The organism is Dyella monticola (assembly GCF_003363155.1).
GTDB classification, from domain to species: Bacteria; Pseudomonadota; Gammaproteobacteria; order Xanthomonadales; family Rhodanobacteraceae; genus Dyella_B; species Dyella_B monticola.
Genome location: NZ_QRBE01000001.1, coordinates 288,357 through 346,027, shown reverse-complemented (window position 1 = coordinate 346,027; position 57,671 = coordinate 288,357). Strand labels below are relative to the sequence as shown.

At 61.6% G+C, this 57,671-nt stretch carries 37 protein-coding genes (1 of these 37 only partly in view); 16 read left to right on the top strand and 21 right to left on the bottom strand.

What is annotated here, in order from left to right; all coding sequences use genetic code 11:
• Positions 1 to 321, top strand: the end of a protein-coding gene (locus DWU98_RS01340; RefSeq protein WP_115494131.1) for a hypothetical protein. Its footprint begins 1,452 nt before the window's first position; only the last 321 of its 1,773 coding nucleotides appear in the window; its start codon lies off the left edge, out of view; it ends in the stop codon at positions 319 to 321.
• 128 nt (positions 322 to 449) lie between these two features.
• On the opposite strand, the gene DWU98_RS01335 is transcribed toward DWU98_RS01340, so the two are convergent.
• Positions 450 to 1,619, bottom strand: coding sequence for a PilT/PilU family type 4a pilus ATPase (locus DWU98_RS01335; protein WP_115493673.1), 1,170 nt, complete (start codon positions 1,617 to 1,619; stop codon positions 450 to 452).
• Positions 1,620 to 1,647: 28 nt separating this feature from the next.
• Positions 1,648 to 2,685 carry a type IV pilus twitching motility protein PilT gene (locus DWU98_RS01330; protein ID WP_115493672.1) on the bottom strand — a complete coding sequence of 346 codons (1,038 nt, stop codon included), beginning with the start codon at positions 2,683 to 2,685 and terminating at the stop codon, positions 1,648 to 1,650.
• Positions 2,686 to 3,062: 377 nt separating this feature from the next.
• Here DWU98_RS01330 and proC point away from each other — a divergent pair, with 377 nt between their 5' ends.
• From proC to DWU98_RS01315, 3 genes are read left to right on the top strand one after another with little or no spacing between them, the layout of a single operon-like run.
• Positions 3,063 to 3,884, top strand: coding sequence for a pyrroline-5-carboxylate reductase (gene proC / locus DWU98_RS01325; RefSeq protein ID WP_115493671.1), 822 nt, complete (start codon positions 3,063 to 3,065; stop codon positions 3,882 to 3,884).
• 8 nt (positions 3,885 to 3,892) lie between these two features.
• The gene (locus DWU98_RS01320) at positions 3,893 to 4,468 is read left to right on the top strand and encodes a YggT family protein (RefSeq protein ID WP_115493670.1); all 576 of its coding nucleotides are present in this window, start codon (positions 3,893 to 3,895) and stop codon (positions 4,466 to 4,468) included.
• A gap of 4 nt (positions 4,469 to 4,472) precedes the next feature.
• Positions 4,473 to 5,018 carry a hypothetical protein gene (locus tag DWU98_RS01315; protein ID WP_115493669.1) on the top strand — a complete coding sequence of 182 codons (546 nt, stop codon included), beginning with the start codon at positions 4,473 to 4,475 and terminating at the stop codon, positions 5,016 to 5,018.
• A 212-nt stretch (positions 5,019 to 5,230) separates the two neighbouring features.
• Here DWU98_RS01315 and DWU98_RS01310 read toward each other — a convergent pair whose 3' ends face one another.
• From DWU98_RS01310 to pdxH, 3 genes are read right to left on the bottom strand one after another with little or no spacing between them, the layout of a single operon-like run.
• Positions 5,231 to 6,040: a cobalamin-binding protein gene (locus tag DWU98_RS01310; protein ID WP_115493668.1), complete on the bottom strand. Its 810-nt coding sequence runs from the start codon at positions 6,038 to 6,040 to the stop codon at positions 5,231 to 5,233.
• A 10-nt stretch (positions 6,041 to 6,050) separates the two neighbouring features.
• Positions 6,051 to 6,491 carry a secondary thiamine-phosphate synthase enzyme YjbQ gene (locus DWU98_RS01305; protein WP_115494130.1) on the bottom strand — a complete coding sequence of 147 codons (441 nt, stop codon included), beginning with the start codon at positions 6,489 to 6,491 and terminating at the stop codon, positions 6,051 to 6,053.
• Between the two features lie 11 nt (positions 6,492 to 6,502).
• On the bottom strand, positions 6,503 to 7,090 hold the full coding sequence (gene pdxH, locus DWU98_RS01300) for a pyridoxamine 5'-phosphate oxidase (protein ID WP_115493667.1): 588 nt from the start codon (positions 7,088 to 7,090) through the stop codon (positions 6,503 to 6,505).
• 52 nt (positions 7,091 to 7,142) lie between these two features.
• Between pdxH and DWU98_RS01295 the strand changes: the two genes are divergently transcribed.
• Together DWU98_RS01295 and DWU98_RS01290 are read left to right on the top strand one after the other, a co-directional pair.
• Positions 7,143 to 7,973 (top strand): kinase, encoded by an 831-nt coding sequence (locus DWU98_RS01295; RefSeq protein ID WP_115493666.1) that lies wholly within the window; start codon positions 7,143 to 7,145, stop codon positions 7,971 to 7,973.
• Positions 7,974 to 8,295: 322 nt separating this feature from the next.
• Entirely contained in the window at positions 8,296 to 9,000 is a 705-nt protein-coding gene (locus tag DWU98_RS01290) for a response regulator (protein ID WP_115493665.1), read from the top strand.
• 18 nt (positions 9,001 to 9,018) lie between these two features.
• Here the strand turns inward: DWU98_RS01290 and DWU98_RS01285 are convergent, their stop codons facing one another.
• Positions 9,019 to 9,855 carry an NAD-dependent epimerase/dehydratase family protein gene (locus DWU98_RS01285; protein WP_115493664.1) on the bottom strand — a complete coding sequence of 279 codons (837 nt, stop codon included), beginning with the start codon at positions 9,853 to 9,855 and terminating at the stop codon, positions 9,019 to 9,021.
• Positions 9,856 to 9,889: 34 nt separating this feature from the next.
• Here DWU98_RS01285 and DWU98_RS01280 point away from each other — a divergent pair, with 34 nt between their 5' ends.
• The 4 genes from DWU98_RS01280 (at position 9,890) to hemE (ending at position 13,052) form a co-directional block, all read left to right on the top strand.
• Entirely contained in the window at positions 9,890 to 10,432 is a 543-nt protein-coding gene (locus tag DWU98_RS01280) for a shikimate kinase (RefSeq protein ID WP_115493663.1), read from the top strand.
• On the top strand, positions 10,429 to 11,532 hold the full coding sequence (aroB, locus tag DWU98_RS01275) for a 3-dehydroquinate synthase (RefSeq protein WP_115493662.1): 1,104 nt from the start codon (positions 10,429 to 10,431) through the stop codon (positions 11,530 to 11,532). Before DWU98_RS01280 ends, aroB begins: the two co-directional genes overlap by 4 nt.
• A gap of 183 nt (positions 11,533 to 11,715) precedes the next feature.
• Positions 11,716 to 11,979, top strand: a complete 264-nt coding sequence (locus tag DWU98_RS01270) for a WGR domain-containing protein (protein WP_115493661.1) — start codon at positions 11,716 to 11,718, stop codon at positions 11,977 to 11,979.
• 2 nt (positions 11,980 to 11,981) lie between these two features.
• Positions 11,982 to 13,052, top strand: a complete 1,071-nt coding sequence (gene hemE / locus DWU98_RS01265) for a uroporphyrinogen decarboxylase (RefSeq protein ID WP_115493660.1) — start codon at positions 11,982 to 11,984, stop codon at positions 13,050 to 13,052.
• A 35-nt stretch (positions 13,053 to 13,087) separates the two neighbouring features.
• Here the strand turns inward: hemE and DWU98_RS01260 are convergent, their stop codons facing one another.
• From DWU98_RS01260 to DWU98_RS01205, 11 genes are all read right to left on the bottom strand, one after another.
• Positions 13,088 to 14,527, bottom strand: coding sequence for a sugar porter family MFS transporter (locus tag DWU98_RS01260; RefSeq protein ID WP_115493659.1), 1,440 nt, complete (start codon positions 14,525 to 14,527; stop codon positions 13,088 to 13,090).
• A 290-nt stretch (positions 14,528 to 14,817) separates the two neighbouring features.
• Positions 14,818 to 16,755 (bottom strand): DNA repair helicase YoaA, encoded by a 1,938-nt coding sequence (gene yoaA, locus DWU98_RS01255; RefSeq protein ID WP_115493658.1) that lies wholly within the window; start codon positions 16,753 to 16,755, stop codon positions 14,818 to 14,820.
• A gap of 171 nt (positions 16,756 to 16,926) precedes the next feature.
• Complete coding sequence (locus DWU98_RS01250; protein WP_158544921.1) at positions 16,927 to 17,769, bottom strand: hypothetical protein; 843 nt, start codon at positions 17,767 to 17,769, stop codon at positions 16,927 to 16,929.
• A 195-nt stretch (positions 17,770 to 17,964) separates the two neighbouring features.
• A complete protein-coding gene (locus DWU98_RS01245) occupies positions 17,965 to 19,110 on the bottom strand; it encodes a prephenate dehydrogenase (RefSeq protein ID WP_115493656.1) in 1,146 nt (381 codons plus the stop codon).
• Positions 19,111 to 19,119: 9 nt separating this feature from the next.
• Complete coding sequence (locus tag DWU98_RS01240; RefSeq protein ID WP_115493655.1) at positions 19,120 to 19,656, bottom strand: tetratricopeptide repeat protein; 537 nt, start codon at positions 19,654 to 19,656, stop codon at positions 19,120 to 19,122.
• A gap of 2 nt (positions 19,657 to 19,658) precedes the next feature.
• Complete coding sequence (gene mrcB, locus DWU98_RS01235; RefSeq protein WP_115494129.1) at positions 19,659 to 21,995, bottom strand: penicillin-binding protein 1B; 2,337 nt, start codon at positions 21,993 to 21,995, stop codon at positions 19,659 to 19,661.
• 159 nt (positions 21,996 to 22,154) lie between these two features.
• Positions 22,155 to 23,021: an SDR family oxidoreductase gene (locus DWU98_RS01230; RefSeq protein WP_115493654.1), complete on the bottom strand. Its 867-nt coding sequence runs from the start codon at positions 23,019 to 23,021 to the stop codon at positions 22,155 to 22,157.
• Positions 23,018 to 24,805: a tetratricopeptide repeat protein gene (locus DWU98_RS01225; RefSeq protein ID WP_115493653.1), complete on the bottom strand. Its 1,788-nt coding sequence runs from the start codon at positions 24,803 to 24,805 to the stop codon at positions 23,018 to 23,020. The genes DWU98_RS01230 and DWU98_RS01225 overlap by 4 nt, the downstream gene beginning before the upstream one ends.
• Positions 24,806 to 24,943: 138 nt before the next feature.
• Positions 24,944 to 27,067 carry a bifunctional (p)ppGpp synthetase/guanosine-3',5'-bis(diphosphate) 3'-pyrophosphohydrolase gene (locus DWU98_RS01220; RefSeq protein WP_115493652.1) on the bottom strand — a complete coding sequence of 708 codons (2,124 nt, stop codon included), beginning with the start codon at positions 27,065 to 27,067 and terminating at the stop codon, positions 24,944 to 24,946.
• Positions 27,068 to 27,289: 222 nt separating this feature from the next.
• A complete protein-coding gene (hrpA, locus tag DWU98_RS01215) occupies positions 27,290 to 31,336 on the bottom strand; it encodes an ATP-dependent RNA helicase HrpA (RefSeq protein WP_115493651.1) in 4,047 nt (1,348 codons plus the stop codon).
• Between the two features lie 210 nt (positions 31,337 to 31,546).
• Positions 31,547 to 34,612 carry a TonB-dependent receptor plug domain-containing protein gene (locus DWU98_RS01205; RefSeq protein WP_115493650.1) on the bottom strand — a complete coding sequence of 1,022 codons (3,066 nt, stop codon included), beginning with the start codon at positions 34,610 to 34,612 and terminating at the stop codon, positions 31,547 to 31,549.
• A gap of 664 nt (positions 34,613 to 35,276) precedes the next feature.
• Between DWU98_RS01205 and DWU98_RS01200 the strand changes: the two genes are divergently transcribed.
• The 4 genes from DWU98_RS01200 (at position 35,277) to DWU98_RS01185 (ending at position 44,649) form a co-directional block, all read left to right on the top strand.
• On the top strand, positions 35,277 to 37,895 hold the full coding sequence (locus DWU98_RS01200; RefSeq protein WP_115493649.1) for a glycosyltransferase: 2,619 nt from the start codon (positions 35,277 to 35,279) through the stop codon (positions 37,893 to 37,895).
• A 133-nt stretch (positions 37,896 to 38,028) separates the two neighbouring features.
• Complete coding sequence (locus DWU98_RS01195; protein WP_115493648.1) at positions 38,029 to 38,730, top strand: outer membrane protein; 702 nt, start codon at positions 38,029 to 38,031, stop codon at positions 38,728 to 38,730.
• A 230-nt stretch (positions 38,731 to 38,960) separates the two neighbouring features.
• A complete protein-coding gene (locus tag DWU98_RS01190; protein WP_115493647.1) occupies positions 38,961 to 40,724 on the top strand; it encodes an autotransporter assembly complex protein TamA in 1,764 nt (587 codons plus the stop codon).
• A gap of 142 nt (positions 40,725 to 40,866) precedes the next feature.
• Complete coding sequence (locus DWU98_RS01185) at positions 40,867 to 44,649, top strand: translocation/assembly module TamB domain-containing protein (RefSeq protein ID WP_115493646.1); 3,783 nt, start codon at positions 40,867 to 40,869, stop codon at positions 44,647 to 44,649.
• A 13-nt stretch (positions 44,650 to 44,662) separates the two neighbouring features.
• On the opposite strand, the gene DWU98_RS01180 is transcribed toward DWU98_RS01185, so the two are convergent.
• Complete coding sequence (locus DWU98_RS01180; RefSeq protein WP_230474611.1) at positions 44,663 to 46,114, bottom strand: DHA2 family efflux MFS transporter permease subunit; 1,452 nt, start codon at positions 46,112 to 46,114, stop codon at positions 44,663 to 44,665.
• 232 nt (positions 46,115 to 46,346) lie between these two features.
• Between DWU98_RS01180 and DWU98_RS01175 the strand changes: the two genes are divergently transcribed.
• Both DWU98_RS01175 and DWU98_RS01170 read left to right on the top strand, forming a co-directional pair.
• Positions 46,347 to 49,697: a GH92 family glycosyl hydrolase gene (locus tag DWU98_RS01175; protein WP_115493645.1), complete on the top strand. Its 3,351-nt coding sequence runs from the start codon at positions 46,347 to 46,349 to the stop codon at positions 49,695 to 49,697.
• Positions 49,698 to 50,006: 309 nt separating this feature from the next.
• Positions 50,007 to 52,079: a M13 family metallopeptidase gene (locus DWU98_RS01170; protein ID WP_115493644.1), complete on the top strand. Its 2,073-nt coding sequence runs from the start codon at positions 50,007 to 50,009 to the stop codon at positions 52,077 to 52,079.
• Positions 52,080 to 52,148: 69 nt separating this feature from the next.
• Here DWU98_RS01170 and murD read toward each other — a convergent pair whose 3' ends face one another.
• The 3 genes from murD to DWU98_RS01155 form a co-directional block, all read right to left on the bottom strand.
• A complete protein-coding gene (murD, locus tag DWU98_RS01165) occupies positions 52,149 to 53,528 on the bottom strand; it encodes a UDP-N-acetylmuramoyl-L-alanine--D-glutamate ligase (protein ID WP_115493643.1) in 1,380 nt (459 codons plus the stop codon).
• A 1-nt stretch (position 53,529) separates the two neighbouring features.
• Positions 53,530 to 54,879 (bottom strand): UDP-N-acetyl-alpha-D-muramoyl-L-alanyl-L-glutamate epimerase, encoded by a 1,350-nt coding sequence (murL, locus tag DWU98_RS01160; RefSeq protein ID WP_115493642.1) that lies wholly within the window; start codon positions 54,877 to 54,879, stop codon positions 53,530 to 53,532.
• Between the two features lie 152 nt (positions 54,880 to 55,031).
• Positions 55,032 to 57,644 (bottom strand): bifunctional aspartate kinase/diaminopimelate decarboxylase, encoded by a 2,613-nt coding sequence (locus DWU98_RS01155; RefSeq protein WP_268990226.1) that lies wholly within the window; start codon positions 57,642 to 57,644, stop codon positions 55,032 to 55,034.
• Positions 57,645 to 57,671 lie beyond the last annotated feature (27 nt).

Genomic DNA, 57,671 nt, shown 5'->3' with positions numbered 1-57,671 from the left:
AGCAAACTGGCCGACGTCATGCAACAGCCTGGCGGCGAGGCCGGTGAGCTGATGCGCGCGCACCTGGACGGCGGCATGTACGCCAACTGGATCGACCTGCTGGAGCAGCGCGCGGAAACCGCCGCGACCATGGCCGCTACCGCCAACCCGGATGACGCCGATCCGCAGAACGACCAGAAGAACACCACCGCGGCCATCGCCAGCACCAAGGCGCAGTTCGAGGCGATGAAGTCGGAAGCGGCGCGCATCAAGGCGATCGGCATGCAGGTGCAAATGAAGGATGCCGGGCTGGTAATCACCACGCACACTGAGCTGAAGTAACTGTCCGCCACTAAGCGCCATCAACAAAAGGCGGTCAACAAAAAAGGAGCCAAATGGCTCCTTTTTTTAGCAGGCTTACCGAAGTTGGGCTCCCTCTCCCCCTACGGGTAGGAGAGAAAGCAAAAGCATCAACGCCGCAAAAACCCGCTGCCCGCACCGTTCTGGTTGGAACGATCTTCTTCCAGTTCCACGCCTTCCAACCCCTGCGACAAGGTATGCGCATCGCCACCCTGCGACAGCTTGATGCGCAGGCGCACTTCGTTGGAGCTGTCAGCGTGGCGCAACGCATCTTCGTAGCTGATCTCGCCGGCCTGATAAAGCTGCACCAGGCTCTGGTCGAAGGTCATCATGCCGAGATTGGTCGACTCCTTCATCACTTCCTTGAGCTTGTGAATCTCGCCTTGGCGGATGTAGTCCTGCACCAGCGGCGTACCCAGCATCACTTCGATCGCCACGCGACGCGCCTTGCCATCGGGCGTAGGAATGAGCTGCTGCGCCACGATACCCTTGAGGTTCAAGGACAAGTCCATGAATAACTGCTCGCGCCGATCTTCCGCGAAGAAATGCAGGATGCGGTCGATCGCCTGGTTCGCGTTGTTGGCGTGCAGGGTGCACAGGCACAAGTGGCCGGTTTCGGCGAAGTTGATCGCGTATTCCATGGTTTCGCGCGTACGCACTTCGCCGATCAGGATCACGTCAGGGGCCTGGCGCAGCGTGTTCTTCAGTGCGTTTTCCCAGCTGTCCGTGTCGATACCCAGTTCGCGCTGGGTGATGATGCAGCCTTCATGCTTGTGCACGTATTCGATCGGATCTTCGATGGTGATGATGTGGCCGGTCGAATTCTGGTTGCGGTAGCCAACCATCGCCGCCAGCGAGGTCGACTTACCCGTACCGGTCGCACCTACGAAGATGATGATGCCGCGCTTGGTCATCGCCAGTTGTTTGATGACCGGCGGCAGGCTCAGTTCGTCGATGGTGGGAATCTTCGATTCGATCCGACGCAACACCATGCCGACACAATTGCGCTGATAGAAGCACGATACGCGGAAACGCCCCACGCCTTGCGCCGAAATCGCGAACTGGCATTCGTGTGTCTTTTCAAATTCCTCGCGCTGCGCAGGCGTCATGACGTTGATCACCATGTCGCGCGACTGCTGTGCCGACAGCGGGCTCTGCGTGATCGGCACGACACGTCCCTGCACCTTCATGGAAGGCGGCACGCCAGCGGTGATGAAAAGGTCCGACGCTTTCTTGTGGACCATCAATTTGAGGAACGAGGTAAAGTCGAATTCGCTCATGGCGTGCTCCTCTTAGGGCGTGCCCTTTTCACTTGAACACTTCCTTGTTCTTCGCATAGCCGACCGCCTGTTGCCGGGCGACCAAGCCGCGCTTCACCAGGTCGAGCAGGTTCTGATCCAGCGTCTGCATGCCGTACTGCTGGCCGGTCTGGATGGAGGAATACATTTGCGCCACCTTGTCCTCGCGGATCAGGTTGCGGATGGCGGGGATGCCCACCATGATCTCGTGCGCGGCGATACGCCCACCGCCCACTTTTTTCAGCAGCGATTGCGAGATCACTGCACGCAGCGATTCGGACAGCATCGAGCGCACCATCGGCTTTTCGCCGGCAGGGAACACGTCGATGATGCGGTCGATGGTCTTGGCCGCCGAACTGGTATGCAGCGTGCCGAACACCAAGTGGCCCGTTTCCGCGGCGGTGAGCGCCAGGCGGATGGTTTCCAGGTCGCGCAACTCGCCCACGAGGATGAAATCCGGGTCTTCGCGTAGCGCAGAACGCAAGGCTTCGTTGAAGCCGTGCGTGTCGCGGTGCACTTCACGCTGGTTGACCAGGCACTTTTGCGAGGTGTGCACGAATTCGATCGGATCCTCGATGGTGAGGAGATGACCGTATTCGTTCTTATTGATGTGATCGACCATCGCCGCCAGCGTGGTCGACTTGCCCGAACCGGTCGGGCCGGTGACCAGGATCAATCCCTGCGGCTGTTCGATCAGCTCGCGGAATACCTTCGGGCAACCCAGATCGTCCAGGGTCAGCACTTCGGAAGGAATGGTACGGAACACCGCACCCGCACCGCGGTTCTGGTTGAAGGCATTGACGCGGAAACGCGCGAGGCCGGGAATCTCGAACGAGAAGTCGGTCTCGTAGAATTCTTCATAGTCGCGCCGCTGCTTGTCCGACATGATGTCGTAGATCAGCGAGTGCACCTGCTTGTGGTCCAGCGCGGGAATGTTGATGCGGCGCACGTCGCCGTCTACACGGATCATCGGCGGCAGGCCCGCCGACAGATGCAAGTCGGACGCCTTGTTCTTCACCGAGAAGGCAAGCAGTTCGGCGATATCCATCGGATGTTTTCCCCTAAAGCCGATCGTCTGTATGAATACGTGCCACAACAGGACGACGGTTGTCATCCGGGCAGACGCACGGGCGCAGCACACCGGCCCCGCCTTCCCCCGTCCCTGCAGCCTGTGCCGATACTACTCGCGGCTTGGGTCGGGCAGCCAGTCTTGCTCTCGTTTAATTGCGGGCCTGAGCACAGAAAGACCTGGAGCGGGGAATGTAGGGATCACGGCGTGCGGCCTGCCTATGCTCGCTCGCGCTTTCCAGTATCCATCCTCGCTCCGACGAAAGCCTTGCCTTCCTGGTTTCCCCTTCCCTGTTCCCTATTCCCAGACCTCCATTAAGGTATAAACCCCGCACAACCTTCGAACTGTCCACATCCATGACCCACATCGCATTCATCGGCGGAGGCAACATGGCGCGAAGCCTGATCGGCGGCCTGCTCAAGACCGGCGTGGCCGCCACCACCCTGCGTGTCGCCGAACCGCTGGCGCAGGCACGCGAAAGCCTGGGGCGGGATTTCGGCGTCGTCACCTTCGCCGACAACCGCCAGGCCGCGGCGGATGCCGATGTGCTGGTGCTCGCCGTCAAGCCGCAGGTGATGCCTGCCATCTATGCGGAGCTGCGCGATACCCTGCAGCGCAACCGGCCGCTCATGATTTCAATTGCAGCCGGCGTGCGTATCAACCAACTGGAACGCTGGTTCGGTAACTTGTTGCCGATCGTGCGCTGCATGCCCAATACACCGGCCCTGATCGGCGCCGGCGCTACCGGCCTGTGCGCCAACCTGCGCGTGACGCCGGCGCAGCGGGAACAGGCGCAACATATTCTCGACGCCGTCGGCATCACCCGCTGGATCGATGACGAAGCGCTGATGGATACGGTGACCGCGATTTCCGGCTCCGGTCCCGCCTATTTCTTTGCCTTCGTCGAAGCGTTGGAAAACGCCGCCGTGGCACAAGGCATGCCGCGCGAGACGGCCCGCATCCTCGCCACGCAAACCTGCCTGGGCGCCGGTCGCATGCTGGCGGAAAGCAACGAAGCGCCGGCCACATTGCGCCAGCGCGTCACCTCGCCCAACGGCACCACGCAGGCGGCGCTGGAAAGCCTCGGCGCCGATCAGTTTCCGCGCATCGTCGCGCGTGCCGTGGCCGCTGCCACACGACGCGGTGAAGAGCTCGCCGCCGCCCTCGACAAGGACTGAGACCCGCCATGCTTTATGTGCTTCAAGCGCTGTCATTTTTAATCCAGATCGCTTTCGGCGCCCTCGCCACGCTGTTCCTGGTGCGTCTGCTGGCGGAAGCCAATCGCGCGGACTTCCATAATCCGCTCAGCCAGTTCGTCTACCGCTATACCAACCCGGTGCTGGCGCCCGTCCGGCGCGTGCTGCCGAACTGGCGGCGCATCAACCTGGCGGCGGTACTGGTGCTATGGCTTGTTTTTCTGATCGAGCGCGCGGTGCTCTTCGCGTTGGCGGGTGCGTTGCCGGCGTGGCTTGGCTTACTGGTGCTGTCCCTGGCTGATCTGCTCGATTTCATTTTGCTGTTCTATATCGTGGTGATATTCGGCTGGTCGCTGCTCAGCATGTTTTCCGTCGATCAGTACCATCCGGTTCTTCGTCTGGCCAGCGTTATCGTGCAGCCATTGCTGCGTCCGCTGCGCGGCAAACTGGTGGTCGCGAATCTGGATTTTGCACCGATGGCAGTGATGATCGTGCTGGTGCTGGCGCGCCTGCTGGTGACCGCCCCGTTGGCCGACTTCGGCATGCGGCTGGCACTCGGCGGCTAGCTTCATGAAGAAATACCCGCTCCTGCTGTGCCTGGTGCTTGCGTCCGGTGCAGCGGGTGCGGCGCCGTCCGAGCCACCGCAAGTGGTGCTGCATGGCACGGTGACAACCCAAAGCGGCCGATATCCAGCGTGGCTCACCTTGATCTGCACCCAAGGCCACGGCGGCGCGCTTTCCCTGCAGTTGGCGCTGGCCAACGACGTGGCACCCGGTTTTCCTTTCGATGCCTTCGAGGGGCCGCGTGCGCCGGCCTCGTTTCAGCCCAGCGCGCGGCTTGCAGCGGGAACGAAAAGCTTCGCACCGGTTCCCGTATCGGGCTGGTATGGCGATGCACATCTGTTTGTATTCGGCATCACGGTGAAGCCCAGGACGCATAATGACGTCACGGCGTTCGTCGCGGCGCTCGACAGCCCCGGCATGACCGCCACCTGGATTCAAGCGAGCAACGATATACAAACGCCGCCGCTGATGGCGCAATTCACGCTCGATGCGCAACACCGCGATGCGTTGAAGCGAATCGCCGCGCCATGCCTGCCTTTGCGATACCTCTAACTGGGCCTACCTCAGAGCGCCACCTTTCGACCGCATACCCACGTCCAGCCAGAGGCCTCACCTTGCCTCATCGTCATTCCGGCGAAGGCCGGAGTCTATGCTCCGCATTCGCGATGGATTCCGGCCTTCGCCGGAATGAATATGAGGCAACGGGATGGCATAGGGTTAGAACAAACCCGTGTGGCAACGCTCACTTTGGACCAGACAACGCGTCACCCATGACGAGCCACCCAGCCGGCGATCACTGCATGGATCGCGTCCAAACCATCGAACAAGGCCGCCGGCCCAGGCTGCAAAATGATCGGTGACTTGATTTCGTACAGATCGCCGTTACGCACGGCCGGAACCTCATCCCAACCCTCCCGCGCGGCCACACGCTCGGGACGAAAGCGCTTGCCGCACCAGGACCCGAGGATGATGTCCGGCGCACGCCGGGCGACCTCGCCGCCATCGGCGAGAATCCGATGCTTGGCAAGCGGCTCGCGCGCAAGTTCAGGGAAAAGATCCTCGCCACCGGCGATGTTGACCAGCTCCGCCACCCAGCGAATGCCGGTGATCAACGGCTCATCCCATTCTTCGAAGTAGACCTTGGGTCGGCGCGAGCAGGCCGACGCGGTGGCGCGCACCTGAGCAAGATGCGCTTCGGCGCGCTGCGCATACTGCTCGGCCTTTTCATGCGCGCCCACCATGGCGCCCAGGCGGCGGATATAAGCGAGGATGCCTTCCACGCTGCGATGATTGCTGATCCACACCTCGATGCCCGCACGAATCAATTCGCGCGCGATATCCGCCTGGATGTCGGAAAAACCGATCACCAGATCCGGTTGCAGCGCAAGGATTTCATCGAGCTTCGCACTGGTGAACGCCGATACCTTCGGCTTCTCCTTGCGCGCACGCGGCGGTCGCACGGTGAAGCCGGAAATGCCGACGATGCGATGCTCTTCACCTAGCGCATACAGCACTTCAGTGGGCTCTTCGGTAAGGCAGACGATGCGATGGGGAAAAGGGTCGTGCTTTGTCATGTGCTCACATCTAATGCCCGAACACCGTTACCGTGACTTTGCGCTGATGGGGATCGATCCGGTGTTCCCACAGATAAATCCCTTGCCACGTTCCCAGCTGCGGTTTACCGCCATGGACGGGAATCGTCAGGCTCACGCCAGTGAGAATGGCCCGCACATGGGAAGGCATGTCGTCCGGACCTTCGGTGTCGTGCTGGAAGATCGCATCGCCATCCGGCACGGCGCGGGCAAACCAGCGCTCCAGGTCTTCACGCACCGTCGGATCGGCGTTCTCGCTGATCAGCAGCGAACAACTCGTGTGTACGGTGAAGATATTGACCATACCGGTCTGCACGCCGCTAGCCGCCACCAGCTCGGCCACCTTCACGGTGATCTCGCTGAAGCCCCGGCCGCGGGTGTGAACAGTGAAGCCATTCTGCGCAACATGCTCGGCGGGTGTGGCTCGGCTCATGGCACGCATCCTTAGGGATAAAGCAGCCTGCTGGTCCACGTCTGGCCATGACGATCCCAGCGCACGCGTTCGTGCAGCCTGAAGTTGGCGCCATACCAGAACTCGATCATGTCCGGCTCAACCAAGTAGCCGCCCCAATGCGGCGGACGCGGTACGTCGCGGCCGGCAAACTGTTGTTCGTAATGCGCCACGCGTTGCTCGAATGTCTCGCGCGTTGGCAGCGTTTGCGACTGCAGCGACGCCCATGCACCGATCTGGCTGCCGCGCGCGCGGCTGGCGAAGTAGGCATCCGATTCTTCCTGCGCCATCTTGCGCGCGGCCCCCTCCACACGCACCTGCACACCCTCGCGCAGCCGCTTCCAGTGAAAGCACAGCGCCACTTGCGGATGGGCATCGAGCTGCACGCCCTTGTCGCTCTCGTAGTTGGTGAAGAAGCGAAACCCGCGTTGATCAACCCCTTTCAGCAGTACGATGCGAGCGCTGACGCGACCGGCCGCATCGACGCTGGACAGGTTCATGGCGGTGGGCTCAGGATCGCCACTGGCCACGGCCTGGTCCAGCAGAGTGTTGAAAGTGTCAAGGATCTCGGGCTTGAGCATGGGATGTGATCTAAGGTCTTGAATCGTAGCCAGCGCACGTCATGATTACGCGATGAAGGATGATGCTAGCACGCAGAACCATGCCCTAGCCGGCCACCTGCTGGATCACTACGCCGGTCGCATTGCACGCACCCAGGGGCCCTACGTCCTTGGCCTTTCCGGCCTGCAGGGAAGCGGCAAGAGCACGCTGGCGCGGGTCATCAAAGCCCAGGCCGAGCATCGTGGCTGGCCGACCGAGGTGCTATCGCTGGATGACTTCTACTACGCGCGCAGCGAACGCGAGGCGTTGGCCCAACAGGTGCATCCGCTGCTGCGCACGCGCGGTGTGCCCGGCACGCACGAGATCGAACTGCTGCTGTCCGTGCTTGCCGCGTTGCCCCACGCGTCGGAAAAATTCCCTGTGACGTGGCCGCGTTTCGACAAAGGTCGGGATACGCGCACGCCGCCTTCACGCTGGCCTCGCACCACACGCCCCCCGCGGCTGGTGGTGGTGGAGGGGTGGGCGCTGGGGTTGCGTCCGCAATTGGAAAGCGCGCTGGATGAGCCAATCAACGCGCTGGAGCGCACCGAAGACCCCGACGGCCGCTGGCGTCACTGGGTGAACAAGCAATTGCGCGCCTACCAGCCGCTTTGGCGCAAGCTCGATGCGTTGATCGTACTGCAGGCACCCAATTGGGAAGTCATTCGCGAGTGGCGCAGTGAGACCGAAAAAGAACTGCTGCGGCGCGGCGCCCCGCTGGCCATGGACAAGGAGGCCATGAAGCGCTTTCTCGCGCATTTTGAGCGCCTCAGCAGGCATGCTCTGGCCACCTTGCCATCATTGGCCGACACCTGTGTGGAATACGACACGCATCACCACGTGACAGCTCTCAATCACAGCTGACGCACGCGTACCGCATTTCTCCCGGACGCACCAAGGCATCCCATGCCATCGACGCCACTGGGATGGTGTCGCTTTTTAGGCAGATCGATGTGTTTTTAGGAAAAGTTCTATTGCCCGGCCGCGCCAGCCACCCATAATCGATACACAGCAAAGTCATAGAGGAATCCGTACTGATACCCAGACGGTTTCCCCACGTATTTTGTCGAACAACCAGAAGCCCACCATGGCACTACGTCAACACGTGTAGCGCGCTGTCTCGCCGGCAATCATGCATGGCGCAGCCGCTGCGTAACCATCGGCACGCATCGAGCTGCGCAAGTCCATGAATACCACCAACGAAAACGCTTCACTCAACGAGCGCACCATCCGGGTAGCGATCGCGGACGACCATCCGCTGCTATTGGCCGGCATCGTGCATGAACTTGGCACGCAGCCGGATATCCAGATCGTGGGGAGCGCCAGCAGTTCCACGCAACTGGTGGAATTGCTCACCAAGCACCCCGTCGACGTGCTGATTTCCGACTATGCCATGCCTGGCGGCAGCCACGGCGACGGCGTCACGCTCTTTACGTACCTCAATGAGCGCTTTCCCGACGTAGGCCTGATCGTACTGACGATGATGGGCAATGCCGATGTGATTCGTTCGCTGCTGGCGCAACACATCAATGGCATTCTGAGCAAGTCCGATCCGCTGGAATACCTCTCCACCGCGCTTTACGCCGCACTTGCCGGCAAGCGTTATCTTTCGCCGGGCATTGAAGCGGTCATGTACCAGCACGACATCCAGGGTTGCGGCGCTTCACGCACTCGACGTTTATCCCCACGGGAGCTGGAAGTGGTGCGCTTCTTCGTATCGGGCCTGACCATCAGCGAGATCGCCGCGCGCCTTGGCCGCAGCAAGCAGACGGTCAGCACCCAGAAAATGAGCGCGATGCGAAAACTGGGTATCACGCGCGATGTCGATCTCATCAAATACGGCATCAAGGAACATCTCACCTCGCAGAATGCCGAGGCACACACCAGCTAGGGCTCGCGCGCCACGTGCTCAGCGCGCGGCACCCAGTAAGTGCGCATAACCGTCGCGGGCGTCAGACCAATGAACCTGAAAGCCGCTGGCGCGAAGTCGCGCGTTGCTAAGGCGCTTGCTACCGACATTCGCCGGAGCAGGTCCATCGGCCACAGGCGGTGCGCCGACCATCCTTGCCAGATCGTCGTAGAGAACATTCAGCGGCAGCGGAGTGTCGTCCACACCCACGTATACGCTGTGCGGATTGGACAAAGCGAGCAGATGCGCAATCGCCGCCGCCGCGTCATCGACGTGGATACGATTGGCCCAATGCTGTTGTGTTCTCGGCGCACGAACCTGCCCTGCGCGCAGCCGGTCGATGAGCTGCAGATGACGCGGCCCATACAATCCGGCAAGACGCAACGCCACCGCCTGGAACGGTTTACCTGCCAGCCACTGCTCCGCTTCCCACATCACCTGTCCATTGAAATTCAGCGGCGCGGGCGGAGTGGTTTCATCCACCCATGCATCACCGTGCTCACCATAGACGGCGCTGGAGGATGCGAATACCAGGCGTCGCAGCGCCGTTTCATCCAGCACGTCGAGCAGATTGCGTAAGCCATCCACAAACACGGCGCGATAAGCCTCAGGCGCCCGCGCATCCGGCGTCGGCAGAAACGCGACACGAGCGATGCCGCCAGGCAATGCAGCCAACGTTTCCGGGCGCGTCAGATCCGCCTGCAGCCAGCGGATTGCATCCGTGCCTTCAGGCGGATGCCGGCGCATCGCGTACACCTCATAACCGCGCGCCAGCAACAGGCGCGCCACACGCTCACCTACGTCGCCGCAACCGGCGATCAAAATGCGTTCAGACATCCATACATCCAGCAATGCTTGTTACTATCCACGCATGAACCCTTCCTGCAACCTGTTCCTGATCGGCCCGACGGGTGCCGGCAAGACCTCGATCGGCCGGCAGCTCGCCGTGCGCTATAACCTGCTCTTTCTGGATCTCGACCAGGAAATCGAACGCACGACCGGCGTACTGGTCAGCACCATCTTCGACATCGAAGGCGAGGCCGGCTTCCGGCGACGCGAAAGCGCTCTACTGGAAGAGTGTAGCGGCCGGCGCGGCGTACTGCTGGCCTGCGGCGCCGGCGCGGTGCTCGACCCGGTCAATCGCCGCCATATGACCGAACGCGGCTACGTGGTGTGGCTGCAGGCCACGGTGCCGCTGCAACTGCACCGCCTTGCGCATGACACCTCGCGCCCGCTGCTGGCCGATGCCGACCGCAATAAAAAACTCGAGTCGATGGCCGCCGCGCGCACCGCGCTCTATGAAGAAATCGCCGATCTGATCATTCCCTCGGGACACGAAAACGAAGGCGTTGCGGCCGCGAGCGAGCGTTGTATCGCCATGATCGATCGGCACTGGAACCGACAAGCTGCATGAACACCACGCTTCCCCGACAAACCATCGACGTCCCCCTCGGCGCGCGCAGCTATCCGGTCTGGATCGGCCGCGGCCTGCTCGACGATCACGCACGCTGGCGCGCCATGCTTCGCGGCAAACATGCCATGGTGATCAGCAATCGCACCGTTGCGCCGCTCTATCTGGAACGCGTCGCACAAGGGCTCGATGGCCTGCACTGGTCCTCGTTCCTGCTCGACGACGGCGAAGCGCACAAGAGCTTTGCCAATGTCGGCTTGGCGCTGGATGCACTGGCCACCCTGGGTGCCACGCGCGACGCCTGCGTCATCGCCCTCGGCGGTGGCGTGGTGGGCGATCTGGCCGGCTATACCGCCGCGTGCTGGATGCGCGGCATCGACTTCATCCAGATGCCGACCACGCTGCTGTCGATGGTGGATTCTTCCGTCGGCGGCAAGACCGGCGTGAACCTTCCGGCCGGCAAGAACCTAGTCGGCGCCTTTCATCAGCCGCGTGCGGTGGTGGCCGATATCGGCACGCTCGACAGCCTGCCGGCGCGCGAATACCGCTGCGGCATGGCCGAGGTGATCAAGGGCGCGGCGATTGGCGACGCCGGCTTTTTTGCATGGCTGGAACAGCACGCCGATGCATTGGTCGCACGTGACGAAACGGCGCTGGTGCAGGCCATCGCCACCAAGGTGCGCTACAAGGCGGGTGTCGTTTCGCGCGATGAAACCGAGCAAGGCGAGCGCGCCCTGCTCAACCTCGGCCACACCTTCGGCCACGCGCTGGAAACCGCCGGCCACTACACCGCGCTGCTGCACGGCGAAGGCGTGTCGGTGGGCATGCTGTTGGCGGCACGGCTTTCCGAGCGGCTGGGCATGAGTGCGCACGCCGATACGCAGCGCCTGGAAAAACTGCTGAAAGCGATCGGCTTGCCCATCACCGTGCCATCCGGCTTCGAGCCTGAACACTTGCTCGCGCTGATGCGGCTGGATAAGAAAACCATCGCCGGTACGCTGCGGTTGATCCTGTGGCGCGGTATCGGCCATGCGGAAATCGTCTCGGGCGTGAATGAGGCCGATGTGCTGGCCGTATTGCGTGAAGCGACTGCCGCCCGCTGAGCCCTCTTATTTTGCCGTCCCGGCGAACGCCCGGGTCCAGTGACTTTCACGCCAACGACACGGGGCTCCGGCGTTCGTCGGGGCGGCGAGACAGCAAGCCACGGCACCTGCTCTCGCCCGCCAGCCTCCATCCCTCTAAAATGCCCTGTCTGCGGCGTGATAGCCGCACCTACCCGGGACGCCATGCGCCTCTATCTGCAAACCATGCCTGCCTCGGCCGAACCGCCGCGCTATGTCCAGATCGTGCTGGAGCAGGACCTGCTCGGCGGTTGGACGCTATACCGCGAAACCGGTACCCAAGGCGGCCGCGCCACGCTCAAGCGCGATCAATACCTGGAACGCGACGAAGCCATCGCCGCCTTCGAAAAAGTGCGTGACGCCCAGCTCAAGCGCGGCTATCGCGTGGTCTTCGCCCAAGGGGTCGATGGCCCCTACGGACGCCGATAAACATGTCAGCTCCCCTCAAGAACGATCGCCTGCTGCGCGCCCTTCGCCGCGAACCCGTCGACACCACGCCCGTGTGGGTGATGCGCCAGGCGGGCCGCTACCTGCCTGAATATCGCGCTACGCGCGCGAAAGCCGGCAGCTTCATGGCGCTGGCGCAGAATCCCGAACTGGCCTGCGAAGTCACGCTGCAGCCGCTGGAACGCTACGAACTGGATGCAGCCATCCTGTTCTCCGACATCCTCACTATTCCCGATGCGATGGGCCTGGGTCTTTCCTTCGCCCAGGGCGAAGGCCCGCAATTCGCGCATCCCGTGCGCACGCGCGCCGACGTGGAACGACTGGGCGTGCCGGACATGGAAAGCGAATTGCGTTACGTCATGGATGCCATGCGCGTGGTCCGCCGCGAACTCGCCGGTCGCGTGCCCCTGATCGGCTTTTCCGGCAGCCCGTGGACGCTCGCCTGCTACATGGTGGAGGGCCAAGGCTCGCGCGATTTCGCCACCGCCAAAGCGATGTGCTGGAGCGATCCGGCACTTGCGCACACGTTGCTCGAAACGCTCGCCCGCTCGGTGGCCGCCTATCTCAGCGCACAAGCCGCTGCGGGTGCCCAAGCGCTGATGATCTTCGACACCTGGGGCGGTTTGCTCGCACCGTCGGCATTTCGCGAATTCTCGCTGCGTTATCTCGCGCACGTGGTCACGGCGCTGAAATCGGATATGCGCGCGCGCGATATACCACTGATCCTCTTCTCCAAAGGCGCAAGTGCGCATCTTTACGAGATGGCCCAGACCGGCTGCGCCGCGCTTGGCGTGGATTGGACGATCGATCTTGCCGATGCGCGCAACGCGGTAAAAGGCAAGGTTGCCCTGCAAGGCAACCTCGATCCGGCCGTGCTACGCGCCAGCCCTGAGGTGATCCGTCGTGAAGTGCGTCGCGTGCTCGACAGCTACGGCAATCATCCAGGGCACGTCTTCAATCTCGGCCATGGCATCACGCCGGAGGTTGATCCCGAGCATGTGAAAGTGCTGATTGACGAGGTGCACGCCTACAGCCGCGTGCTTCGCGCCGCGTAGGGTACCCGCCCCCGCTTGCAGGGGCAGGGCAAAACTCAAGACGCGCTCATCTCTTCCAGCTCCATGCCGCGCGTTTCGCGCACGGCGCGCATCACGAACAGCAGCGACACGAACGCAAACAGCGCGTACAAGCCATAGGCGAAGCTGAGGCCTACCTGTGCGAGCCACGGAAACGTACTGGTGATGGCAAAGTTGGCCACCCACTGCGCGGCCGCCGCCACCGCCAATGCAATGGCACGAATGCTGTTGGGAAACATTTCACCCAGCAATACCCACACCATCGGACCCCAACTCAAGCCGAAGCACACGACGTAGAGGTTGGCGGCAACCAGCGCAACCATGCCCCACGGCGCCGGCAAGGTGAGTGCAGCACCGCTGCCGGCGGCTTGCGAAAAACACCACGCCATCAAGGCCAAGGTGACGGTCATGCCGGCCGAACCAATCAGCAGCAACGGTTTGCGGCCGATCCTGTCGACCAGGGCAATCGCAACCAGCGTTACCAGCACATTGACGATCGAGGTGAATACCGTGATCGAAAACGAATCCGCCTCACTGAAACCCACCGAATGCCACAACGTCGATGAGTAATAAAAAATCACGTTGATACCGACGAACTGCTGGAACACCGAAAGCAGAATGCCCACCCACACAATGGGCAGCAGGCCAGCGCACGGACCACGCAGATCTTTCAAGGTGGGCCGGTATTCCACCTTCAAGCTGTGCTGGATGTCGTTGATCTTTGCGTCCAGCGCCTGATCGCTGTGCAGATCCAGCACCTTGGCCAGCACCACGCGCGCTTCGGCCGGACGCCCACGCGCCACCAGATAGCGCGGCGACTCCGGCACCCCCGTCACCAGGACGCCGTAAATGACCGCAGGCAGCGCAGCGACCAGGAACATCCAGCGCCACGCCTCCAGTCCGAACCATAGCGTATGCGCTGCACCGCCCGCCGTACTCGCCAGCCACGCATCGCTGAGCAGCGCCACGAAAATACCCAGCACGATGGCCAACTGCTGCATCGAGCCCAACCGCCCGCGCACGTTTGCCGGCGACACCTCGGCGATATAGGCCGGCGCAATCACCGATGCCACGCCCACGCCGATGCCACCGATCACACGCCAGAACATCAGCTGCCACACACCATGTACCAAGCCCGAACCCAACGCGCTCAGCAGCAGAAACAACGCCGCCACCTGCATGGTGCGCACACGCCCCAGGCGATCGGCCAACGGCCCCGCATACCACGCACCCAGTGCCGAACCGAGCAACGCGCAGGACACCGCAATGCCGATGCGCCCCGCGCTGAGGCCAAAACCATGCCGCACCGCATCAACCGCACCGTTGATGACCGCCGTATCGAAGCCGAACAAAAAGCCGCCGATGGCTGCCGCCGCCGCGATCAGCACAACCCTAGCCGTGGTGCGCGCCTCTTCCCCCTGCGCTGCGCCCGTGTTGGTACTGGTATGTATGTGCATGAATCATGCTCCCCGCATGATGGCTAGACGAATGGCCGATTCTGCGTATGCCTTGTGCTCTTGTCCGCCTGAATACGTATGCAGCGGCAGGACTCTAGCAGCAGCGCCGAGCGCGTGGAGACACCTCGACACTCCGGCTTGCCGCAAACAGCCCCTCTCCCCTGCACGCAGAGGAGGCTGGGGTGGGGTTACACGCACTTGCCGGAAGAATTCCCCGCGGGCTTGCTTCACCACCACCCCGGCCCTCCCCTACTACACGTTAGGAAGAGAGCCGTCGTACCCGCTTCAACTCAGCCGTTGCTCTCGGTAACGGCGAGTTCAAAAAACCGCCGCACGTCTTCAACCTCACGCGTCCGCGGCATCGCCGCCAGACTCTTGAGAAATAGCTTCCCATATCCTTTGGTGGTCAAGCGCGGATCGCACAGCATCAGCACGCCACGGTCGTGCACATCGCGAATCAACCGTCCCGCGCCCTGCTTGAGCGCAATCACCGCCGAAGGCACCTGCCATCCCATGAACGGATTGATACCCGCCTGCTCCAGCGCTTCCAAACGCGCCTGCAATACGGGATCGTCCGGCGCGGCGAACGGCAGCTTGTCGATCATCACCACCGACAAGGCTTCGCCGGCTACATCCACGCCCTCCCAGAAACTGGCCGCACCCAGCAACACGCCATGGCCGCTGGCGCGAAATGCCTCCAGCAACTGATGCCGCGGCGCACTGCCCTGCACGAACAAGGGCCACGGCACGCGATCGACCAACAATTCCGCCGCACGGCGTAACGCGCGGTGCGAGGTGAACAGCAGAAATGCGCGACCGTTGGATGCTTCCAGCACAGGCATGGTCGCGTCGATCACGCGATCGGTGTAATCGCGCATCGCTGGATCGGGCAACCCTTCGGGCAGGTAACACAGCGCCTGGCGCGCGTAATCGAACGGACTTTCCAGACTCAACGTCTGGGGATCCTCCAAGCCGAGCTGACGCGCAAAATGATCAAACTGCCCGGCGACCGACAGCGTCGCCGAGGTATGAATCCACGCCGCGTGCGTGTGTTCGCGCATCGCGCGCAATGGCGCGGCAAGATCGAGCGGCGTGGCGTGCAAGGCGAACCCTCGGGGAAACAATTCGTACCAGCGTACATCCCGCTCGGAGGATGTTTCCGCGATGCGATCCAGCCGCTCGCTCAGATGTTCTGCGCGCTCGTGCACATTCATCAGGCCGCGCGAACGCTCGGCCTGCGAAGCGAGCGCATCGGTGAGCGCAGCCAGCACTTCACCGACCTGGTGCAATGTTTCGGGAACATCTTTGCCCTTCAACAACTCATGGAAAGGGCCACGCGTGGGTAGCGGGTCGAGTGCAAGCCGCAGCTTGCGCACGGCGTCCTGCAACGCTTCGACCGGTTCCAATATCAAGCCGATCGCGCCAGTGACGCCATTGCATTCGGCCAATGCATCCTGCGCCAATTCAGTGAGCTGACGCGCGCTGAGGCTTTGCGAAAAGAACTGCCCGGCAAGCTCCGGTATCTGATGCGCCTCGTCGAGAATGAACGCCTGCGCACCAGGCAGAATTTCGCCGAAGCCTTCTTGCTTCAACGCCAGGTCGGCGAACAGCAGATGATGATTCACCACCACCAGATCCGCCTCCTGTGCCTCGCGGCGCGCGGTGATCACATGGCAGTCGTCATAGAACGGACACTCCACGCCCAGGCAGTTTTCCGGCGTGGATGTCACGCGCGCCCACAAGGGCGAATCCTCTGGGATTTCCGCCAATTCCATGCGATCGCCGCGGCGCGTGCGCGCGGACCAGGCACGAATCGTCGCCAGCTGCGCCGCCTGATGGCGCTCCAGTGTGGAACCTTCGCGCACGGTCTGGTCCAGGCGATACAGGCATAAATAATTGGCGCGCCCTTTCAGCAAGGCGGTCTTCAGGCGGGCACCAAGCACTGAGCGGACTTTGGGAATGTCCCGGAAGAAAAGCTGATCCTGCAGCGCCTTGGTGCCGGTGGAAACGATCACCCGCTCGCCCGACAACATCGCCGGCACCAGGTACGCGTAGGTTTTGCCGGTGCCCGTACCGGCCTCGGCAATCAGCGTTTCGCATTCGGCCATTGCGTGCTGCACCGCGCGCGCCATCACCTGCTGCGCGGGGCGCGGGGCGAAATTCGGCAATTCGCGGGCAAAGGGGCCGTCGGCGCCGAGCAGTGCGCCGATGTCGTCGGTGTCGGTCATCACCACAGTATCGCGCAGCGGTGAGCTGCGCGATACCGGGCAGTGCCTTGCCTATTGAAATGCGGCGGAACTAAACGAAGCCACAGATCAAGCGTCCGCGATTGCGTTCGCTTGTGTGTCTTTCACTCGCATCGCTTGGTCGGCCCCATTGAAAACTATCTGCCTTCCGATCTACTCGAGGCTAACATTCAACGTCCTGTAAACCTCCTTTACCGGTACGTCGAATGTCCAGTCATCGTAATCCTTCAATTGAACATTCATCGTCTTCAAAGGAAGGCCAATGCACGTCAATGTGCCGCTCACGCTGAGCGGACTGAAGGTTATCGCTTCGGAATTTCCATGGTTCTGCAGCGATGTGTCGCCGACTGTGAGGCTTCCCGTAAAATCGGCCAGCCCATCGCAATAACCGGAAAGACTTACAGCAAAGTCCGACGCATAGAACGTTTGCTTCGAAGTGAAGTCACCCGTTATGTAACGACCTGCAAAGCTCACATTGGTGAAGGTGGCGGTATCTGAGCAATTAACAGTCTGCGCAGAGGACGCCGCACAAGCATCTGTCTCGGTCTTGCTGTCAGCAGTCAAAATACCGCCAAGCAGATAGAGTCCCTCCCACGTACTGCTGCCGCCGGCATCGTCCAACTCCACGGTATCCGATGCATTCGTTGTACTGTCCGCGCTGGACAGAGCATAGAGCGGGAAACCGCACGCATTCGCGCTCAAGTTCGAACCCTGGTTGCCATTGCTGCCGCTCACATCCGTGATGGAGGGATCGACCAGTAAAGGGGGCGAATCTGGCCCTCCATTGCAAGCCGCAGACCAGGCCAGCGCGCTCTCTGTGACGTCGAAGGCCACCGGGCCGGTGCCTTGACCCATGGCCGAACTGGCCAACGCGCCGCTCAGCAGTACGGAAAGAAGCGTGGGAACAAGCAGTTTCGTGCGCATGACATATCTCCTGTCGATGAGGAAAGGCTGCCGCCGCGCCTTTGCGCCGAATGGCGGCAACGCGACAAACACGGTCATGAAAACGCTGAAACAAAGCCCTGCTGCGATCGACGAACGTACCGCAGATAACTTCAGGCAACACGGCAAAAACACTCACGCGCGCACCCAAAGCAACAAAGTTATGGACGCCGCTGCGTTATGCAGCGGTGTTTGTCTCGTAATGCCTTTGGATGGACCACGTGTCCCGCTTATCAGGGCGGATACGACTCACGGATTTACGGAAGACACGTCCACACCCGCCGCTTCCACCACGCGGCCAATACCATCGCGCTCGATAGCGAGCATCGCATCACGCAAAGCGTCCGCATCGCAATCTCTGCTCAGACCCATGCGAAACAACAACTCACCTTCCGCGCTGCGTGAGGAATGGATGGAATCGAGATTGACCCCGCGCTGTTCGAACGCGGACAACAGTGCGCGCAACGATCCGGGCCGATCCAGTGGCAGGAACACGCTGATGTAGCGTGGCTCGCGCAAATCGGCAAGCAGATAGCCGAGACGTTCGAACGCATAGCTGCCCTCGGCCAATGCCTGTTCACCAACATAGACCCGGCTTTTATCGAGCAATTTCTCGCGCAACTGCTGCCGGGCGGTGTCATGGCCGCTGCGCACGAGTTCGCACAGCGCACCCACATGCACCGCCAGGCGCTCCAGCATCGGCTCAACGTACGGATTTTCGAATTGGATGTCCTGATAGATGGCCGGATTGCTGGCAAGAATGCGCCGCGTTACCGCGCTATCCAGTTCGTAACCCACCGAGCTGAAAGGACGAATGCCCTCCAGGCCGCCCACCGCGGGCGCCAGCTCACGCAATACCGCACCTTGCGCCATGTGCGTGGCATGCACCATGCCTTGCACCAACGCCATGATGCGATCGTGCTGATCGGCATCGGCGTGCACACAGTCGGCTTCCGTTGCGGCAAGAAACTGCTCGAACCATGGACGCCACGTATCCAGACGCGCCTGGCACACCACCATGGCGCGGCCGCGCAACGTAGGCGACTTGGGTGCGGCACTCATCGGATGCAAGCCCACCACTTGTGCTTGCGAAGCAAGCATCGCCGCTACCGGCACCACTTTGATGGAAGTAATATCCATCCAGAGCTGTTTGCGTTCGATGCCAGCGGCATGTTTGACGTAGTGCTGGATGACGGCAGGCGTCTGGCGGATCGGTGCGCAGAAGATCAGCACGTCGACCGCTTCGATCAGTGCGCGTTCCGACAGCACCGTTTCGCCGCTTGGATCACGGCCGAAGACCTCCAGACCCATGCGTGCTTCAAAGAAATGACGCAGCCAGCGCCCGTAAGATCCCTGGCTGCCGACGAGACCGATCCTTGGCTTGGCGTAGTTCATCGATAACGATCAGAGACGCTGGATGCCCGCTTCATGGCATTCGCCGACCGATTTGCTCGCGCTAGCCGCGCCAGCCTGGTCGTTGGCGTGCAGGCGAATCTCCACCATGGTCTGCCAATTGCGCGCGCACAGCGGACCTTGCTTGGAACCGAGGTTCCACGATTGCTGCGAGAGTTTTTCGGCGAGCTGATAGTCACCCATATAGATGGCGACCTCGGCGCGCTCTTGCAGGACATCCGGCGCGTCGGGTACGCGCTTGAGTGCCATGTCCAACTTGTCGGCGGCAGCCTGATATTGGCCGTTGCGCTCATCCGCGCGCGCGGCGTCCTGCAAGGCAGTCACGCCCGGGTCGCTCAATGGGTGCACGTTGATCACCGATTTGTCGCGTTCACCGGCGGCGCGGATGGCATCTACCATCGCCACGTTGGTTTTTCCCGGCGCAGGCCTGGGCGCCTCGGGTGCGGGCTGCGCACAAGCGGCGAGCAGGATGCCCGCGAGCACGGCGGGCGCAAAAGGATGACGAAGACGAAATGCGCGATGCGGCATGGCTATGGTTGGCTGCTGGTGTTGGACGTGGTGCCCGAGGGCTGCGAAGCGCTCTGGCCGGATCCAAATAGATTACCGACCTTTTGCCAGAAACACCCTTCCGAATCGGTCGACACGGAACCGGCAATCACCGGCACCTGCTTGGCCCCGGCGCAGGCCGGGTCGCTACGGCGACCGTCGGCAGGATTGATCCAGGCCATTTCCAGCCCATCGCCCGGCGCTGCCGACAATGGCAACGTAGGCAATTTGCGGAACAGTTCCTGCCACCCGCGCAGGGCACCGGTGGCGCCGAACAGGTGGCTGGGCTTGTTGTCGTCGCGCCCCATCCAGAACACCGCCAGGCGATCGCCGGTGAAACCGGCAAACCAGCTGTCGCGCAAATCGTTGCTGGTGCCGGTCTTGCCGGCCGTATGCAGCCGCGCCAGGCTGGAATCGCCCAGCGCGTGCGCCGTGCCGTACGTGGTGACCTGCTGCATCGCCCAGGTCACCAGACGGACCGCGGGCTGGTACTCACCCTTGCCGGCTTCCACCTCATAACGCTTGATGGTGTGACCATTGCCATCGACCACGCCGCTTACCGCCAGTAGCGGCAAGGCGTGTCCATCGGAGGCGAGGTATTGGTAGAGCTGCGCCACCTGGATTGGCGCCAGATCAATGGCACCGATCAGCAGCGACGGACCGGGTTGCACGGTGGTCAGACCAAAGGAATCGAGAAACGCCTTGATGCGCGGCAGGCCCACCTCGAGCCCCATGTGAATGGTGGCGAGGTTCCACGAATTGGCCAGCGCATCCACCATCGGCACCATGCCGTGGCTCTGGTTGTCGTCGTTGTGCGGCGTCCACCAAGTACCGTCGGGCTGTTTCATGCTGACCGGCGAATCATCCAGTTGCGTGGCGAGATTCCAGCGCTCCGGATTGGTCAGGGCGACCAGATAGACGAACGGCTTGATGGTGGAACCGATCGGCCGCTGCGCATCCAACGCACGATTGAAGCCTTGATCGCCGGCGAACTTGCTGCCGACCACCGCCAGCACACTGCCGGTCTTGGAATCGGTGACGACGGCGGCGCCCTGGGTGGCATCGGCGCGTTTGCCAAGATTCTGGATCGCCGTGGCGACCGCCTGCTCGGTATAAAGCTGCGTGGCCGGATCGAGCGTGGTGAAGATGGAAAGATTGCCCTGCCTGAGGGTGTCCTCGTCGAAATCGTTGGTGATCTGCTGACGCACCAGCTCCATGAAGGCCGGGAAACGGTTATGCGGCAACTGGCCGTCTGCAATCACCCCCAGCGGCATGGCCTGCGCTGCACGCGCCTGCTCCGGTGTGATCAGGCCGGTCGTGGCGAATTGATCAAGCACCAGGTTGCGACGCGCCAGCGCACGATCAGGATAGCGACGCGGATCGAGCTGACTTGGTCCCTTGACCAGACCGACCAGCAACGCGATCTCTTGCGGGCGCAGATATTCCAGTCGACGCCCGAAATAAAACTGCGAGGCGGCGGCAAAACCGTGCACGGCCTGGCTGCCCTGCTGGCCGAGGAACACCTCGTTGATGTACGCCTCCAGGATGCGCGCTTTGCTGTAGTGCATTTCCAGCAAAATCGACATCAGCGCTTCATTCAACTTGCGGCCCATGGTCTGTTCGCGATTGAGGAACAGATTGCGCACCAGCTGCTGCGTGAGCGTGGAAGCACCCTGCACGGTGTGGCCGGCACGCAAGTCGGCAAGCGCCGCGCGAACAATGGCGGTGAAATCGACGCCGATGTGATGCTTGAAGTCGCGATCCTCCACCGCCTGCAGGCCCGAAATGAGCAGCGGCGGTACGTCGCTCAGCTGCACGTAACTGCGGTCTTCCTGCGTGGCGCCGTAGACTGTGGCGATGCGGCCTGGATCAAGATGCGTTTCCTTGAGCACCTTACCTGTTCCCAGGTCGGTCACCGATTGCACCACACCGTCGCCCACTGACACGCGAATACGCTTGGGCAGTTCCCCGCCATCCGGGCCGGCGTAGCCACGGGAGGAAATGAAATAAGCGCTGCCGTGCTTTGCCCAGCTTCCGGGTACATCGCCATGACCATCGCTGACGTAGCCGGAGAAGGTGAGCTCCACCTCCAGCGTCGCCGGATTCATCGGCACGCCTGGGGCCAGCCGCAATGGCTGGGAGTAGACGCGCGTGGGTACGGCGAAAACCAGGTCGTTGAAACGGTCCTGCACCCGCTTGTTGAGAATCAGCGAATACGGCAGCAGGAAGCCGAAAAACAGACCCGTGCAGATCCAGAACGGTATGCGTAGCCAGGGCCAGCACGCACTGGCGATCGATCGAATTCGGCTCAGGAAGTCCAACGTGGCGGGTGTCCAGTAGAAGGAAGGTCGGCTCAACAGGGGCCGATCATAGGGTGCGGCACCCCGCGGCGCGATGAATGCCACCCTGCCAGAGATGGCACGACACAGGCAGCGCGGAGCTTTTGCACGGGCAATTGACCAGGCGCACGCCGTGTCGCCTCACCGCGCCTCCTTCTCTGCAAGAGCGGGAGCATTAAGTCCCCAACATTCCGGATCCGGGCGGAACGGTCGCGGCTGCACGCCCAGAAGCTGGGTCAATTCGGTATTGTCGGCGATGAGATCGGTTTCCAGCCGGCTGAGCGGTCCACGCAACCGCCCCACGCTGCCACGCGCCAACCGTAGCAGCCACGCAGGCAACGGCAGCGGCAACGTCTCCACCGGCAAGCTGCGCCGCACGCGCGCGAACATCTCCCTGACCGGCAATCGCTCACCGCCTCCGATCGCCAGGATCTTTTCGGCCGACGCCGCGTTATCCAGCGCCGCCAGCGCGGCATGGGCGAGGTCTTGCGCATGCACCGGCTGGCGCAGGCCATGACCGGCCGGTAACGGAAAGACGTGCATCCGCATGGCGCGGCGTGCGATCGGCGTGAGGCTCTTATCCAGGCCGATGCCATAGATCAGTGTCGGCCGCAGGATCGTCCACGCACAACCATGTTTTGCGCAGGCGTCGATCACGGCCGCCTCGCCATCGCGCAGCTGTTGGGAAAGCTCCCGCTCCCACGCGACTTCCGAAGCGCGCTTGCTTTGCGCGCTCATCGAGCTGGTGACGATCACGCGCGGCGCGAGCGGCACATCGCACCGATGCAGCCAATCGGCGAACGGCTGCAATGGACCGAAGTTGAAAATGGCCGACACATCGTTAAGCGCAGGCACGTCATCGGGAAGACGCCCGGTCAGCCATGTGACCGAAGGATGCGACACACGTATGGTGCGACTTACCGCCACCACCGGCTCATCGCGTGTGGCCAATTGCGGCAGCAGGTAATGCCCGATCTGGCTGCTGCCGCCAAACACCACTACCGTCATCGAACGCCCTGCATGCGCGCGCTCAGTTCGCGTACACGCGGATCGTCAGGCAGCAGGTTGCGGCCCTGCTCCAGGGATGAGGCGGCATTGTTGCGATCGCCACTGTCCAATTGCTGCTCGGCCTGATCGAGCCATGCACCGGCCAGGCGCTGGCGCGAGATCGACAACGCCGCATCGCCCGGTGCGAGGTTGTCCAGCGCATCGAGCAGGCTGCCGGCCTTGTGCAAGTTGCCATCGCGCAGCGCCTGATTGAATTGCTGCTGCACCAGTCCGGGCAGGCCCTGCAAACCCGCCAGTGCTTCCTGATCGTTGCCGTCGATGGCGAGCGCACCGCGATAAAGGTCGTATGCACAGTTGCCGGGCGGCGACATGATGTCTCCACGTAGCGCTGCTTGCCGAGCACGACTGACCATGTCGGCGATCTGCACTTGCTGTTGTCCCGTCAGTTGCGTGGGTGGCGGCGCTGCGTTGTCGTCCTCGTTCGCATTGCTCGCCGCGGCATTGACGGGTGCTTGTGGCACCGTCGCCGGATGGATGCTTGCCGTCGCCTGGTTCTGCACGGGCGTCTGATTCTGGGCAGGTGGCTGATTCGGCGCGGGCGCCTGGTTCAAGCGTGCGCGCGCGGCGATCAAATCCGCCGATTGAGGCGCAAGCGGAGCGGCCTCGTCCAGCAATTGCCGCGCATGATCGGCATCGCCAGCGTCGATGGCTGCATTGGCCTGCACCACCAGCGCCTGCGCGACCTGTCCAAGGCCTGCCTTCGCTTGCGCATTGTTGGGATCGATGGCCAATGCCGCCTTGAAATGAGCGAGCGCGGTGTCATTGCCATCGCCGGCGATATTTCCGGCGCGCAGGGCGTCGTTGCCTTGGTTGATCGCGTCGTTCAATGTACTGCTCGCCTGCGCCTGCAACGCGGACAGCGATGCGCGCAGCGTGGGCAGTTGCGCGTAATTGGGCAGCAATGTCGCCAGCCGGTCGATAGCCGACGATGCTGCAACGACGTCATTGGCGTTCAAGGCTTTTTGAATCTGCGCGGCCATCGCGTCGCCCACCTGATCCATGCCATGGCGTGCAACGGCGTTATCCGGTTCGGCGGTCAGCACGCGCTGGTAGAGCGTCGCGGCACCATCGGGCCCATCCAGCCTGCCGGCAGTGAGCGCCTGCTGGGCCTGGGCGATCACCGTGTCGGTGTCGCCCGAGGATATCTGCGCCTTGGCGATGGCCTGGGTAAGGCGATCAATATCGCTACCGCCGCCAAGCAGTTCGCGCGCGTTGGTCAGCGCCTCCGTGGCGACGTCGATGTTGCCTGCCTGCAAGGCGGCATCCGCGCGCGCGACTTCGGCGCGGCCGACATCGTTAAGGCCTTGCCGTGCGGCATCGTTGTCCGGCTCGAGTGCGCGCGCCGCTTCGAACAATTCGCGTGCGCTGGTGCCGTCGGTGCCATCCAGATGCCCGGCTTGGAGTGCCACCTGCGCGCGATGCAGCACATCGTCGAAATCCGTGCGCGGCACCAAACTGCGCAGGCGGCCCTGGTTGAACCACAAGCCACCGATGGCCGCGAGCAGCACGACGATCAAGACCGGCATCAGCCAGCCGAACCGTTTGCCCGGCGGCCTGTTCATCGACGTGCCGCGCCGATAGGCTGGCTCTACCTGGATTTTCGGCAAGCCGTCGTCGGGCAGCGGCGCCTGCGGCCGATCCAGATGCTCCAGGTTACCCAGCCTGGGCTCGGTACGGCCGTTGCCGTTGTAACCCGGATCGTTAAGGTCGCGGTTTCCGCTCATGGCTCGTGAGCTAGCAGGTCAAGACAATCAGCTTAGCATTGCAGGGGAGACCCGGACGGAGGGTGAAAAGTTGCGTTCAGGATCGTGCGTTTGCTCCCACCGCCCTTTCGGGACGCGGGGAAGGCGCAAAAAGCAACGCTATCCTGCCCCCACCCTTCGCGCCTCCACCACATTCGGTAGCGCGGCCAACCGGTCAAGCAAGGTGGAAAGCTGTTCAAAATCGCGCACGCGCAGGGTGTAGCGCATCTCGACTTCGCCGGTGCGTGCAAACAACCGGCTGGAGGAGGCGATGATGCCGATCGTGGCGTTGCTGATGACGCTTACGACATCCTTTTGCAAGCCCTTGCGATCATAACCGTTGAGCTGAATGGTGACCTCGTACGCCTGCGCGGCGGCATGGCCCCAGGTGACTTCGATCACCCGATCCGGATCGCGACGCGCGAGCCGCTCCAGGCTCACGCAATTGGCGCGATGCACGGAAACCCCACGCGTGCGGGTGATGAAACCACGCACCGGGTCGCCCGGCAGTGGCTGGCAGCACTTGGCCAGGACCGTGAGCAGATTGCCAACGCCTTCGATCGTGATGGCGCTGTGATCGAACACCGTGGGCCGTGCGACGGTAGCGGGTACGTCTACGGGGTCAGCCGGTTGTTGCGACTCCTGCAGCACCCGCGCCACCTGCCCGACGCTGATTTCGCCCAGCGCAAGGCTGATCAGCAATTCATCCTGCGTTTGCAGATGCAACTGCGCCGGCAGCCGGCTCAGATCCACCTCCGGCAATGCCAGCCGCTTGAGTTCGCGTTCCAGCAACGCGCGACCGGCCGCGAGATTGGCTTCATGCGCACTGCGCCGAAACCATGCGCGCACTTTGTCACGCGCGCGGCTGGTATGCAGATAGCCGTGATGCGCCGAAAGCCAGTCGCGCCGAGGTTCGGCGAATTTAGTGGTGAGGATTTCCACGCGATCGCCGCTATGCGGCTGGTGGGTCAGCGGCACGATGCGTCCGTTGACCTTCGCCCCACGGCAGCGATGCCCCACCTCGGTGTGCACGTGATAGGCGAAGTCGAGCACGGTAGCGCCGTGCGGTAGGTCCACCACTTCGCCCTTGGGCGTAAGCACGTAGACACGATCCTCAAGCAGTTCGGTCTGCAGTTCCGCCGCCAGTTCGCCGTCGTCGTTGCGCGGCTCCAGCAGTTTGCGCATCCAGGCGATTTTCGCTTCGAAATCTGCGTCACCGCTGCCGCCCTCCTTGTAACGCCAATGCGCAGCCACGCCCAGTTCGTTGGCGCGATGCATCTCGTGCGTGCGGATCTGCACTTCCAGCGTTTTGCCGCGGGGGCCAATCACCGCCGTATGCAACGAGCGATAGCCATTGCTCTTGGGACGGGCCACGTAATCGTCGAACTCGCCGGGCAGATGCGGCCACAGCGCATGCACCATGCCGAGCGCGGCATAGCAGTCCGACACGGAATTCACCAGGATGCGCACGGCTCGGATGTCGTAGAGATCGGAAAACTCCACGGCCTTGCGCTGCATCTTCTTCCAGATGGAATAGATGTGCTTGGGACGCCCGGCCAGATCGGCCTGGATCTCGGCATTGCGTAATGCCTGGCCGAGTTCGGCCAGGGCTTCGCGGATGAAGCTCTCGCGGTCGGCGCGGCGCTCGTCCAGCAACGTGGCGATGCGCCGGTAGGTATCCGGTTGCAGGTAGCGGAAGGCAAGGTCTTCCAGCTCCCACTTCAGTTGCCAGATGCCGAGCCGATTGGCGAGCGGCGCGTGAATGTCACGTGTTAGCCGCGCCAGTTCCTGACGCTCATTCTCGGGCAAGGTGCCGGCGGCACGCATGCGCGCCAATTGACGTGACAGCAAGACGAACACCACGCGCACGTCGCGGATGATTGCCAGCAACAGCCGGCGCAACCCTTCCGAACCACCCTGCGGTGGTCGTTGCGCATGCAGCGCCCACACGCGCTCGGCGGCCATCTGGCCGGCCACCAGGCGTTGCAGTTCGTCGGGCAGCGACGCGGCGCGCTGTTCCCACACCAGTGGATGCACGCGCGCCATTTCGAACCACAGCGTGGCAGCCTGGGTCTGCGCATCGCAACCGAGCATGGCTAACAGATCCAGCACGTCGCCGCATTCGCGCTCGTTCACGCCATTTTGCGCGCACACCGTCAGCGCGTCGGCCAGTACCGGGGCCAGTGCGCCGGCCCGTGACTGCCACGCCGCCAGATGTCCTGCGGTGGTGGTGGCGTGAACCATGAAGTTTCGTCGTTATTGTGCCCTTTCAGGAGCATAGCTCAACCGCAAAGGCTGACAAGAATGGATGGCCCGTCGCGACGAGCGCGCTTTTCTCGAAATGCCAGACGACCTATTCGCCACCCCGCGAACGGGTTCTGGCGGGGTTGGCAATTTGTGAGTCACCGGGCCGACGAACCCAACAGCCGGTCGCAAGCTGACGTGACGGCCTGGAGCCTTTGCGATTTATCGCAAGGATTCCAGCGCCTTCGCCAACCGCTTTGCCGACACGGGCTCGGCCGTCTTCAACTCCTGCGCAAACAGCGATACGCGCCACTCCTCGATCAGCCAGCGCAATTCGTCCAGGTCTCCATCGCCGGCTGCACGGTGGTTGAGGTATTCGCGCCAATACGGCAATACCTGCAGCATGCGTTGCTGATCTTTGGTGGGATCCTGCTGCAGGCGTTCGGCGCGCAACCGCATGGCTTTGAGGTAACGCGGAAAATGCGCAAGGCGCGCCGTCGACAGGTCGCGTAAAAAGCCCGGTGCAAGCAAGGCGTCCAATTGTTCGCGCAAGTCGTCGTAGCTGGCACGCGCAAAGCCTATCAGTGGTGGTTGCAGCCAAGGCTTCATGTCGGCCTGTGCTTCGATGATCGGCTCGGCCAGCTTCAGCCGCTCCACCGCCGCACCGAACACGTCGCGCGTGAAGTGCCCGCGCAGCACTTCGAACGCGGCGGCGCTACGCACGTTGAGATCCCGGGCTTGAAGCAGGTCATTGAAGCCGCCTTCGACCAGATCCTCACGCAAGCCATCCACGCCGCCAAGCGGCGCGTACTTCAAGGAGATGGAATGGGAAATCGGCAGGCGCCGACGTGCTTGCTTGATATCCGTGGCAACGGCATTGCGCAGCAAGCGCTCCACGCCTTTGATGTGCGCAACCCGTGCTTCATCGCGACGCTCGAACACGCGCAGCGCAACGGCCTCACCAAGATCGACCAAGGCAGGGAACGCAAGCAATCCACCGTCGGAACGCACTTGCTCAGGGATTTCCTCAAAGTCCCAGCTTGTTACATCTTCACGCGTGAGCTCAATATCGGTCTTGCGGGAGAACGCTTCGCGCGCTTGTCCTTCCCATTGATTACGTAATTGCGCAAGATCACGCCCCGTCGCAAGCGTGCGGCCTTGTTCGTCATGCAGACGAAAACGCATCGAAAAATGCGCTGCCAATGCGACAGGAGCAAAGTCACCCACACCGATGTCCACGCCCGTCGTTCGCCCCAGGAACGAAGCAAGCGCCTTGTATAGAGGCTCATCGCGTGGCACCTCCGCCTCGACAAACGCACGCGCAAAATCGGGAGCAGGAACAAAGTTGCGACGCAGCGCTTTGGGCAGACCACGAATCAGCTCGGCCACCTTGTCGCCGAGCAGACCGGGCACGAGCCATTCGCAGCGCGCGGCGGGCAACGCATTGAGCATCGCCAACGGCAGGTGCAAGGTCACGCCGTCAGCGTCATCGCCCGGTACGAAACGGTATTCCAGGCGATAACGCTGCGGCGGAATATCGAGCGAGGCGGGAAACGCCTTGGGGTCTAGCCCCGAACCACCGACCATCACATCATCAATCGACCAACGCAAAGCAGCCTGTTCGGTGGGACGCGCATGCCGATACCACGCCTCCAAGGCACGGCTGCTGGCGATTTCTTCCGGCAATTTGCCGCGGAAGAAATCGACCAACTCGTCTTCGTGGCGGATCAACCCTTCGCGTCGCTGCCGCGCTTCGATGCCGTGCGCGTCTTCCAGCACGCGCTGGTTGGCGCGGATGAAATCCACGCGCGCCTCGATGTCACAGCGCGCGAGGGCTTCACGCAGAAAGATCTCGTGCGCGAGTGCGGGATCCTGTGTCTGAAACGTCACCGGCCGACGCTCGACCAGCACCAGCCCGAACAAACTCACTTGCTCGTACGCCACCACCATGCCGCGCTTACGCGACCAATGTGCATCGCGACAGGTGCTTCGCAGCAGATGCGCGGCCTGCTGTTCGATCCATACCGGCTCCACGCGCGCGCACATCATGCCCCACACGCGGCCACCGATATCGATGATTTGCGCGGCGAAAAGCCAGTTCGGTGCTGACTTGGCGAGTGCAGAACCGGGGAATACCTGGAAGCGGCGCTCGCGCGTACCGCGATAAATACTCTTTTCGTCCTTGTTACCGACCTGCGTGGGGAGTCCGGCCAGCAAGCTGCGATGGGTGGCTTCGTAAAGATGCTCGCCCTCGCCGCCGCCGCCTTCATTTCCTCTTCCCCCTGGAGAGGGTGAGCCGGACTTGGCCGAGTGCTTATGTGCAGGGGCATTGCCTGCTTTTGTCTTTCTACCCGCAACCGTGCGCGAGTTTTCATCGTTGCCCCGGATAGCAGAGGGCGCAGCGACTGCATCGAGCCTCCATCCCAATTCCTGCGCCACGAGCAACAACTGCCGATGCAATTCGCGCCATTCGCGCATGCGCAAGAAACTCAGGAAATGCCGCGAACACCAATCACGCAACTTGGACTGCGTCAATTCCTCATGCGCGGTGTCGTATGCGCGCCACAGATTCAGCACGCCGACAAAATCCGACTTTGGATCGGCAAACGCCGCGTGCGCCGCGTCCGCCTGCTGGCGCGCATCGGCCGGGCGCTCGCGCGGATCCTGGATGCTGAGGAACGCCACGATGATCAGCAGTTCGCGCAAACTTCCCAGCTTGTGCGCTTCGACCAGCATGCGCGCGAGCTGCACGTCGATGGGCAGCCGCGAGAGCGTGCGACCGATCTCGGTGAGCTGGCGCTTGTCGTCGATCGCGCTGATTTCGGCGAGCCGCCGATAGCCATCGGCCACCACGCGCGGATCGGGCGATTCGAGGAACGGGAATTCATCCACCTCGCCCAAACGCAGCGACAACATGCGCAGAATCACATTGGCGAGCGAGGAGCGCAGCAGTTCCGGATCGGTGTACGCAGCGCGCGAAGCGAAATCCGCCTCGTCGTACAGGCGATAGCAGATACCTGGGCCGACGCGTCCGCAGCGTCCCTTACGCTGATCGGCCGCCGCTTGCGAAACCGGCTCCACGTGCAGGCGTTCCAACTGGCTGCGTTGGCTGTAACGCTTCACGCGCGCGGTCCCGGTGTCGATCACATAACGGATGCGCGGCACGGTGAGCGAGGTTTCCGCCACGTTGGTAGCAAGTACCACGCGCCGCTTCGGGCCGGGCTTGAACACGCGATCCTGGTCGGTGGTGGAAAGGCGCGCGTACAGCGGCAGGATCTCGGTTTCGCGATATTGCCGCCGCGACAGCATCAAATGCGTATCGCGAATCTCGCGCTCGCCGGGCATGAACACCAGTACATCGCCGCGGGGATCCTCGTGTGTGATCTCATCCAGCACGGCGGCAATGTGCTCTGCGCTGCCCTGTTGCAACTCGCCGCTGCGCTGATTGCGGCGTGCGGCAACCTCATCCGCCGAACGCCACCGTACTTCTACCGGATAAGCACGCCCCTCCACCGAGACCACCGGTGCGTTGCCGAAATGATCGGCGAAGCGCGCGGTATCAATGGTGGCGGACGTGACGATGATTTTCAGCTCAGGACGCTTCACCGCCAGACGCTTGAGATAGCCCAGCAGGAAATCGATGTTGAGGCTGCGCTCGTGCGCCTCATCAATGATCAAGGTGTCGTACGTCGACAGCCATGGGTCGCCCTGCGTTTCGGCCAGGAGAATGCCGTCGGTCATGAACTTGATCAGGCTCTGTTCGGAGACCTGATCGGTAAAGCGCACCTGGAAGCCGACTTTGTCGCCCAGCTGCGTGCCTAATTCCTCAGCCACACGGCGCGCCACCGAACGCGCGGCCAGCCGACGCGGCTGCGTGCAACCGATGATGCCCGCCTCGCCACGGCCGGCGGCCAGGCACAGCTTCGGCAATTGGGTGGTTTTGCCGGAGCCGGTTTCTCCGGCGATCACCACCACCTGATGCTCGCCGATCAGCTTGACGATTTCGTCGGCACGCGCGGTGATCGGTAGCGATTCGTCCAGCCGGATGGGTGGCTTGCTCTGCGCACGCTGCTGCCTCCGCTCGACGGACGCGGCGATATCGGCGGCCAGCGCGTCCAGTCTTTTTTCGTCCGGACGGCGCGACAAGCCGCGCCAGCGACCCAGCAGACGGCCAAAATCGCGGCTGGAGACGGTATCCAGCAACGCGTGCATGGCGCGCAGGCGGGTTTCTGGGGGCGTGGAAGGAGTTTCAGGCTTAGAAGGCTTCATGCAGATGCCTATGATAGCCGGTGACTATCGCCGGAATCTGCACGTCAAGGTCGCCGGTGACGCGGGGACGAAGGCACGGCCAGCACGCTTACTGGCCGCCTGAAGGCGCACAAAAAGACCGCATGGATGTTGCAATCACCATTGAGGTGATCCCACGGCAAGCACGTCTGCTCCCTCCTCAGCGTAGAGCCTGGGAGGGAAAGGCGGCGCTCAGAATCTCTGCGTGTAACGCAGATAGACGAACCGTCCATAGTCATACGATGGGTCGTAGGCATACGACGTGTCGGTTTCGATCGGACCGCCTGAGGTAAAGCCACCATAGAAGTACGGTGCCAGGCGGTTGAATACGTCGTTCGCACCGAAGGCAATCGTGCCGTTCCAGGGTGTATTCCAATATACCTGCACATCGTTGAAGGTGACGGAGGGAATCTGCGTCATCGGCGTAATGCCCACGCCCGGCTGGAAGTAGTTCGGCAATGTGCATGGAAAGGCCGAATAGCCCGGGCTGTAGCAAGGATCCTTAAGCGGCCCGTAGTAACGCAACGTCCATTCCACGCCGTAGTTCCGGTATTGCCAGCCAATGGTGAAATTGGAGCGCACGCGCCAATAGGAGCCGAAGCCGTTGTTATACGAGACTGGTGCGCCCGCATATTGCTCGGTGTTGTTGTGCGAGTAGTAGGTGGATTTGGACTCAAGCGTGAACTGGCCGAAAGAGAATTTGGGCAGCTTGTACGACAGATCCACATCGTAGCCGGCCACATCCATCCAACCCTGGTTCTGCTCGCCCATGAACAGGCTGCTTACCTGATAGTCGTCCGCTGGCGTGCGTTGGAACAACTGACAATCGGCGACGATGCCAAGCGCGTAGCAGTTGTCTAGCACCTGATTGCCGTTAATGAACGAAATGACATTGCGCACGATGTAGTGGAAATAATCCACCGTGGCATTGGCGCCAGTCAGATAGCTGGGACTGTAGACGACGCCAATTTGGAAACTCTTGGACGTCTCCGGCTTGAGGTTGGGATTGCCGCCCTGCGTAAACGGTGCGTACACCGGATAACCGCCTGGCGCGGTGACCGTCGAGCCCGGCGCGGTTTCCTGCATGAAACCTGTCGGATATTCAGCACCCAGGCCTGCCGCGTTCAACGCCGCCTGATTCAACCCCGGCTGGCCACCGATGCCGTTAGTGCAGTTCCTGGCCACGGCCGTGTTATAGCGAGCAAGGCCGTAAACCACGTCGCAAGGATCGTTGTAGAACGGATAGGTCGTGGTGACACCGCCATAGAGATCGCCCACCGTCAGCGCGCGGAAGCCTGTGCCGTAACTGGCGCGCACCATCAGGTCGTCGATCGGCTTCCAGGTCACCTTGAATTGCCGGTTATTGGTGCCGCCGAAATTGCTGTAGTGGGAAAAGCGGTCGGCGACATCCAGGCTCAAGGATTGGATCAGCGGCAGATCCTTGAGCAGCGGCGCATTCATCTCAAGCCAGGTTTCGCTGACGTTGTATCCGCCGGCCGTCGGCGCACCGGCGAGATTGGTGGTCAACCCTTCCGCCGAAGGAATATCCGGCGTGTCGTAACCATAGAGATTACGGTGCGAGGCGCCCACCGCAAAGGTCAGATCACCGGCGGGCAACTCGACAATATCGCCACTGAAATCGATCTGCGGTCCTTTCTCCGAACTGCCGTAATGCTCGTAGCCATTGACGTCGATGTAATTGAGCATGGCCGAGGTATAACGCGGGCCGAGCACATTCAGCGGCACGCAACCGGCAATGACGGCGCCCGGCGTACCGCATTCGACGGTACCGTTGGAAGCCAGGAAGGAAGGTCCGAGCGCGTTGTAGAGATTCGGTAGGGAAAAATTGCCCGTATCCAGAATGGTGCCTTGGTAACGCGTCTCGTAGTAATAGACGTCCCAGTTGAACAAGTGTTCGCCGATGCTGAAATTACCTTCCAGGCCAAGGCTGAAGCGGAAGTTTTCGACCTTGTTGATGTTCCAGCGTGGCAGCTCCAGCACATTGCGCTGAAAGGACAGTGCGGTCGGCGTCTGGCCCGGGGCATTGGTCGGGTTGTAGTAGCTGTAGGGCGACAACTCCATGCCCGTGTACTGCGGATATTGCAGGGAATACAGACCTGAGCTGGATAACGGGAAGCCAGCCAGCAGCGCGGTATTGGCCTGCTGATTGGCGCTGGCCGTGAAATCCGCCGTGAGGTTATTGTTGATGTCGTAATGCCCTTGCGCGAACAGATTCTTCATGCTCGTCGCGCTCTGCAGGCTTTGATAGGGATTGATGTTGGCGTAATCACCGGGATTGGTTACCACACCGTTGGCCGACGAAACGGGCGTTTGCAGCAGGTGGTAGTCATTGATGTTGGTGGAGTTGCCGCCGTTATTGAGCACGTACACATTGTTGTCCAAGTAAAACTGGCCTTGCGTCCCGTACGGTGCCCAGCCATTCAAAGGAAAGTTACCCGTCAATGGGTAGTTGCTGAAAGAACGATCAGCCGCACTAATGGCATCTTGCTTTTGGTACTGCGCAGCGAGTTCCACCGAACCGTGTGAAAAGGTTTTGCCGAACAACACACTGTATTGGCCCTGATCGCCGTCACCGCCCGGCAGATATTTGCCGTTGTAGATATCGAGCTCAGCGCCGTTGAAGTTCTGCTTGGTGACAATATTCACCACGCCGGCAATCGCATCGGAGCCGTAGATGGCCGAAGCGCCGTCGGCCAGCACGTCGATGTGATCAACGATCGCGGTCGGTATCGTGTCCAGGTTGGTGAGGCCGTCGTAAGAGGTCCCCACGCGCTTGCCATCGATCAGCACCAAGGTGCGTTGCGTACCGATGTTGCGCAGGTCGATATAGGTACCGCCCACGTCCGGGCCACCCTCATACGGATCGGATTTGCTGATGTCGGGCGAGGACGCCGAGGTAAGGTTATTCAGCAGTTGGCCGACTGTTGCGAAGCCCTGGTGCTGAATATCTTCCGAGGTGATGGTAACCACCGGTTGTGCCAATTCCACATCGACACTGCGGATCAGCGAGCCGGTGACCGTGACGGTTTTTAGCGTCTTGGCTTGCGCCGTAGTGCTCGATGCCTGCGACTGATCCCCTGTCTGCGTAGCGGTCGTGGTTTGTGGCGAAGGTCCGGATGGTTGCGTCGAGGTCGTTATCATCGTGGACTGCGCCTGGGCAAGCTGGGTATAACCCAAGAGTCCCGCGAGGGCACTGCAAATCACGACGTACAACAGTTTCCGCTGCTGAGCCTTCATGATCTTCCCCGATTGTCAGGTCCGCGCAAGCTCCTTCATGGCTCGCGCTCATACGGCCGACTCCAAAAATCCATAAGAAATCGGCGCCTTCCCCTGTTTTTTTGAAGATAGCGACAACGCCTAAAGACGTGTAGTGCCTGTCTGCGCAAATGCGTTAATGCCAATGCACTACTTTTCATTGATGCGCGCGCAAACAAAACCGTTGCGCAATAGATTGCGAGATGCCCACGTAAATCGTTGCGAACAACTTCAACCGCCCTCTGCCTTGGTGACCATGCATTCACTTCAACAAACGACACAAGCATCGATACCTCATCCATAGTGACGAATGAGGCGAAGCAAGTTCGACATGGAACGACCGAACATGATCAGGCATACACGGTGCATTCGCCGGGTGAAGGGTAACGGCATCGAGCAAGACGTGGTCTAACACGCGGAGCGCCATCGTCAGACATCGCCGCCGGGGATCATCGACAGCGACGTCCCCATGCCGGCTTTCATACCAGGCTGCCGGACGGCAAAGGGCTACTTCCACATCCATGCCAAGTCAGCGCCCTGACCTCGCGCTGACCGCTCAAGGCGCAATTTATTGAGCCCACGGCCGTTAATTGGTTAAGCTCCGCGAGCTTCATGTGCCTCGAAAGAGGACCTTACGGGGATTTTCTTGAGCGCTAGAACCACCCAACCTAAAACCGGGCCGTCGATTTTCACCGCCATTCTGCTGGCTCTGGTGGTCGCCGCGTTGAACATCGGCCTGTGGTGGTGGGGTAACCAGCCGCGTGGTCCGCAGGACTGGCACGGTCAGATCAATGGCTTCGCCGTCTCGCTGTTCCAGCGCTACCAGGACCCCTTCAAGCAGAGCTTTCCCAGCGATGAAGAGGTCGACAGCGACCTGAAGCTCCTGCGCCAGTACACCGGCCGCATCAGCACCTACTCGACGCTGGTGAACCCGCAGGTTTACCGGCTTGCCCAGAAAGAGGGGCTGAAGGTCATGGCTGGCGCGCAGATCGACACGCGCCTGGATAACAACGAGAAGGAGCTGGATGCCCTGATCGCCCTGTCGCACCGCTATCCGGACACCATCGAGCGCGTCGTGGTGGGCAACGAAGTGCTGTTCCGCAACGACCTGCCCCTCGACAAAATGATCACGTATCTCGACCGGGCCCGCGCGCATATCCGCCAGCCGGTGTCGATCGCCGAGCCGGACTACATCTGGCTGAAGTATCCGGAACTGGCCGATCACGTGGATTTCATCACCATCCACCTGTTTCCCTTCTGGAATGGCTTGCCGGTGTCTGGCGATGAAAAGTATTCGGTCGCGCTGCAGGCGGCCGAAGGCGCATACATGTCGATCAAAGAGCGCTTCCCCCACAAGCATATTGTCGTGGGAGAAGTGGGCTGGCCGTCCAACGGCGATCGTCGCGAGCGTGCGTATCCGTCCGTCTCCAACGAGGCCATCTTCGATCGCCAATGGCTGATCTGGGCCAAGCAGCAGAACGTCGACTACTACCTGTTCGAAGCGTTCGACCAGCCCTGGAAGGAAGGTCTGGGCGAAGGCCGCACCGGCGCCTACTGGGGCGTGTTCAACGCCGACCGCCAGCTCAAGTTCCCGTTTACCGGCCCCGTCATCGAAGACACCGGCTGGCCGTGGAAGGCATTGGCGGCGAGTCTGCTGGCGATCATCCCGATGGTGTGGTTCGGCATCCGCTACCGCCGCTTCAAGCTGACCGGTCGATTGTTCTTCGATGTGCTGATCCAGTTGGCCTGCGGCTTGATCGTGTGGGTGGTCACGCTGCCGTTCAACTTCTACCTGAGCTGGGTGGACTGGAGCATGCTGGTGCTGCTGTTCCCGGCGCAGGTGGCGATCCTGGCCATTCTTCTGATCAACGGCTTCGAATTCACGGAAGTGTTATGGCGGCGTCAATGGATTCGCCACGCGGCGCTACTGCCGCCCGATCCACCGGAGAAGCAGCCATTCGTCTCCATCCATCTGGCCTGCTACAACGAGCCGCCGGAGATGGTGGCCATCACGCTCGATTCGCTCGCTGCGCTGGAGTACGAAAATTTCGAAGTGCTGGTGATCGACAACAATACCAAGGATCCGGCGATCTGGCAGCCGGTGCAGGCGTATTGCGAAAAGCTGGGATCGCGCTTCCGTTTCTTCCATCTGGAGCCCTGGCCCGGCTTCAAAGCAGGTGCACTGAACTTCGGCCTGAAGGAAACAGACCAACGCGCCGACGTGGTGGCGGTGATCGACGCGGACTACGTGGTACGCCAGGACTGGCTCAAAGCGCTTACCGGCTACTTCCACGATCCGAAGGTCGCCGTAGTGCAGTGCCCACAGGCGCATCGCGATTTCGAGCACAACCGGTTCCGCCGCATGACCGCATGGGAATACGACGGTTTCTTCCGCATCGGCATGCACCATCGCAACGAGCGCAACGCGATCATCCAGCACGGCACCATGACCATGGTGCGCCGCTCGGCACTGGAAGGTACCGGCGGCTGGTCCGAATGGACTATCTGCGAAGACGCCGAACTTGGCCTGCGCCTGATGCATGCAGGCTACGATCTGGTGTACGTCGACGAGCTGATGGGCAAGGGCCTCACGCCCGCCGATTTCAAGGCGTATAAGAGCCAGCGCTATCGTTGGGCCTTCGGCGCGATGCAGATCCTGAAGGGCCGCTGGGGTTGGATGACGAAAAGGGGCCCGCTCAGCGGTGGCCAACGCTTCCACTTTCTCACTGGCTGGTTCAGCTGGTTCGCCGATGCGTTGCATTTGATCTTCACGCTGATGGCGATCTTCTGGACCGCCGGGATGGTAGGCCTGCCGCAAATCTTCAGCCTGCCGATGCAGCTGTTCTTGATCCCGGTGATCGGCTTCTTCTTTGCCAAGGCGATTTTCGGCGTGGTGCTGTATCGCGCACGCGTGCCTTGCGGCTGGTACGACACCATCATGGCGTCGATCGCCAGCATGGGTCTGAGCCACGCCATTGCGCGCGGCATCCTGCATGGCCTCACACGCGAGAAAACCTCGTTCGTGGTCACCGCCAAGAGCCGGCGCCTGGGCGGCAGCAATTTCGCTGCGTTCACCCCCGTGCGCGAGGAAATGCTGATGTTCCTGGCGCTCGTGCTGTGCATCGCCGGCATGGCGATGAGCCGCGCCGCGCACTTCACGGAAGGCCAGTTGTGGATGTTCATCCTGGCCGCGCAGTCGATTCCCTATGCGTCCGCCGTAATGGGTGCGTGGATTGCGCACAGAGCCGGCGACAAGGCGGGTTAGGCACGCATTCACGCCAGATGCCCGATCAAACCAAGATGAAAAAGACTACAACTCAGTGGGAAATTAACTGAGTTTCGATGCGAGTACCCCGCGCGAATTATCTCCACTAGTCCTAAATGTGGAGGTTTACATCATGCGTCTTCGTACTTTACCGACTTCGCTCACCGCGATCGCGGCAGCCTGTGTGATCACCGCACCCGCATTCGCCAGTCAGCAGGATCAACCGGGTTACTACGTATCCGCCAGGACGGTGTACGCGCGACAACAAGCGAACAACATGGACCTGAGCCTTCGGCCCCGCATCGGTTCATTCGCTTCCGGCAAGGACAGCGCTGAGCGCTTCACGGGTGCCTTCGCCGCAGGCTATCAATTTGGAAACGGATGGCGTGCGGAAGGTGAATACGTCGCCAGAGCGACCTCGGCGTTCACCAGCGGCTCGACCGCTTTCCCCACCAGCTTCAATCACGATCGTATTTCCAGTCAGCGTTTCATGCTCAACGGATATCGGGATTTTGCGCTTGGTCACGGCTTTTCGGCTTACGCCTCGCTGGGTTTGGGCATCACCAACGCGCGATCCGGCGGGTGGCAAGGCAATCCGTCGCGCCAGTTCGATCGCACTACGCAAAACAATCTGACGTATGCCGTGGGCGTAGGCGTGAGTTATGCACTAGCAAAGCGGTGGACCGTGGATCTTGGCTATCGTTATGCAGACATGGGCCACGCTCAGAGCGGTTGGAACGCCTTCGCCAACGCCCCCGGATTACGCGACGAACAACTGAGGGCCAACCTCGTCGCCAATGAAATCTATCTGGGTGTACGGTTCCTTTTCGACTAATCCGTTTGGCGGTGAATCACCGTGTGACCACCATCAGGAGCTGATGGGCCAGCGCCTTGCAATTCATTGCAATGCGCTGGTCATGAGCTGGCTCTTTTGTACCGGGCTTGTCGCTCCGACTATCGACGACGCATATCGAAAAAATGAGAGCCCCCTCCTTAATGTGTGATGCACATACATCGCGCTAAGCTGCCACTTGCGATACTGAGTCTAGGATGGAACCCTAAGGCATGCGCCGGATTCGCCGCTATTTGAGCCTGCTCCCGCTGTTGCTCGTCCCTGCATTGAGCCATGCAGGGGTTCAGCTGGTGGTCGATGGTGTGAACGATCCGCTCAAGGCCGCGGTGATCGCGGGTGTGAGCCTCTCCCAATACGCATCGCGCGATGTGAGCGAAGCGCAAGTGCATCGTCTTTATGAGCGAAGCAAAACCGAAGCCGGCACTGCGCTGAGGCCGTACGGGTATTACGACGCGCATGCAACCGGCAAACTCGAACATGTCGGCAAAGATTGGCGCGTGACCTTGCACGTGGTTCCCGGCGTATCGGTCAACGTCACCTCAGTCGATATTCAACTCGATCCCACGGCAGCCGCATTGCGTCCGGTCCGTACCGCACGCCACGGCATCGACAAACTCAAAGGCCAGCGCCTGGATGATGCCGCCTACGATTCGGCACGCGACGCGTTGAACAATGCGTTGATCGCCGACGGCTATCTCGACGCCAAGCTCACGGTGCACCGTGTCGAGGTCAATCGCGGCGAACACAGCGCGGCTATTCATCTGGCCTGGCAGGTGGGCCAGCGCTATCGCTACGGGCAAGTCCGCTTTGAAGGTTCACAGTTTCAAACCGGCTTCCTGCAGCGTTATGTTCCTTTCAAGCCGGGCGATTATTTCGACCAGAATCAACTGCTCGCACTACAGCAGGCATTGAACGGCGCCGATTATTTCTCGGTCGTCAACGTGATTCCCGAGACCGACAAGAGCAAAAACGGTATTGTCGATATCGACGTGGAATTGGCACCGGCCAAGCGCACGATCTACACCAGTGGCCTGTTCGTAGGCACCGATACGGGCTTTGGCGTACGCGGCGGCGTGGAATATCGCTGGATCAATCGCTACGGGCACAAGTGGAAAAATGACATCGTGCTGGCACAGCGTCTGAAAACCGTGTCGAGCCAATACTCCATTCCCTTACCGGGCGATAACCAGCGCAGCCTCAATTTCGGCGCCAATTATCGCGATGCCAACACGGTTACGTCGCAATCGCGCACGCTGGAACTGGTCGCCAATGAAAGCGAACTCTGGCATGACTGGGTGCGCACGGTCGGCGTGCACGCACTCACCGGCACTTTCGACGTCGGCAAGCGACCGGATGAACCGGAAAGCACCCCGGGCGTGGAACATGGACGCAGCACGTTGATCTACGCGGAAGGCTCGCTCAGTCGCAAGGTAGCGGACAACCTCGACTTTGTTCGCCGCGGCTGGTCGCTGAGTTTCGACGCGCGCAGTACGGCGGGCGATCTGCTTTCCACCGCGCGCTTTAGCGAACTCACCGCGAGTGGCAAGTGGATTCGCGCCTTCTGGCGCAACAATCGCTTGATTCTACGTGGCGATATCGGCCACGTATGGACGGGTAATTTCGAGGCGCTCCCACCGCAATTACGCTTCTTCGCCGGTGGCGACCAGTCGATCCGCGGCTATCCCTACCAGGCCATCGGTCCGCAAAACAGTTACGGGCGCGTGATCGGCGGCAACAGCCTGATGATCGCCAGCGCCACGGTGGAACACTACTTCACCCCGCGCTGGGGCATCGCCACCTTCGTCGACGCCGGCAATGCCTTCGACGGCATCGCCGTGCATCCCAAAATCGGCACGGGCGTCGGCGTACGCTGGCGTTCGCCGGTGGGTCTTATCCGCCTGGATTTAGGTACGCCGGTAAACGATGCGCAACGCCATGGCCTTGAGTTGCATCTGGTGATCGGGCCTGATTTATGAGCAGCCTCGACATGAAACACCCTGAGCAATTTCCTGCTGGCGCTGCCTCCCCTGCTTGCACGGGAACGGGCCTGTCCGCTACGAGTGCACCTAAACGCGCTCGAACGCGCGGCCTGCAAAAATCCACCAGGCACGGCCTTTCATGATTACCGCAACGCCCCCTCTCCGTCGACGCCGACGCTGGCTCCTTGCCATCGGCATCGGCCTGCTGGTTTTATTCGCATTGATGACGGGTGGCCTCGGCTGGCTGCTGTGCACAGGTGCCGGCTTGCGCTTTGCGCTGGCACAAGCGCAGGGTTTCACGCATGGCGCGTTGCACGTCGAACAAGCGCGAGGTCGGCTGATCGGTCCCATCGATATGACGCAGCTGCGCTACGACGACGGCAAAGGTACCGACGTCGTCATCACCGGCGCGCATCTGGATTGGAATATCGCCTCGCTGCTCTACAAGCAGTTGCACGTCGTCGATCTGGATGTCGCGCGCGTGGATGTCGCGTTGCCCAAGTCGGAAGAAACGTCGTCCTCCTCAAGCACCTTTTCAGCGCAGCCGCCCATCGACATCGTGCTGGATCGCGCGCATGTCGGTCCGGTAACGGTTACCGAGCAAGGCAAGGCATTGTTCGCATCCGATCGTCTCGATCTGTCCGGCCGCTGGACTTCGTCCGGCATCGATGTGAACAAACTTTCCTTACGCGCCCCGGAGGGTCATGTCGACCTCGACGGCCAGCTTGGCATCGGGCGCCGCTACCGCGGCAAAGGCCGTGCCGATATCGTGTGGAAACTCGATGACGTCACCTACGCGGGCACGCTCAATGCACAGAGCGATGGCCGCCATGCGCATTTGCAGTTTGCGTTGACCGAACCCATGAGCGCGCAACTTCAGCTCACCATCGCGCAACGCAAGGACAACGCGTGGACGGGCGCGCTTGAGGTTCCCGCTTTCGATCCCAAACCGTTACTTGGAAACACCTCGATCACGCGTCTTGGCGTGGACCTAAAAGGCAGTGGCGAGCGCCTGAGCGGTACGCTTTCCGGTCAACTGGATCTCAACCAATACCGTCTATTGCTGCAACCGATGCAAGCGGGCCTCGACAAAGATGTAAAGACGCTTACGCTGCAACAACTGCAGCTCGCCTCGCCGCAAATCAAGGGCACGGTGCATGCGGTCGGTGCGGTCCAGCTCGATGCGCATCCGCTCGCTGCGGATCTCGCCATCAACTGGAGCAACGTCGAGCTGCCGGCAGACCTGGTCGGTCAGACACTCGCCAGCAACGGTCGCATGACCGTCAAAGGCAGCGCCGATGCCTACCATGCCGAAGGCGATGTCACCATCGGGCCACCGGGCAAACCGGCCAAACTCGCAATCAATCTGGACGGCACCCCTCGGCAGATTCAGCTGCACACGCTCAGCCTGCTGCAACCGCAAGGCCATTTCACTGCAGATGGCGCATTGACGTTGGAGCCGGAGCTCGCCTGGCAACTTCACGCCACGGCAAGCACGTTCGATCCGGGGCAATTGTTCGCTGGCTGGCAAGGCCTGCTGGATGCCGACCTCGCTACGCAGGGCAAACTTGCGGGCAACAGTCCCGATGTCACGCTCGATCTGCGCAAACTGGAAGGCCGCTTGCGTCAGCGACATATCCATGGCCTGGGTCGCCTGCACCTCGCACCTAACCATGTCGTGGATGGCACGCTCGAACTTGCATCCGGCAGCAGCACGGTCAAACTGCTGGCACGCCCCGGCAACAGCAACAATGCCAACGTCACCCTGGCGATTGCTTCGTTGAATGACTGGCTGCCGTCAGCCAGCGGCACACTCAATGGGCAATTTCACCTACGCGGCGCTTACCCCAAACTTGCCGTCAACGGATCATTGCAAGGTCGATCACTGACGTGGGAAAAGCAATCCGTCGCAAGTCTGCAATTGCAGGCAGATGTGCCTGACATCAGCAGCCCTGGAGGCAAGCTGGAGGTTGATGCCACCGATACCGATATTAGCGGCCTTGCGTTCAAACAGATTCGCCTCAGCGGCCAGGGCACTTCACTGCAACATCGCCTGACGCTCGATGCGCAAGGCCAACCGCTTTCCGTATCGCTGACGCTTAGCGGTTCGCTTAAAGCGCAAAACTGGAACGGCACCCTTTCCGCGCTCACGCTCGACGTGCAGGGATTGCCGCGGTGGCGTCTCCAGCAAGTCGCGCGTTTGGGTTGGAACAACGGCAATGCGAGCGTGGGTGTGCTCTGCCTCACCGCAGGCGAACCCCAGTTGTGCATCAACGCCACCATGGACAAGTCAGGCAATATCGACGCCGGCTACCGCCTGCACGAGGTACCGCTCGCCCTTGTCGCCAGCGCCATCGGCAGTACCGATATGCCGATGAGCGCCGATGGCGTGCTGGAGGGCAATGGCAAACTCCATCGCACCGCGGCCGGTGCGCTTACCGGCAATGCATCGATCACCTCGCAGCAGGGTCGCATCACGTACAACGAAAGCCCCGATCAGCCGCTGCTCACCTACGCGAATCTTGCGCTGAACGCCACGCTTGCACCCGGCAATCAACAGGCAACCCTGCATGCGATACTCAACAGAAACGGACGTCTGGACGGCCAGATAAACATCACCGGCGCCCAGCAAACGATGGCAGGCCAGGTCGGTGTTCACCTGGATGATCTGGGCTTCATCAGTCTCTTTACCGATGATCTTGCCAATGTGAAAGGCCGCATCGAGGGTGATTTCCGACTTGGCGGAACCGTGTCGACGCCAGCGATAAGCGGCCAGGCCAGCGTCAACGGCTTCGCCGCCGAAATTCCCGATGCGGGACTGAAGCTGACCGATGGCCGGCTTGTCGCGAGCACAACCGATGGACGGGAACTTCGTCTCGACGGCAGCGTGCAATCGGGCAAGGGCACGCTTGCCATCAACGGCACGGCGGCGCTCGATGCGCAGGCGCTCACTGCGCTCACGCTCAAGGGCAGCGCCATCACCGCCGTCGACATTCCGGCCGCCAAGGTCATCATCAGCCCCGATCTGCTCGTGCGTCACGATGCGCAAGGCCTGCAGGCCAGCGGCTCGGTCAAGCTGGACAGCGCTGACGTCAATCTCGACAAATTGCCCGGCAACGGTGTCAACAAGGCATCGTCCGATGTCGTTGTGGTCGATGAGCCGCAACCCGCCGCGGGTAGCGGCGCCACCGCGATCGTCGCCTCCATCAAGGTCGACCTTGGACAGCATGCGCATCTGGCCGGCATGGGGCTGGACGGCAAGCTGAGTGGCGTGCTGACCGTGGACGAGCGCCCCGGCCGCGCCACCACGGGGCAAGGTCAGGTCACCGTCAACGGCACTTACAAAGCCTACGGCCAGAACTTGCAGATCCAGCAAGGCCAGCTCTTGTTCGCCAGTACGCCGATCGACAATCCCGGCCTCAACATCAAGGCGATCCGCAGTCTGCAGCCCAATGCCACCATCAACGAAGGCCAGCAAGTGGGCCTTGCGATCACCGGCACGGCGCAGCGTCCGGTGCTCAACGTGTTCTCCAATCCGGCGATGGACCAATCCGATGCCCTGTCCTACCTCGTGACCGGCAAACCGCTGTCACAGGCAAGCAGCGGCGGCGATAGCAACAAGTTGAACGCCGCCGCACAGGCACTGGGCTCGGCCACCGGCAACCTGCTGGCCAAGAGCGTCGGCAGCAAGCTTGGCATCTCGGACATCGGCGTGAGCAGCAGCGACGCCTTGAACGGGAGCTCCGCATTCACCGTGGGCAAATACCTCTCCCCGCGCCTGTATATGAGCTATGGCATCGGCCTATTCGAACCCGGCCAGGTGATTACCTTGCGCTATCGCTTCAGCCGCCGCTGGAGTTTCGAAGCCCAGAACGCGACGGACTTCAATCGCGCGAGCATCAATTACCGCATCGAGAAATGAAGCACCATCGCCGCTAGTGTGCACTCACTGCTTGCTCACCGGCGGGTGCCCGCGCCGTGCGCAGAAGCACCGCACCAAGCAATGCACCCAGCGCCGCAAAACACGCGCCCACCAGAAACGCCCACTGATAACCGCCGGTAAGCGCCACTCCCTGCCCCGCGCCTGCCGCCAACAAGGTTTGCGTGCGCCACGATGCGAGGCTCGCCAGTGCGGCCAGCCCCAGCGAGCCGCCCATCATGAAAGCAGTATTGACGACACCCGACGCAAGCCCGGATTCGGACGGACCCACCTCGCTCATGGCCGCCAGCAAGACGGGATTGAACGCCACGCCCGCACCCACGCCGAGCAGGATCATGCTGGGAAGAATGTCGCGCATGAAGTGACCGTTCTCCGGCGCATGCGCAAACAACAGCAAACCGCACGCCGCAAACACCAGGCCCCCTACCAACGGGCGTCGAATGCCAAAGCGCATCACCAGTTTCGCCGAAAGCCCGAGCGAGAACAGCGCCATGATCACATTGGCCGGCAGGAAGGCGAGCCCCACTTCCATCGGGCCATAGCCGAGCACGAGCTGCATATACAGCGCCGAGAGAAAAAACCAGGCAAACATCGCCGCCGCCCACAGCACACCAACGATGTTGGAAACCACCAGATTACGCAGGCGAAACAGTCGCAGCGGCATCAAAGGCATGTGCACGCGTGCTTCCACCCAAAAGAAAACAATCAGCACGATCGCGGCTATCGCCAATTGCGATAATGTGCGTGACGACAACCAACCCGCTTCGTTGCCGTTGACGATGGCATACACCGCCAGCATCAAGGCGGCCGTTACGGTGACTGCGCCCCAGACATCCAGATGACGCGACGTCCATGCACCGGTGCCGGCGGGCAGCAACCGTAGCGAAGCGATGATCACACCGATGCCAATCGGCAGATTCACCAGAAATACCCAGTGCCAACTCAGGCTGCTGGTCAACACGCCACCCAGCATGGCGCCAATGCTGCCTCCACCGGCGCATACGAAGCCATAGACACCCATCGCCTTGGCGCGATCCTGCGGGTCGGTAAACAGATCCATGATCAGCGATAGCGCCACCGCAGTGACTACCGCGCCGCCAAGGCCCTGAATCGCACGCGCCACCACCAGCGCGATCTGCGTCATGGAGAGCCCGCAGGCGAGCGAGGCCAGCGTAAACACCGCAATGCCGATCAGAAACAGCCGGCGGTGTCCGTAAAGATCGCCCAACCTTCCGCCCAGTAGCAAAAAACCGCCGTACGTCAGCATATAGGCGTTCACCACCCAGGCCAGCTCGGTGTCGCCGAATTTCAGGTCCACCTTGATCGAAGGCAGGGCGACGTTAACGATCGTGGTATCGAGCACGATCATCAGCACACCCAGGCACAGCACGATCAAGGCGAGCCAGCGACGATCGGGATGCATGGAAACGTGAGCGGTGTGGTCCATCGGGCCGTCCTTGCGAATGAGGCGTAAGAGTTTGCTCTCTTACCTGTCGAATGAGGAAGGGTGAATTCGACAGCGCGCGTGACTGCTCGGCATCCAAAGCTTTGCTCCGCCTCCGCCCTGTACGTGCGGCCGAAACATGCTGCGGTGCGATTTGACACGCTCCATTTAGATCGATCAAATCCACGCTTTGGCGCGGATTCTCTTCCGCACGCCACGCCACCGGGGTCACCCAATGTCAGCCCTCACCACCCGCTTCTCTCGACAGCAATTGCTTGTCCTCGCGCTTGCCTGCTTCGCTACCGTTGCCAGCGCGACGGGGAACGCGACGTTCTACACCTCGTTCGAAACGGGCCAGCCTGCGCCCATTCCCGGCTCGACAACCTCGTCCTTCAGCGTCTCCATTGCCGGCGGCCCGTCAGCAGACGATGCCTACAGCGCCAAGCCCGGTGTCGGCTTCACCGGGCTGCATTCGCTGCATTACTCAGGGCAAGCTGGCGGCAAGCAAGACGCGCAGATGTTCAACGTGGACATCCCGGTCGAGGCGAACACGCAACTGTCGTACTTGCTGTTTCCCTGCATGACCGCCAACGACCTGGACAACCCCTCCACCTACGTGGCTGTCGATCTGATATTCGATGATGGATCGCGCCTTTCCACGCTCCCGGCGCGCGACCAGCATCGCATCGCCGCCAATGCCCATGCGCAAGGTGCGGGCCACATCCTTTATGTGAATCAGTGGAACAAGCTGGACATTGCCGTCGGCAGCGTTGCGGCCGGACGGCATATCCGCCACATCGTGCTGATGCATGACGGTCCGGCGGGCGCATTCGAAGGCTTCCTCGACGATCTGCGTATCGGCGCGGCGCCCGCGCGCGACGAACATGCACGCCCCAGCGATTATGTGAACATCCTGCGCGGCACCAATTCCGGCTACACCTTCTCGCGCGGCAACAACATTCCCGCCGTCACGCTGCCGCATGGCTTCAATTTCTGGGTACCGGTTACCGACGCGGGATCGGATTGGATGTATCAGTACCAGCAGCGCAATGATGCCGAAAATCGCCCGCGCATCGAAGCCTTCTCGCTGTCGCACGAACCCAGCCCCTGGATGGGCGATCGACAGACCTTTCAAATGATGCCAGCGGCCGTCGCCAACGGCGCGCCCGGCGCGAACAGGCAGGCGCGCGCCTTGAGCTTCAGCCACGCGAACGAAATCGCGCACGCGCATTACTACAAGGTCACTTTCGACAATGGCATCGTCGGTGAAATGACGCCAACCGACCATGCCGCGATGCTGCGCTTCACCTTCCCCGGCCAGCGCGGGCAGCTCGTGTTAGACAATCGCACGGATGAAGGTGGCATCACACTCGATCCGGCGCATCGCCGTTTCAGCGGCTACTCCGATGTAAAGAGCCGACTATCCACGGGCGCCACGCGCTTGTTCTTCTACGCCACCGTGGATCAGCCGATTGCGCAAAGCGGACGGCTTGCCGGTGAAGGTCGCGATCGCGTCACGGCATGGATCGGATTCGATACGTCGAAAACGAAAACGGTGAACGTGCGCATCGCCACATCGCTGATCAGCCTCGAGCAGGCCAAGCGCAACCTGGACATGGAAATCGCGCCGCACGAAGGTTTCGATGCCGTGCGCGAGCGCGCCCAGGACACCTGGGACAAGCAGCTCGACGCGGTGAAGGTGCAAGGCGCCAGTTACGGCGAACTGGTCACGCTGTATTCCAATATGTATCGCTGGCTGATGTATCCCAATTCGGCGTACGAGAACACCGGCACGGCAAGCCACCCGATCTATCGCTATGCCAGTCCGTTCTCCGCCGCCGTCGGCGAAAATACGCCGACGCATACCGGCGCGCGCATTGTCGATGGCCAGGTGTTCGTCAACAACGGTTTCTGGGATACCTATCGCACGGCGTGGCCGCTCTATGTGCTGCTGGCGCCGCAGGAAGCCGGTCATTTGATCGATGGTTTCGTGCAGGAATATCGCGACGCCGGCTGGATCGCACGCTGGTCCTCGCCGGGATACGCCGATCTGATGGTCGGCACCAGCGCCGATGTGGCCTTTTCGGATGCCTGGCTCAAAGGCGTGCACAATTTCGACGTGCAATCGTTCTACCAGGCAGCGCTGAAGGATGCCACCGTGGTAAGCCCATTGCGCGGTACCGGCCGCAAGGGTTTGCAACGTTCCATCTTCAATGGCTACACCGACGATGCGGTCACGGAAGGTTTCTCATGGTCGATGGACGGCTATATCGCCGACTTCGCCATCGGCAATCTCGCCAGCGCGCTTGGCGCGCGGCATGACGCACACGATCCCTATCAAGCGCAGTACGCCGATGATGCCGCGTATTTCCATGACCGCGCACTGGATTATGCGAACCTCTTCAATGCCGATATCGGTTTCTTCGTCGGTCGCGATGCGCAAGGTCATTGGCGCTATACCAAGCAAAACTTTGATCCGCTGCGCTGGGGCGACGACTACACCGAAACGGATGGCTGGAACATGGCCTTCCACGCACCACAGGACGGTGCCGGCCTTGCCGCACTCTATGGCGGTCGCGCCGCATTGGCCGCGAAACTGGATCGATTCTTCGCCACACCCGGCATTTATCACACCGGTGGCTACGGCGAAGTGATCCACGAAATGCGCGAGGCACAAGCCGTGCGCATGGGCCAGTACGGTCACAGCAACCAGCCATCGCATCACATCATCTATATGTACGACTATGCCGGCGAGCCATGGAAAACGCAGGACAAGGTGCGCGATGTGCTTTCGCGGCTCTATGTGGGCAGCCAGATCGGCCAGGGTTATCTCGGTGACGAAGACAACGGCGAAATGTCCGGTTGGTGGCTGTTCGGCGCCATGGGCTTTTATCCGTTGCGCATGGGCACGCCGGAGTACGTGATCGGTGCACCCTACTTTCCGCACATGGATATCACGTTGGAAAACGGCAAGCACATCCTCATCAATGCACCTAATGTCAGCGACACCAATCGCTACGTGCAAGGCTTGCGCGTGAATGGTCAGCCATGGAACAAACTCACGCTGCCGCATGCGCTGCTCGCGCAAGGCGCAACGCTGGATTTCACCATGGGACCTGCGCCGTCCACCTGGGGCAGCGATGAACACGCGTTGCCGCCGTCGCTGACGACCACCGGCAAACCCGCACCGATGCATGACTTGGCCGGTCCGGATCAAGGTGAGTCAGGCAGCGAGCCGGCGATCGAAAACCTGAGCGCTTTGTTCGATCACACCAGTGATACCGAAACTCAGCTGCCCGGTTCGACGTCCACGGTGAGTTGGCATTTCGCGCAGCCGCGTACGGTGTCGATGTATACGCTCACGTCAGCCAAACAGGCGGCCGCCCCTTCGACGTGGACGCTGGAGACGTCTGACGATGGGCAGCATTGGACGGCACTCGACGCCAGACAAGGCGAACGCTTCCCCTGGCCGTTGCAGACGCGTGCCTTTGCTATACGCCAGCCCGGGCAGCATGCGTACTACCGGATCCGATTCGATAACGATGCGCCGAAAACATTGGCCGAGATCGGCTTACTCGGACGTTGAGGCCTTTCGCTCCCCCGCCCTCTGCAACGAGGGCGGAGGTAACGCGTCAACGTCACCCATATATCCAAGCGAAAGCCGGGCATCCCTCCCCTACGAGGAATAGGGGAGGTTTGAGGCAGGTTGAAGCGAACCTGCGGTGAACGGACATGGCGCAGCGAACTCGCGCCCCCGAACCCGCCCCCTCCTCCGCATTGCAGCAAAGGGTGCCGAGCCATGGCCGCGGCCAACATCTAGGCCGAAAGTCATGCACACAAGGCCACTCCCCACGGCTAATGTGGAGAGCTGGTACCCACAAAAAAGGTGATCGCCATGCAGCGATTCAAATGGATTCTCGCCGCCGCGATGGTGAGTTGCGGCACCGCTCTGGCCGCAGCGCCCGCGACGACTAGTGCACCCCCAGCAAAAACCGATCTGGGCATCGACCTCAAAGGCATCGACCATGCCATCAAGCCGGGCGACGATTTCTTCGGCTACGCCAACGGCACTTGGGTCAAGAACACGCAGATTCCGGCGGATCGCTCCAGCACCGGCACCTTCCTGCAGGTGTATCAGCTGGCGGAAAAGCAAACCTCGCAGTTGATTCGCAATATCGCGCAGGGTCATGCAGCGCCCGGCTCCAACGAGCGCAAGATCGCCGATTACTACGCGGCTTATATGAATGAGGCGAACATTGAAAAGTTTGGCCTCGCTCCACTGAAGGACGCATTCACTCGCATCGACGCCATCAAGACGCGCGACGATCTCGCCAGCGTGCTTGGCAGCCAGATGCGCGCCGATGTCGACCCCGTCAACGCCACCAACTTCCACACCGAAAACCTGTTCGGCCTGTTCGTTACGCAGGGCCTGGAAGATCCCTCGCACGACATGGCCTATCTGCTGCAAGGCGGCATCGCCATGCCGAGCCGCGACTACTACCTGTCGCAGGACAAGGACATGGTCCAGGCGCGCGCCAAATACAAAACCTATGTCACGTCGCTGCTGAAGCTGGCCGGTACGAAAGATGCAGAAGCGCAAGCCAACGCCATCATCAATCTGGAAACCAAGATCGCGCAAGCGCAGGAATCCCTCGTCGACAGCCAGGACGTGCACAAAGCCAACAACGTCTGGAGCATGAGCGACTTCGCGCAGAAAGCACCGGGCCTGAACTGGAACGCGTACTTCAAAGCGGCCGGCCTGGACGGCCAAACGCATATCGATGTATGGCAACCTTCGGCCACCACCGGTATCGCCAAGCTCGTAGGCAGCGAGCCACTGGAAACATGGAAGCAACTGCTGCGCTATCACGCGCTGGATGATGCCGCGCCATTGCTGCCCAAGACCTACGCCGATCTCAGCTTCGATTTCTACGGCACCACGCTGCAAGGCACACCCAAGCAGCAGGATCGCTGGAAGCGCGCGGTCGCTGCAACCAATACCGACTTGGGCGATGCGGTCGGCCAGATCTACATCAAGCACTATTTCCCGGCCTCGGCGAAAGCCAAAGCACAAGACATGGTGAAGAACATCGTCGCCGCATTCGACGAGCGCCTCAACACGCTCGCATGGATGACGCCGGCCACGCGCGCCAAGGCCAAAGAAAAGATCGCCACCTTGCGCGTCGGCGTGGGCTATCCGGAAACATGGCGCAACTACGCCTCACTGGAAATCAACGCGAATGATCCGCTCGGCAACCATGAGCGGGCGGAGTTGCTGGAATATCATCACCAGCTCGCCAAGCTCAGCCAGCCGGTGGATCGCGGCGAATGGTGGATGACGCCGCAGACCGTCAACGCTGTGAACCTGCCGCTGCAGAACGCGCTCAACTTCCCCGCCGCCATTCTGCAGCCGCCGTTCTTTGATCCCAACGCGGACGCCGCTGCCAATTACGGTGCCATGGGTGCCATCATCGGCCACGAAATCAGCCACAGCTTCGACAACACCGGCGCCGATTTCGACGCGCAGGGCAAGATGGAGAACTGGTGGACGCCTGAAGATGCCGCGCACTTCCAAGCTGCTACGCAAAAGCTCGTCAAGCAATACGACCAATATGAAGCACTGCCGGGTCTGCATGTGAACGGCCAACAGACGCTGGGCGAAAACATAGCCGACGTCTCCGGCCTCACGGCCGCGTATGCCGCTTATCACAAGTCGCTGGGCGGCAAGCCCGCGCCGGTGATCGATGGATTGACGGGCGATCAACGCTTCTTCCTTGCCTTTGGTCAGGCATGGCGCAGCAAGATTCGTGATGCAGCGCTGCGTCAACGCCTTGCCACTGACGTGCACGCCCCCGCCAATTTCCGTGCACAAACCGTGCGCAACATTGATGGGTGGTATGACGCGTTCAACGTGAAGCCGGGCGAGAAGCTTTATCTTGCACCGGATAATCGCGTAAAGATCTGGTAACCCTTCACCGCTGAAAACGAAAGGCCGCATTGTTCTGCAGTGCGGCCTTTTTGTTTGTGCCGGTGCAGGTCAATGGTCGTGCGCCTCGGATCGACCCAGCCCCAAGCCGCCGATACCTGCCATGGTCTTGCTGTCAAAGCCGGCAAGCTCGGCAAAATGTTTGCCGCGGTCTGCGTAATCGTGGAATTGATCGAAACTGGGTGCGCCCGGTGAAAGCAGCACAACGCCGCCCTCAGGGGTGATGATTTGCGCCATGTCGACGGCATCGGCAAGTTTGTCGACATCGCCCAGTGGTATTTCAGACCTGGCCGACCGCAGTGCCGCCGCAATGCGCGGACCATTTCCGCCTTGCGTCACAATGCGCAACGCCGATCGCCCCGCCACCGCCTGCACGAAGGGTGACCAATCCAGACCACGGTCATGCCCACCCACGATGACCGTCACTTCACGACCGCGCAAACTGTCAAGCGCAGCAATCGTGGCCAGCGGCGTCGTGCTGATGGAATCGTTGATCCACTGCAGGCCATGACGCTCACCGAGTGGCTGAAGACGATGCGGAAGGGCCTGGAAATCCGATAGCGCAGGCGCCGCAGCCATGGCGTCCAGCCCCATGGCTTCCAGCGCGGCCAATGCGGCGCATGCATTCAAGGCATTATGCAAACCAGGCACGGGCAATTGATTCAAGGCAAATACAACCGTGTCGCCGCGGCAGATGAATTCATTCGCGACATGCCAGCCTTCCGCGCTGCCGAACACTATCCGGTTAGCATGCGTCGCGGTTTTCTCCAGCAGCGGCAATTGTTCGGCGTTGACCAATAACAGACGCGCCGCGTCGGCGAGCTTGAGTTTGTCCGCCACGTAGCGTTCGCGCGAGCCGTGCCAGTCGAGATGTTCCTCGTACAGGCTCGTGATGACACCGAGTTCGATAGGCCCTGCTTCGCCGGTCTGGAAACTCGATAGCTCGATCGCCCATAGGTCGGCCTGCTGATCGAGCAATTCGAGCAGCGGCAGCCCGATATTGCCAGCCAGTGCGGTGCGCACGTTCAATGCTCGCGCAAGATGCGCGATGAGTGCCGTGGTTGTGCTTTTACCTTTCGTCCCCGTGATGGCAACCACGCGCGCCTGTGGATTTTCCGCAAACCACAAGGCTGTCCCGGACGTAAAACGTGTGCCTTGCGCCTGCGCCGTAAGGATGGCCGGTTTGTACGCGGAAATACCGGGCGACTTCACCACCACATCGTAAGCGCTGAGGGCGACGGCGTCGGGTTCATGGGCAAATACCTGCAACGCGGCATCGAATGTTTGCGCATCGGCTCGCTCGGCTTCGCTGCAGTACAAAGCCAGCGTCATGCCGGGAAGGCGCTGGCGCAATGCACGGATCGCAGCGCGCCCTTCCCGCCCGAAGCCCCAGATGGCGACGCGCTTGCCTGCCAGCTCGGCGATGCCCATATCAGCCGATGGCCGCAAGTGCTGCGTGCAGACGTGCGGGGACGCGGTGCTCGCCCGCGGGTTGCAGCCACGGCTCCAGCGCGAGCCGTGAGGCATCGAGCTGCGGGAGGATTTCACTGCGGAAACGCGCCACGAGTGCGTCTTCCTGCCATTCCGGCCGCTGGCTCAGTGCATACATGGCAGCACGCGCTTCGGCACCCTCGCCCACGCATTCGAACGGCTTGTGATCGTGATATTCGAGCAGCGCGTCGAAGCCTGCCGCCTGCGATTCGTCATCGAGCACATTGCGGCCAAAGATAGCAAGCAAACGTGGCTTGGGGAGGAACGGCGCCAAGGCAAGAAACACGAAGTGGCACTTCGGACATTGGCCGCACCAACGATCGGCCGGCTTCGGGCCCAGGATCTTGAAGTTGCGGTTGCAGCTTGAGAAGACGCCGAAATACGGCGCGAGCTTTGAAAACGCGCGCGTAATGGCCAGCTCCGAATACGGGCGAAGCAAAGAGCAATAATCGAGATCCGCAGCGACATGCGTATGCAGCCAATCACTCAACAGGCGCTCGAACGTGAAGCCTTTGCTCCATTGGTGATTGACCTGCTGCCCTTCGTATTCCAACGTGGCCGCGGATGCGGAGCGTTCGTTGGCGAAGGCGATGCTGTCGTAACCGTAAAGCACGGCCGCGACGGCGAGAATGGCCGAGTTCACCGCAGTGACAGGAATATGGCCATTCCACGCACCCAGTCGATTCAACTCGAACAAGCCCGGCGCGAGTTCGCGCTGAATGTTCAGTGTGGGCAACCCGGTGCGTTCCGCACACGCTGCAATCAATGGTGAGTTGCCCACCCAAACGGCGGCGGCATCGGCGCCCATTTGCTTGATCGCTTCAGCAGCGACGAGCGAATCCTTGCCACCGCCAATGGGCACCAGGGTTCGTTTGGGCAAGTGGAGCACCGGTGCCTCCACTTTTCCGGACGGCTCACCGGAGCGCGGGAACGCAATGCGGCCGCGCAGATCCAGACCGTTGCGATAGGCGAATTCGGCCAGACCGTGCAGATACAACGCCTCAAGCAAGTCGGCGGTCGCATCGTCAAGCGGACCATCGGCCACTTCGAGCTTCGGCGGAACACCTGCTTTGTAATAACTGATGCCGGCAATCAGATGCAGCAGCTTGAGCGCTGCATCGAAAGCATGCTTGCGCTCCGGTGTCAGCGCCGGCGGTGCGGGAAAGCGCACGCGCTCGATCAGTTCCTCGCCGTGGTCGAACGCGTACACCAGCTCCGCCACGCCGTCGGCATAGCTATGACGGACGAAGTGGAAGACCTGGGTCAGGCGGGGTTGGATCGGTTGGGTCACTCAAAAAGCTCCAGTTTGCGCTTACGCCCTCTCCCCTTCGGGGAGAGGGCTGGGGTGAGGGGCCACGCTCGCCAGAGCGTCCGTGATGGCCGCCAACACTCCTTCACCATTCTGCACCCTCCCCCCGCAGGGAGAGGGGAAAAGCAGGAGCATCACTCGAGAATGATCTCTTGCGCCTCATCCCGCAGATTGTAAGGCGAAGACATCACTTTGCCGTAAGCGCCGGCCTGGGCGATCAGTACCACATCGCCCTCCTGCGCTTCGGGCAATCGGCGATCGGAGCCGATCACGTCACCGCTTTCGCAGATCGGGCCGACCACCTGATACAGCGCGGTCGCAGGCTCGTCCAGGCGGGTGAGGTTGACGATCTCGTGCCAGGCGTCATAGAGCGCGGGGCGAATCAGGCTGTTCATACCCGTATCCACGCCCAGATAGCGCCACGAACCCTTGCCTTTTTGCTGTGTGACGCGCGTAAGCAGCACGCCGGCGTCGGCCACGAGATAGCGGCCCGGTTCCATCCAAAGCTTGTAATGCGGATAGGCCGCCTTGACCTTGCGCAGCACATCGTCCAGCGCGGCGATGTCCAACCGCGCTTCGCCAGGATGCGAAGGCACGCCCAGGCCGCCGCCGATATCCAGGAACGTGACGCTGCCAATGCGTTCGGCGAGGCTGGCGAGCTGGCTGTACACCTCGCCCCAATGCTTGACGTCGAGGATGCCCGAACCCAAATGGGCGTGCAGGCCACGCACGGTAACGCCATGCGCATCGGCAAGCCGCAGGAATGCATCGATCTGATCCGCCGGCAGGCCGAACTTGCTGCCGCTGCCGCCCGTGCGCACTTTTTCGTGATGGCCAAGCCCGCGGCCGAGATCGACACGCAGCACGATCTCGCGACCACGGAATACGTCGCCCCAATGCTCGAGCGGATAGAGCGAATCCAGCGATACGGTGGCGCGAGTGGTGAACGCCCACGCATAGTCCTCTCGCGGCGCAAAGTTGGGCGTAAACAGCAGCGGTGCCGACTCAGGCACAGCGGCCATGACGGCTTTCAATTCGCCGGGCGAGACGCACTCAAAACCATACCCCTCTTCGGCCAGCGCGCGCAGGATGGCCGGATGCGTGTTGGCCTTCACCGCATAATGCAGGCGATCGACCGAGGTGAGCGATTTCAGCTCGCGCGCCTGCTTGCGCGTGGTCGGCAAGTGATACACGTAGCGCGGCGTCGCCTGCGCGCCTAGCGCGAGCAGATGATCGCGGCACTCGCTGCGCCACCACGCATCGGCGGCAACCACGGTTTCGCCGCTGCCGTAGAGGCTTTGCCAGCTCGACCCGAACAGCGCACTGTCGTCCGTACGTAGTGCGCCGGCGGCAATCAGCATTTCGTGCAGGCGAGGGATGAGCTCGTCGACGACGCTCTCATCCACCACGAAGGTGAGGTTGAGGTTGTTGGACGATTGCGAAATCAGGTGCACGCGCAATTGGCCAAACTCCGCCAATACGCCGGACAAGGTATGCAGCATCGACCGCATGCCACGGCCGACCATGGTGATGGCCGCGCACGGTGCGATCACTTTGACGCGACATACCTTTGCAAGATCGCTGGCGAGTGCGGCCACGGCATCGGAGTCGAGCAGGTTTTCGGTGGGATCGAGCGACACCGTCACGTTGGTTTCGGCCGAACTGATCAAATCCACCGACAGACCATGCTGCTTGAACTGCGCGAACACATCGGCAAGGAAGCCGACCTGCTGCCACATGCCGACCGACTCCATCGACACCAGCGTGAGGCCTTTGCGCGCACTGATCGCCTTGACGCTGGGCGCGTGCTCGCGCACTTCAGGGCCGATGACGGTGCCGTCCAGCTCGGGGCGGTTGGTATCTTTGATCAGCATCGGTACGCGCGGTTCGCGCAGCGGCGACAGACAACGCGGATGCAGCACTTTCGCGCCGGTGGAAGCGATTTCCTGGGCTTCCTCGTAGTCGAGTTTCTGCAATAGGCGCGCACCTGGCACCTGGCGCGGATTGGCCGTAAACATGCCGGCCACGTCGGTCCAGATTTCCACCCGTTGCGCTTTCAGCAATGCACCGAAATACGAGGCCGATGTATCCGAGCCGCCACGACCGAGCAGCACCGTGCGGCCCTGCGCTTCGCGTGCGATGAAACCCTGCGTGATGAACACCTCGCCCAGCTGCGCCAGGCGTGCATTCAGGGCCGCATCGGGTTTGGCCTCGACCATCGCCGAGAGCAGCTTGGTGCGCTCGTTCTGATTGGGCAGCGCGATCGCGGCAAGGCACTCGCGTGCATCCACCCATTGCGTGGTCAAGGCGCTGTGGGTGAGAAACGAAGCCCCCAGCGCGCTGGACATCAATTCACCGTGCGCTTGGATCAACGCGGCCCACGCCAGTTCGCCCAGCGCGGCCGGGCCATCTTCGGCAAGCGTGGAGAGATCACGCAACCGCGCGGCCAGCGTGTCGGGCACGGGCAGCTGCATGTGATCGAGCAGATCGTAGTGACGCTGCGCGATGGCTTTGTACGCCTCGATACGTTTGCCTTTGTCTTCCTGGCCGCACATGTGTTTGAGTGCGTCGGTGATGCCGGTGAGCGCGGACACGACCACCAGCACGCGCGCACCTTCGGTACGACGGCTGGCAACGAGTTCGCGGATGTTCTGCCAGCGCGGCAGGGTGGCGACACTGGTGCCGCCAAACTTCATCACGATCCAGGGAGCGCCGGCAGAAAGCGGCGCGGGGGCGTTCGAGGTCACGGTTTCTCTGTCTAGGGCTGCGGAAAA

What these genes read in the sequence shown, in the direction of transcription:
- DWU98_RS01280 (WP_115493663.1), top strand. Translation starts at nt 9,890, where the DNA reads ATGAACCCTTCCTGCAACCTGTTCCTGATCGGCCCGACGGGTGCCGGC.
- DWU98_RS01240 (WP_115493655.1), bottom strand. Translation starts at nt 19,656, where the DNA reads ATGCCGCATCGCGCATTTCGTCTTCGTCATCCTTTTGCGCCCGCCGTG.
- DWU98_RS01205 (WP_115493650.1), bottom strand. Translation starts at nt 34,612, where the DNA reads ATGAAGGCTCAGCAGCGGAAACTGTTGTACGTCGTGATTTGCAGTGCC.
- DWU98_RS01180 (WP_230474611.1), bottom strand. Translation starts at nt 46,114, where the DNA reads ATGGACCACACCGCTCACGTTTCCATGCATCCCGATCGTCGCTGGCTC.
- DWU98_RS01195 (WP_115493648.1), top strand. Translation starts at nt 38,029, where the DNA reads ATGCGTCTTCGTACTTTACCGACTTCGCTCACCGCGATCGCGGCAGCC.
- yoaA (WP_115493658.1), bottom strand. Translation starts at nt 16,755, where the DNA reads ATGACCGACACCGACGACATCGGCGCACTGCTCGGCGCCGACGGCCCC.
- DWU98_RS01190 (WP_115493647.1), top strand. Translation starts at nt 38,961, where the DNA reads ATGCGCCGGATTCGCCGCTATTTGAGCCTGCTCCCGCTGTTGCTCGTC.
- DWU98_RS01315 (WP_115493669.1), top strand. Translation starts at nt 4,473, where the DNA reads ATGAAGAAATACCCGCTCCTGCTGTGCCTGGTGCTTGCGTCCGGTGCA.
- DWU98_RS01175 (WP_115493645.1), top strand. Translation starts at nt 46,347, where the DNA reads ATGTCAGCCCTCACCACCCGCTTCTCTCGACAGCAATTGCTTGTCCTC.
- DWU98_RS01330 (WP_115493672.1), bottom strand. Translation starts at nt 2,685, where the DNA reads ATGGATATCGCCGAACTGCTTGCCTTCTCGGTGAAGAACAAGGCGTCC.
- DWU98_RS01290 (WP_115493665.1), top strand. Translation starts at nt 8,296, where the DNA reads ATGAATACCACCAACGAAAACGCTTCACTCAACGAGCGCACCATCCGG.
- DWU98_RS01295 (WP_115493666.1), top strand. Translation starts at nt 7,143, where the DNA reads ATGAAGGATGATGCTAGCACGCAGAACCATGCCCTAGCCGGCCACCTG.
- DWU98_RS01335 (WP_115493673.1), bottom strand. Translation starts at nt 1,619, where the DNA reads ATGAGCGAATTCGACTTTACCTCGTTCCTCAAATTGATGGTCCACAAG.
- DWU98_RS01320 (WP_115493670.1), top strand. Translation starts at nt 3,893, where the DNA reads ATGCTTTATGTGCTTCAAGCGCTGTCATTTTTAATCCAGATCGCTTTC.
- proC (WP_115493671.1), top strand. Translation starts at nt 3,063, where the DNA reads ATGACCCACATCGCATTCATCGGCGGAGGCAACATGGCGCGAAGCCTG.
- murD (WP_115493643.1), bottom strand. Translation starts at nt 53,528, where the DNA reads ATGGGCATCGCCGAGCTGGCAGGCAAGCGCGTCGCCATCTGGGGCTTC.
- DWU98_RS01285 (WP_115493664.1), bottom strand. Translation starts at nt 9,855, where the DNA reads ATGTCTGAACGCATTTTGATCGCCGGTTGCGGCGACGTAGGTGAGCGT.
- DWU98_RS01305 (WP_115494130.1), bottom strand. Translation starts at nt 6,491, where the DNA reads ATGAGCCGAGCCACACCCGCCGAGCATGTTGCGCAGAATGGCTTCACT.
- DWU98_RS01185 (WP_115493646.1), top strand. Translation starts at nt 40,867, where the DNA reads ATGATTACCGCAACGCCCCCTCTCCGTCGACGCCGACGCTGGCTCCTT.
- DWU98_RS01310 (WP_115493668.1), bottom strand. Translation starts at nt 6,040, where the DNA reads ATGACAAAGCACGACCCTTTTCCCCATCGCATCGTCTGCCTTACCGAA.
- DWU98_RS01225 (WP_115493653.1), bottom strand. Translation starts at nt 24,805, where the DNA reads ATGAGCGGAAACCGCGACCTTAACGATCCGGGTTACAACGGCAACGGC.
- pdxH (WP_115493667.1), bottom strand. Translation starts at nt 7,090, where the DNA reads ATGCTCAAGCCCGAGATCCTTGACACTTTCAACACTCTGCTGGACCAG.
- DWU98_RS01245 (WP_115493656.1), bottom strand. Translation starts at nt 19,110, where the DNA reads ATGAACTACGCCAAGCCAAGGATCGGTCTCGTCGGCAGCCAGGGATCT.
- aroB (WP_115493662.1), top strand. Translation starts at nt 10,429, where the DNA reads ATGAACACCACGCTTCCCCGACAAACCATCGACGTCCCCCTCGGCGCG.
- hemE (WP_115493660.1), top strand. Translation starts at nt 11,982, where the DNA reads ATGTCAGCTCCCCTCAAGAACGATCGCCTGCTGCGCGCCCTTCGCCGC.
- hrpA (WP_115493651.1), bottom strand. Translation starts at nt 31,336, where the DNA reads ATGAAGCCTTCTAAGCCTGAAACTCCTTCCACGCCCCCAGAAACCCGC.
- DWU98_RS01170 (WP_115493644.1), top strand. Translation starts at nt 50,007, where the DNA reads ATGCAGCGATTCAAATGGATTCTCGCCGCCGCGATGGTGAGTTGCGGC.
- DWU98_RS01270 (WP_115493661.1), top strand. Translation starts at nt 11,716, where the DNA reads ATGCGCCTCTATCTGCAAACCATGCCTGCCTCGGCCGAACCGCCGCGC.
- DWU98_RS01220 (WP_115493652.1), bottom strand. Translation starts at nt 27,067, where the DNA reads ATGGTTCACGCCACCACCACCGCAGGACATCTGGCGGCGTGGCAGTCA.
- DWU98_RS01230 (WP_115493654.1), bottom strand. Translation starts at nt 23,021, where the DNA reads ATGACGGTAGTGGTGTTTGGCGGCAGCAGCCAGATCGGGCATTACCTG.
- DWU98_RS01260 (WP_115493659.1), bottom strand. Translation starts at nt 14,527, where the DNA reads ATGCACATACATACCAGTACCAACACGGGCGCAGCGCAGGGGGAAGAG.